This window comes from Glycomyces sp. NPDC049804 (assembly GCF_040674615.1).
GTDB classification, from domain to species: Bacteria; Actinomycetota; Actinomycetes; order Mycobacteriales; family Micromonosporaceae; genus Glycomyces; species Glycomyces niveus.
Genome location: NZ_JBFAMQ010000002.1, coordinates 113,619 through 159,618 on the forward strand (window position 1 = coordinate 113,619; position 46,000 = coordinate 159,618).

General features: G+C 70.7%; 39 protein-coding genes, 1 tRNA gene and 1 pseudogene (1 of these 41 running past the window's edge). 16 read left to right on the forward strand and 25 right to left on the reverse strand.

Annotation, left to right across the window (positions count from 1 at the left end):
- The 6 genes from dapB to AB0K52_RS02995 all read right to left on the reverse strand — a co-directional run.
- On the reverse strand, positions 1-618 hold the 5' portion of the coding sequence (gene dapB / locus AB0K52_RS02970; protein ID WP_363525331.1) for a 4-hydroxy-tetrahydrodipicolinate reductase. The gene continues 117 nt to the left of window position 1, outside the view; only the first 618 of its 735 coding nucleotides appear in the window; it begins with the start codon at positions 616-618; its stop codon lies off the left edge, out of view.
- The gene (locus AB0K52_RS02975) at positions 615-1,913 is read right to left on the reverse strand and encodes a pitrilysin family protein (protein WP_363525334.1); all 1,299 of its coding nucleotides are present in this window, start codon (positions 1,911-1,913) and stop codon (positions 615-617) included. The genes dapB and AB0K52_RS02975 overlap by 4 nt, the downstream gene beginning before the upstream one ends.
- Positions 1,914-4,313, reverse strand: a complete 2,400-nt coding sequence (locus AB0K52_RS02980) for a polyribonucleotide nucleotidyltransferase (RefSeq protein WP_363525337.1) — start codon at positions 4,311-4,313, stop codon at positions 1,914-1,916.
- A 349-nt stretch (positions 4,314-4,662) separates the two neighbouring features.
- Positions 4,663-4,938, reverse strand: coding sequence for a 30S ribosomal protein S15 (gene rpsO, locus AB0K52_RS02985; RefSeq protein ID WP_208496515.1), 276 nt, complete (start codon positions 4,936-4,938; stop codon positions 4,663-4,665).
- Between the two features lie 86 nt (positions 4,939-5,024).
- Positions 5,025-5,954 (reverse strand): bifunctional riboflavin kinase/FAD synthetase, encoded by a 930-nt coding sequence (locus tag AB0K52_RS02990; protein WP_363525341.1) that lies wholly within the window; start codon positions 5,952-5,954, stop codon positions 5,025-5,027.
- Between the two features lie 74 nt (positions 5,955-6,028).
- Positions 6,029-6,256: a hypothetical protein gene (locus AB0K52_RS02995; RefSeq protein ID WP_363525344.1), complete on the reverse strand. Its 228-nt coding sequence runs from the start codon at positions 6,254-6,256 to the stop codon at positions 6,029-6,031.
- Positions 6,257-6,511: 255 nt separating this feature from the next.
- On the opposite strand from AB0K52_RS02995, the gene AB0K52_RS03000 reads away from it, so the two are divergent.
- On the forward strand, positions 6,512-7,624 hold the full coding sequence (locus AB0K52_RS03000) for a phospholipase D-like domain-containing protein (RefSeq protein WP_363525347.1): 1,113 nt from the start codon (positions 6,512-6,514) through the stop codon (positions 7,622-7,624).
- Positions 7,625-7,678: 54 nt separating this feature from the next.
- Here AB0K52_RS03000 and AB0K52_RS03005 read toward each other — a convergent pair whose 3' ends face one another.
- The 3 genes from AB0K52_RS03005 to AB0K52_RS03015 all read right to left on the reverse strand — a co-directional run bounded on the left by AB0K52_RS03005 (position 7,679) and on the right by AB0K52_RS03015 (position 11,049).
- Positions 7,679-8,629: a carbohydrate ABC transporter permease gene (locus tag AB0K52_RS03005; protein ID WP_363525349.1), complete on the reverse strand. Its 951-nt coding sequence runs from the start codon at positions 8,627-8,629 to the stop codon at positions 7,679-7,681.
- On the reverse strand, positions 8,626-9,600 hold the full coding sequence (locus tag AB0K52_RS03010; protein ID WP_363525352.1) for a sugar ABC transporter permease: 975 nt from the start codon (positions 9,598-9,600) through the stop codon (positions 8,626-8,628). Before AB0K52_RS03010 ends, AB0K52_RS03005 begins: the two co-directional genes overlap by 4 nt.
- 117 nt (positions 9,601-9,717) lie before the next feature.
- Entirely contained in the window at positions 9,718-11,049 is a 1,332-nt protein-coding gene (locus tag AB0K52_RS03015) for an ABC transporter substrate-binding protein (protein ID WP_363525355.1), read from the reverse strand.
- Between the two features lie 319 nt (positions 11,050-11,368).
- On the opposite strand from AB0K52_RS03015, the gene AB0K52_RS03020 reads away from it, so the two are divergent.
- A complete protein-coding gene (locus tag AB0K52_RS03020; RefSeq protein WP_363525358.1) occupies positions 11,369-12,715 on the forward strand; it encodes a GH1 family beta-glucosidase in 1,347 nt (448 codons plus the stop codon).
- On the opposite strand, the gene AB0K52_RS03025 is transcribed toward AB0K52_RS03020, so the two are convergent.
- Entirely contained in the window at positions 12,712-13,281 is a 570-nt protein-coding gene (locus tag AB0K52_RS03025) for a thiamine phosphate synthase (protein WP_363525361.1), read from the reverse strand. The two genes, AB0K52_RS03020 and AB0K52_RS03025, sit on opposite strands and share 4 nt — an antisense overlap.
- 144 nt (positions 13,282-13,425) lie before the next feature.
- Here AB0K52_RS03025 and AB0K52_RS03030 point away from each other — a divergent pair, with 144 nt between their 5' ends.
- The gene (locus AB0K52_RS03030; RefSeq protein ID WP_208496507.1) at positions 13,426-14,208 is read left to right on the forward strand and encodes a maleylpyruvate isomerase family mycothiol-dependent enzyme; all 783 of its coding nucleotides are present in this window, start codon (positions 13,426-13,428) and stop codon (positions 14,206-14,208) included.
- A gap of 141 nt (positions 14,209-14,349) precedes the next feature.
- The gene (locus AB0K52_RS03035) at positions 14,350-15,633 is read left to right on the forward strand and encodes a YibE/F family protein (RefSeq protein ID WP_363525364.1); all 1,284 of its coding nucleotides are present in this window, start codon (positions 14,350-14,352) and stop codon (positions 15,631-15,633) included.
- A gap of 9 nt (positions 15,634-15,642) precedes the next feature.
- Here AB0K52_RS03035 and AB0K52_RS03040 read toward each other — a convergent pair whose 3' ends face one another.
- Entirely contained in the window at positions 15,643-16,563 is a 921-nt protein-coding gene (locus AB0K52_RS03040; protein ID WP_363525367.1) for a LysR substrate-binding domain-containing protein, read from the reverse strand.
- A 100-nt stretch (positions 16,564-16,663) separates the two neighbouring features.
- On the opposite strand from AB0K52_RS03040, the gene AB0K52_RS03045 reads away from it, so the two are divergent.
- Positions 16,664-17,911 (forward strand): pyridoxal phosphate-dependent aminotransferase, encoded by a 1,248-nt coding sequence (locus AB0K52_RS03045; RefSeq protein ID WP_363525370.1) that lies wholly within the window; start codon positions 16,664-16,666, stop codon positions 17,909-17,911.
- On the opposite strand, the gene AB0K52_RS03050 is transcribed toward AB0K52_RS03045, so the two are convergent.
- The 3 genes from AB0K52_RS03050 to AB0K52_RS03060 form a co-directional block, all read right to left on the reverse strand.
- On the reverse strand, positions 17,908-18,255 hold the full coding sequence (locus AB0K52_RS03050) for a hypothetical protein (protein WP_363525373.1): 348 nt from the start codon (positions 18,253-18,255) through the stop codon (positions 17,908-17,910). The two genes, AB0K52_RS03045 and AB0K52_RS03050, sit on opposite strands and share 4 nt — an antisense overlap.
- 126 nt (positions 18,256-18,381) lie before the next feature.
- On the reverse strand, positions 18,382-18,696 hold the full coding sequence (locus tag AB0K52_RS03055; RefSeq protein WP_363525376.1) for a 4a-hydroxytetrahydrobiopterin dehydratase: 315 nt from the start codon (positions 18,694-18,696) through the stop codon (positions 18,382-18,384).
- Between the two features lie 26 nt (positions 18,697-18,722).
- The gene (locus AB0K52_RS03060) at positions 18,723-19,334 is read right to left on the reverse strand and encodes a carbonic anhydrase (protein WP_363525379.1); all 612 of its coding nucleotides are present in this window, start codon (positions 19,332-19,334) and stop codon (positions 18,723-18,725) included.
- Positions 19,335-19,545: 211 nt separating this feature from the next.
- Between AB0K52_RS03060 and AB0K52_RS03065 the strand changes: the two genes are divergently transcribed.
- Complete coding sequence (locus AB0K52_RS03065; RefSeq protein ID WP_307792936.1) at positions 19,546-20,226, forward strand: winged helix-turn-helix transcriptional regulator; 681 nt, start codon at positions 19,546-19,548, stop codon at positions 20,224-20,226.
- Here the strand turns inward: AB0K52_RS03065 and AB0K52_RS03070 are convergent.
- Complete coding sequence (locus tag AB0K52_RS03070) at positions 20,223-21,038, reverse strand: putative hydro-lyase (RefSeq protein ID WP_363525383.1); 816 nt, start codon at positions 21,036-21,038, stop codon at positions 20,223-20,225. The two genes, AB0K52_RS03065 and AB0K52_RS03070, sit on opposite strands and share 4 nt — an antisense overlap.
- A 202-nt stretch (positions 21,039-21,240) precedes the next feature.
- On the opposite strand from AB0K52_RS03070, the gene AB0K52_RS03075 reads away from it, so the two are divergent.
- Together AB0K52_RS03075 and AB0K52_RS03080 are read left to right on the forward strand one after the other, a co-directional pair.
- The gene (locus AB0K52_RS03075) at positions 21,241-24,288 is read left to right on the forward strand and encodes a BTAD domain-containing putative transcriptional regulator (RefSeq protein ID WP_363525386.1); all 3,048 of its coding nucleotides are present in this window, start codon (positions 21,241-21,243) and stop codon (positions 24,286-24,288) included.
- Between the two features lie 130 nt (positions 24,289-24,418).
- A complete protein-coding gene (locus AB0K52_RS03080) occupies positions 24,419-25,399 on the forward strand; it encodes a zinc-binding dehydrogenase (RefSeq protein ID WP_363525389.1) in 981 nt (326 codons plus the stop codon).
- 76 nt (positions 25,400-25,475) lie between these two features.
- On the opposite strand, the gene AB0K52_RS03085 is transcribed toward AB0K52_RS03080, so the two are convergent.
- From AB0K52_RS03085 to AB0K52_RS03100, 4 genes and pseudogenes are all read right to left on the reverse strand, one after another.
- A complete protein-coding gene (locus AB0K52_RS03085) occupies positions 25,476-26,675 on the reverse strand; it encodes an MFS transporter (protein ID WP_208496496.1) in 1,200 nt (399 codons plus the stop codon).
- Positions 26,676-26,792: 117 nt separating this feature from the next.
- Positions 26,793-27,212, reverse strand: a pseudogene (locus tag AB0K52_RS03090) (hypothetical protein); the annotation flags it as partial.
- A gap of 51 nt (positions 27,213-27,263) precedes the next feature.
- Positions 27,264-28,565: an RNA-guided endonuclease TnpB family protein gene (locus AB0K52_RS03095; RefSeq protein ID WP_363525393.1), complete on the reverse strand. Its 1,302-nt coding sequence runs from the start codon at positions 28,563-28,565 to the stop codon at positions 27,264-27,266.
- A 125-nt stretch (positions 28,566-28,690) separates the two neighbouring features.
- Positions 28,691-28,764: transfer RNA gene (locus tag AB0K52_RS03100), tRNA-Ile, on the reverse strand.
- A 312-nt stretch (positions 28,765-29,076) separates the two neighbouring features.
- Between AB0K52_RS03100 and AB0K52_RS03105 the strand changes: the two genes are divergently transcribed.
- The 4 genes from AB0K52_RS03105 to AB0K52_RS03120 are packed head-to-tail and all read left to right on the forward strand — an operon-like array spanning position 29,077 to position 33,249.
- The gene (locus tag AB0K52_RS03105; protein ID WP_363525396.1) at positions 29,077-30,462 is read left to right on the forward strand and encodes a branched-chain amino acid ABC transporter permease; all 1,386 of its coding nucleotides are present in this window, start codon (positions 29,077-29,079) and stop codon (positions 30,460-30,462) included.
- Between the two features lie 9 nt (positions 30,463-30,471).
- On the forward strand, positions 30,472-31,515 hold the full coding sequence (locus AB0K52_RS03110; RefSeq protein WP_363525399.1) for a branched-chain amino acid ABC transporter permease: 1,044 nt from the start codon (positions 30,472-30,474) through the stop codon (positions 31,513-31,515).
- Entirely contained in the window at positions 31,505-32,404 is a 900-nt protein-coding gene (locus tag AB0K52_RS03115; protein ID WP_363525402.1) for an ABC transporter ATP-binding protein, read from the forward strand. The genes AB0K52_RS03110 and AB0K52_RS03115 overlap by 11 nt, the downstream gene beginning before the upstream one ends.
- 8 nt (positions 32,405-32,412) lie before the next feature.
- Positions 32,413-33,249 carry an ABC transporter ATP-binding protein gene (locus AB0K52_RS03120; RefSeq protein ID WP_363525405.1) on the forward strand — a complete coding sequence of 279 codons (837 nt, stop codon included), beginning with the start codon at positions 32,413-32,415 and terminating at the stop codon, positions 33,247-33,249.
- Positions 33,250-33,321: 72 nt separating this feature from the next.
- On the opposite strand, the gene AB0K52_RS03125 is transcribed toward AB0K52_RS03120, so the two are convergent.
- Positions 33,322-34,563 (reverse strand): ABC transporter substrate-binding protein, encoded by a 1,242-nt coding sequence (locus AB0K52_RS03125; protein WP_363525408.1) that lies wholly within the window; start codon positions 34,561-34,563, stop codon positions 33,322-33,324.
- Between the two features lie 294 nt (positions 34,564-34,857).
- Here AB0K52_RS03125 and AB0K52_RS03130 point away from each other — a divergent pair, with 294 nt between their 5' ends.
- Both AB0K52_RS03130 and AB0K52_RS03135 read left to right on the forward strand, forming a co-directional pair.
- Positions 34,858-35,970, forward strand: coding sequence for a hypothetical protein (locus AB0K52_RS03130; RefSeq protein ID WP_363525411.1), 1,113 nt, complete (start codon positions 34,858-34,860; stop codon positions 35,968-35,970).
- An 85-nt stretch (positions 35,971-36,055) separates the two neighbouring features.
- Entirely contained in the window at positions 36,056-36,988 is a 933-nt protein-coding gene (locus AB0K52_RS03135) for a carbohydrate kinase family protein (protein WP_363525414.1), read from the forward strand.
- Positions 36,989-37,022: 34 nt separating this feature from the next.
- Here the strand turns inward: AB0K52_RS03135 and AB0K52_RS03140 are convergent, their stop codons facing one another.
- From AB0K52_RS03140 to AB0K52_RS03160, 5 genes are all read right to left on the reverse strand, one after another.
- Positions 37,023-38,186, reverse strand: a complete 1,164-nt coding sequence (locus AB0K52_RS03140) for a hypothetical protein (protein WP_363525415.1) — start codon at positions 38,184-38,186, stop codon at positions 37,023-37,025.
- Between the two features lie 149 nt (positions 38,187-38,335).
- Positions 38,336-39,502: a serine hydrolase domain-containing protein gene (locus AB0K52_RS03145; RefSeq protein WP_363525418.1), complete on the reverse strand. Its 1,167-nt coding sequence runs from the start codon at positions 39,500-39,502 to the stop codon at positions 38,336-38,338.
- An 86-nt stretch (positions 39,503-39,588) separates the two neighbouring features.
- Entirely contained in the window at positions 39,589-40,425 is an 837-nt protein-coding gene (locus AB0K52_RS03150) for a glutaminyl-peptide cyclotransferase (RefSeq protein ID WP_363525421.1), read from the reverse strand.
- Positions 40,426-40,512: 87 nt separating this feature from the next.
- On the reverse strand, positions 40,513-41,382 hold the full coding sequence (locus AB0K52_RS03155; RefSeq protein WP_363525424.1) for a putative RNA methyltransferase: 870 nt from the start codon (positions 41,380-41,382) through the stop codon (positions 40,513-40,515).
- On the reverse strand, positions 41,379-41,975 hold the full coding sequence (locus AB0K52_RS03160; RefSeq protein WP_208496482.1) for a TetR/AcrR family transcriptional regulator: 597 nt from the start codon (positions 41,973-41,975) through the stop codon (positions 41,379-41,381). The genes AB0K52_RS03155 and AB0K52_RS03160 overlap by 4 nt, the downstream gene beginning before the upstream one ends.
- Positions 41,976-42,077: 102 nt before the next feature.
- Between AB0K52_RS03160 and AB0K52_RS03165 the strand changes: the two genes are divergently transcribed.
- Positions 42,078-43,361 (forward strand): MFS transporter, encoded by a 1,284-nt coding sequence (locus AB0K52_RS03165; RefSeq protein ID WP_363525428.1) that lies wholly within the window; start codon positions 42,078-42,080, stop codon positions 43,359-43,361.
- 50 nt (positions 43,362-43,411) lie between these two features.
- Positions 43,412-45,883: a glycoside hydrolase family 3 C-terminal domain-containing protein gene (locus AB0K52_RS03170; RefSeq protein ID WP_363525431.1), complete on the forward strand. Its 2,472-nt coding sequence runs from the start codon at positions 43,412-43,414 to the stop codon at positions 45,881-45,883.
- Positions 45,884-46,000: the final 117 nt, after the last annotated feature.

Sequence of the window (46,000 nt, forward strand, 5' to 3'; positions counted from 1 at the left end):
GAACCGCTCGCCGGGGCCGCCGAAGCGCACCTCCTGGCTCGCCACGTACCCGGCCGAGCGGACCGCGTGCACCCGCACGCCGTCGATCTCGGCGCCGCGGGCGCCCAGCGGGTCCGACTCGGTCGCGTCGGGCATGTCCGGCAGCCCGGCCTCGGCGCGGGCCGCCGCGATCACGCGCGCGGTGTGCACGGCCGTGCCCGAAGGCGCGTCGACCTTGCGCGGGTGGTGCGACTCGATGATCTCCGCGTGGTCGAAGTGCCTGGCCGCCTTCGCCGCGAACTGCATCATCAGCACCGCGCCGATCCCGAAGTTCGGGGCGATCACCGAACCGACCTCGGGGTCGGCCGCCAGGATCTCCCGGGCCGCCTCGAGGCGCTTCGCGTCGAAGCCCGACACGCCGACCACGGTGTGGATGCCGTGCTCGACGCACCACTCCAGGTTGCCCATCACGACGTCGGGCAGCGTGAAGTCCACGACCACGTCGACGCCCGCGAGCTTGTCCAGGGCCTCGTCGCGGCCGACGGTGGCGGCCAGCTCCATGTCCGCGGCGGCGTCCACCGCCTCGCACACGGCCTGGCCCATGCGCCCGTGCGCGCCGAGCACGCCCACCTTGATCATGCGAATTCCTTCTGGTCGAACGGCCCAACGGCCACGGTCGTCATCGGCTGCGACAGGATCGCGGCGGCCACGGCCCGGATCTGCTCCACAGTGACCGCCTCGATGTCCGCGATCTCCTGCTCCAGGCTCCAGTGGTCGCCGTACAGCAGCTCCTCGCGGCCCAGCCCGTTCATGCGCGAACCGGAGTCCTCCATCGCCAGCACCATGCCGCCCTTGGCCATGCCCTGGCCGCGCCGCAGCTCGGCCTCGGTGACGCCCTCGGCGGCCACCTTCGCGATCTCGGCGAGCACCAGCTCGCGCACCTGGTGGACCCTGTCAGGGTTCGATCCGGCGTAGACGCCGAACATGCCCGTGTCCGCGAAGTACGTCGAGAACGAGTACACCGTGTACGCCAGGCCGCGCTGCTCGCGCACCGATTGGAACAGCCGGGACGACATGCCGCCGCCCAGGATGTTGTTCAGCACCTCGAACGCGTCCTTGCGCGGGTCGTGCCGCGAGAACAGCCGGCAGCCCACGACCAGGTGCGCCTGCTCGGTGTCGTGCCGCTCGACCAAGAGCCGCTCGGGCGCGGGGAAGCGCTCCTCGTCGTGGCGGCGGGGGCGCGGCACGCCCGCGCCGCCCAGCAGCGGCGCGAACGCCTCCGACACGAGCTTCACGGTCTCGGCGTGGTCGACCCCGCCCGCGGCGCACACCGTCAGGTTCGGGGCCGTGTAGTGCTGCCGGTAGAAGTCGAAGATCTGGTCGCGGGTGAGCGCCCGGACCGTGTCCGGGTCGCCGGCGATGTCCCGGCCCAGAGCCCCGTCGCCGAACAGCGCCAGGGAGAACAGCTCGTGCACGACGTCCGAGGGCTCGTCGGCGGACGCCGCGATCTCCTCGAGGATCACGTCGCGCTCGACCTCGACATCGGCGGCGGTCACGAGCGAGTTGCACATGGCGTCGCCGAGCACGTCCACGGCCATCGGCAGGTCGTCGTCGAGCACCCGGGCGTAGAAGCAGGTCAGCTCCCGCGCCGTGTAGGCGTTCGACTCGCCGCCGACGGCCTCCACGGCCTCGGCGATCTCGGTCGCCGTGCGCTTCTCGGTGCCCTTGAACAGCAGGTGCTCCAGGAAGTGCGAGACGCCGGCGAGTTCGGGGGACTCGTCGCGGGAGCCCACGCCGACCCACACGCCCACCGAGGCGGAGCGCATGTTCGGCACGGATTCGGTGAGCACACGCAAACCGCCGGGCAGCACGGTCACTCGGACCGTGCCGCCCAGCGGATCGTCAATCAGCGTGTGAGTCTGGGGACGACTCATCTACTCTTCCGAGCCTCCGCCTTCGTCGCTGCGGCGGGTGCGGCGGCGGCGGCGCTCGCCGTCGCCCGAACCGCGCTCGCCGCGGTCGCCGCCGGAGCGCTCGCGGTCGCGGCGCGGGCCGCGGTCACCGCGGTCGCCCCGGTCCCCGCGGGACTCCTTGCGCTCGGCCGGACGGCCCTTCTTGTACCCCTCGGGCTCCTGGCCCTCCGGGTACACCTTGTCCAGGTAGATCTTGCCGCGGTTGTCGATGTCGCCGATCTCGACCTCGATCTTGTCGCCGACGCCCAGCACGTCCTCGACCCGCTCGACGCGCTTGCCGTCGCCGACCTTCGAGATGTGCAGGAGGCCGTCGCGGCCCGGCGTCAGCGAGATGAACGCGCCGAAGTCGGTGGTCTTGACGACCGTGCCCAGGAACCGGTCGCCCACGTTCGGCAGGGTCGGGTTCGCGATGGCGTTGATCGTCTCGACCGCGGCCTGGGCGGCCTCGCCGTTCTCCGCCGACACGTAGATCGTGCCGTCGTCCTCGACGGTGATGTCCGCGCCCGTGTCGTCCTGGATCTGGTTGATCGTCTGGCCCTTCGGGCCGATGATCGCGCCGATCTTGTCGACCGGGATCTTCAGGGTCGTGATGCGCGGCGCGGTCGCGGCCAGCTCGCCCGGCTCGCTGATCGCGTCGAGCATGACGTCGAGGATCGCGTGGCGGGCGTCGTTCGCCTGCTGCAGCGCCTGCGCCAGCACGTCCGACGGCAGGCCGTCGAGCTTCGTGTCCAGCTGCAGGGCCGTCACGAACTCGGCCGTGCCGGCGACCTTGAAGTCCATGTCGCCGTAGGCGTCCTCGGCGCCGAGGATGTCGGTCAGCGTGACGTACTTGGTCTCGCCGTCGACCTCCTCGGAGATGAGGCCCATCGCGATGCCCGCGACGGGGGCCTTGATCGGCACGCCGGCGTTCATGAGCGACATCGTGGACGCGCAGACCGAGCCCATCGAGGTCGAGCCGTTCGACGCCAGCGCCTCGGAGACCTGGCGGATCGCGTACGGGAACTCCTCGCGGCTCGGCAGCACCGGCACCAGGGCGCGCTCGGCGAGCGCGCCGTGGCCGATCTCGCGGCGCTTGGGCGAGCCCACGCGGCCGGTCTCACCGGTCGAGTACGGCGGGAAGTTGTAGTTGTGCATGTAGCGCTTCTTGCTGACCGGCGACAGGGTGTCGATGGCCTGCTCCATGCGCAGCATGTTCAGCGTGGTGACGCCCATGATCTGGGTCTCGCCGCGCTCGAACAGGGCCGAGCCGTGGACGCGCGGGAGGATGCCCGCCTCGGCCGCGAGCGGCCGGATGTACGCCGCGAGGCGGCCGTCGATGCGGACGCCCTCGGTGATGACGCGCCGGCGGACCAGCTTCTTGGTGAGCGAGCGCAGCGCGGCGCCCAGTTCGCCTTCGCGGCCTTCGAAGTCGGCGCCGAGCTTCTCGAGCATGAGCGACTTGACGCGGTCGAGCTCGTCCTGGCGGTCGGTCTTGTCCGCGATCTGCAGGGCCTGGTCGAGCTCGGCCGAGACGGCCGCCTCGACGGCGGCGTAGGCGTCGTCCTGGTAGTCGAGGAAGCGCGGGTAGTCGGCCTGCGGCTTCGCGGCGACGGCGGCCAGTTCGGCCTGGGCGCGCACGAGCTCGGCGATGACCGGCTTGGCGGCCTCGAGGCCGCCGGCGACGATCTCCTCGGTCGGCTTGGTGCCGCCGGCCGCGATGAGTTCGATGGTGTTCTCGGTGGCCTCGGCCTCGACCATCATGATGGCGACGTCGCCCGAGTCGAGGACCCGGCCGGTGATGACCATGTCGAAGGTGGCCTTCTCGATCTGCTCGAGGGTCGGGAAGGCGACCCAGGTGCCGTCGATGAGGACGATGCGGGTCGAGCCGAGCGGGCCCGAGAAGGGCAGGCCGGCGAGCTGGGTCGACATGGAGGCGCCGTTCATGGCGACCACGTCGTACTCGTCGCGGGCGTCGACGGCGAGGATGGTGCCGATGACCTGGACCTCGTTGCGCAGGCCGGTCTCGAAGGACGGGCGCAGGCCGCGGTCGATGAGGCGGCAGGTGAGGATGGCGTTCTCGCTCGGGCGGCCCTCGCGGCGGAAGAACGAGCCGGGGATGCGCCCGGCGGCGTACATCCGCTCCTCGATGTCGACGGTGAGCGGGAAGAAGTCGAAGTGGTCCTTCGGGTTCTTCGACGCCGCGGTGGTGGAGAGGACCACGGTGTCGTCCATCTGGACGATCGCGGAGCCCTGGGCCAGCTTGGCCAGGCGGCCGGTGCTGAAGACGATCTTGCGGGTGCCGAAGGCGCCGTTGTCGATCACGGCGGTGGCGTGGTGCTCCCCGAGGTTGAACGCCTCAGGTGTCCGTTCGTTATCGGACATAGAGTGTCGATCTCCTTATGCAGTTGCTGCACTGCGTAGTACGGAATGCGGTTCGCCTGCGCGCTATTCCGGTCTTCGATCGAAGCACTCGGAAGCTCGGCCCCGCTGCGTGCGGGACGTTCCGGATGCCACTACCGAGGACCGGGGCGGTCTCTGGCGAGCCGCGTCGCCGCCTCGCTGCGAGGCGCCGACGAGCAAGGTGCTGTCGAGCACGGTGCTCGACGACCAGCTTACGTTACCGGGCCGACGCTGCGGCATTGGCGAAGCAAAAGTGAGCCGCGACCGCCACCCGGCCGGGGGACGCGAAAGGGAGCGCCCCTCGCGGGGCACTCCCTTGTCAAGACCGCTGTCAGGCGTTGTCGCGGATGCCGAGGCGCTCGATGAGGCCGCGGTAGCGCGCGATGTCTTCCTTCTTCAGGTACTTGAGGAGGCGGCGGCGCTTGCCGACCAGGAGGAGCAGGCCACGACGCGAGTGGTGGTCGTGCTTGTGCACCTGGACGTGGGCGGTGAGCTCGCGGATGCGGGCGGTGAGGATCGCGACCTGGACGTCGGTGGAGCCCGAGTCGCCCTCGCCGGTCGCGTATTCCTTGATGATCTCGGCCTTCTTCTCAGCGTCGAGCGCCATGTTCGAACACCCTTTCATGAATTGCGGCCAACCCGCGGTGTCGAGCAGGCTGGTCGGTTGGACAACCTGTCCAGGCTAGCAGGGCGTCAGCCCAGGTCCAAGGCCCGGCGGGTGTCTGCGACGTCGGTCTCGATCTGCTTGATGAGCGGCTTGATCCCCTCGAAGGCGACCTGGCCGCGCAGGCGGGCGGTGAAGTCGAGGCGGACGCGCTCGCCGTAGAGGTCGCCGTCGAAGTCGAGGAGGTGGGCCTCGACGGTGCGGGCGGTGCCGTCGAAGGTGGGGTTGGTGCCGACGCTGATCGCGGCCGCGTGGCGGTGCGAGTCGTGGTGGAACCAGCCGGCGTAGACCCCGTCGGCGGGGACGGCCGCGCCGGGGGTCCATTCGATGTTCGCGGTCGGGAAGCCCAGGGCGGTGCCGCCGCGGCCGGCGCCGTGGACGACGGTGCCCTCGAGCCCGAAGTCGCGGCCGAGGACTTCGGCGGCGGCCGCGACCTCGCCGGCGGCGAGGAGGCCGCGCACGCGCGTGGACGAGAAGGGCTCCTCGTCCGAGGTCAGGCTCTGCGACAGGACCTCGAAGTCGAACTCCTCGCCGAGTTCGGCGAGCTTCTTGACGTCGCCGGCGGCCTTGTGGCCGAAGCGCCAGTTCTCGCCGACGACGACCGCTTTGGCGTGCAGGCCGCCGACGAGGACGTGCCGCACGAAGTAGTCGGGGCTCAGCTGGGAGAGCTCCTCGGTGAACGGCAGCACGCACACCGCGTCGACGCCGAGCGCGCCGAGCAGTTCGACGCGTCGCTCGATACCGGTGAGCTGCGGCGGCATCGCGTGCGGGGCGACCACGGCGGTCGGATGGGGATCGAAGGTGACGACGACGCAGCGGGCCTCGCGCTCGGCCGCGGCCTTGACGGCGGTGCGGACGAGGGCCGCGTGGCCGCGGTGCACCCCGTCGAACACGCCGATCGCGATGACGGAGGCGGGCCAGCCCTCGGGGGTCGCGTCTATTCCACGCCAGGTTTCCACGGTGCAGATCTTGCCACTCCCGCAAGGCGGGCGCCGCCCCGATCGGGCGGCAGTGATGCAAACGTGTTCCAGGCTCAGAGCATCAGTGACTGGTCGGCGTTGCCGCCGGAGGCGAAGATGAGGAGCAGCAGGACCAGACCGGCCACCACCAGCAGCATGCCGATGAAGAGCCATCCGGTGCTCGCGGGCTCGGCCAGGCGGGGCTGCTCTTCGGCGAGCGGTTCGGCGTGGTCGGGGTCCTGTCGGACCGGTTCGGCGAGGGTCCTGCGGAATTCCTCGGGCAGTTCTGCACTCATGCTCATGACGGGCTCCTACTGCGCTGTTCCTGTGGGTACTGCCGGGTGGGGGACCTCTCCATTGATTGTTGAGAAAACGTCGGCTATCCGACCGTCGTTTCCCAGAATCCGCCTGACAACAACCGCATTTCGCCCTCGTGGAAATTACACGGCCGTGAGCGCCCTACCACGCGAAACGTCCGGTAGCCGCCCGAAAGCCCGCCGCGGCCCCGACCCCGTGCCATGTTCATGTCTCAGGCAAAGAGAGATCGGAGGCCCGGCATGAACCGGAGAATCCCCGCCCTGCTCGCGGCGGGCGCACTGCTCGCGTCCGCCCTGACCGCGACCGTCGCGACGGAGGCCGACGCGGCCGCGACCGGCTGCGGACGCACCGGGAACTTCACCGTGTGCACCACGAACCCGAACGGCGCCAAGGACACCGCCATCGTCAACGAACTGACCCGGCAGGTCGACGCGACCGGGAAGGGCGACACCATCCGGCTCGCGGTGTACTACTTCTCGCTCGACAAGCCCATCGCGCCGCTCGCGGACGCGCTCGCGGCGGCCGAGAAGCGCGGCGTGGACGTCAGGGCCGTGTTCGGCACCCGCAACGACCGGCCCTCGCTCAACGACGCGGTGATCGCGAAGCTGAAGAACGCCGGGGCCTCGGTGCGCCAGTGCAGCGCCGGGTGCCTGCCGAACTCGGGCGGCACCAGGCAGGGGCCGATGCACAACCGGTTCTTCCTCATCGAGAAGGACGGCGCCCCCAACGTGCTCGTGACGAGCCTCAGCTTCGTCGGCTCGCAGCTGACCCAGGCGCACAACCTGCTCGGCGTCCACGGCGACCGCGCGGTCTTCGACTTCTACAGCGCGTACTGGAACCGCCTCTACGCCAAGAGCTGGGACGGCTGGACCGACGCGAACAAGGGCAAGACCGGCTCGATCGCGAAGGCGTGGGTGTTCCCGCGCTCGGCCGACCCGGTGGCGGCGGAGCTCTCGCAGATCACCGCCTGCGGCGAGGGCGACCGCGTCTGGGTCGGCCACGCGAACTTCCAGTCCAAGCGCCCCGAGGCGCGGGCGCAGCTCGACCGCATCCAGGGACTCGGCTGCCAGGTGCGGGTCGTCGTGCGCTCCGGGCCGACCGCCAGCCCCGGCTGGATCGAGGACAAGCTCGGGTCGGCCAACGTGCGGGTGCACGACGCGCACCGCAACAAGTACATCGTGGCCGAGGCCCAGTTCGGGGACAAGCACCGCGCGGTCGTGTGGACCGGCACCCACAACCTCAACGGCAACGGGCTCAAGCACTCCGACGACAACATGATCCGCGTGATGAACCAGACGGTGGCCGACCGGTACATCGCGCACTTCCAGGCCCTGTGGAGCGGCGCCCACTGAGCGGGAAGGGGCGGGGCCGCGCGGCCCGGCCCCGCCCCTCCTCTGGTTGTCTCGCTAACCCTTGACGGAACCCGCCAGGAGCCCGCGCACGAAGTAGCGCTGCAGCAGCAGGAACACCACGAGCGGGACGATGATCGCGATGAAGGCCGCGGCCGGAAGCCGCGTCCAGCCGAAGCCCCAAGTTCCGGCCATGTCGCCGAGCACGGCGGTGAGCGGCCTGGTGGCCTCGCCGCCGCCGAAGGTGCGGCCGACCAGGAAATCGTTCCACACCCAGAGGAACTGGAAGATCGCGATCGAGGCGATCGCAGGTGTCACGAGCGGCAGGACCACTTTTCGGAAGATCTGCGAGTGGCTGGCGCCGTCGATCCGGGCCGCCTCCATCACATCGCCCGGAAGCTCCCGCATGAAGTTGTGCAGCAGGAAGATCGCCAGCGGCAGACCGAAGATCGAGTGCGCGATCCAGACTTGCACGATCGTGTTCACGCCGGAGAGGTTCCAGGCGGGCATGATCGTCAGGTCGCCGAGATGCAGGCCCTGGCTGAAGAAGGACAGGAGCGGGATGAGCGCCATCTGGAGCGGCACCACCTGCAGCGCGAAGATCGCGATGTACAGGAGGCTGCGACCCTTGAAGTCGATCCAGGAGAGCGCGTAGGCGGCCATCGCGGCGAACGCGACCGGCACGAGCACGCCGGGGATCGTGATGACGATGGTGTTGACGAGGTTGCGGATCAGACCGCCGCCCTGCGAATCCGAGTAGAGGACGTAGTTGTAGGTGTCCAAAGTGAAGCTCGGGTCGGTGAACACGGTCCACCAGCCCGAAGCGCGGATGTCGTCCTCGGGCCGCAGCGACGAGATGAACAGGCCCGCGGTCGGGATGGTCCACAACACCGCGATGACCAGCGCGAAGGCGCTGGCGACACGGCTCGAGAGCACTCGGCGGACGCGTTCGCCGCGGCTCTCCGCGATCGGGCGGCCCTTCGCCGGCGCCTGGGTGTCAGTGCTCATCGGCCCTCCAGTTCCTGGCGGCGCATGTTGCGCACCTGATAGATGACGACGGGTACGACCAAGGCGAACAGCAGCACGGCCATGGTGGCGCCGCGTCCGTCGTTGCCGAGGCGGAACGCCTGGTCCCACATGTTGTGGGCCAGGACGTCGGTGCCGTGGTGGCCGCCGGTCATGGCCCGCACGATGTCGAACAGCTTGAGCGTGGCGATGAAGACGGTCACGGCGACCACGATGATCGCCGAGCGGATCGAGGGGACGGTGACGCTCCAGAAGATCTGGGTCGGGCTCGCGCCGTCGATGCGGGCGGCCTCGATGATCTCGGTCGGCACGCCCTTGAGCGCCGCCGAGAGGACCACGGTGGCGAAGCCGACCTCGATCCAGATGAGCACCACCATGAGCAGGAGGTTGTTGAGCACTGAGACGTTGAGCCAGTTGACCGGGTCGAGACCGAACCAGGTGCGGACTTGGTTGGCCAGACCGATCTGCTCACCGGAGGCCTTGTACTGGTAGACGAACTTCCAGATGATGGAGGCGCCCACGAAGGAGATGCCCATCGGCAGGAACACGAGGGCCTTGTAGGTGCGTTCGCCGCGGCGACCGTCGATGAGGACGGCGTACACCAGGCCGATGCCGGTGGACAGCAGCGGGACGATGACGATCCATGCCGCGGTGTTGGCGATGGTCTGCAGGGCGTCGGGGTTGGTGAAGGCCCACTTGTAGTTGTCGATGCCCACGAACGCGGTGCCGTCGGCGCTGAAGGTCGACATGACGAGAGTGCGAACGGCAGGGTAGACGAGCCCGACGGCCAGGAAGAGGACCGCGGGGGCCAAGAACACGGTCGCGACCGCGCGGCTGCGGTCGCGGCGGGAGGCGAGCTCGGCGAGGCCGTAGAGGGCGAGCAGGATCGCCACGAAGGCGACCAGTCCGACGGCCAAGAGTCCGAACCGGTCGGTGAGAGCGGAGATGTTCACGTTGTGCGACTCCAGTTGTCCGTGCCGGTCGACGGCTTGCGGGCGGCGCCGAAACGGCAATGGGCCGAGCGGGGCCGGGACCCCGCTCGGCTTACTGTCGGGTACACGGGCAGCGCTCTACGGCCAGGAGGCCTCGATGTCGTCGGCCATCTGCTGGCTGGTCTTGTCGCCGTCGACCCACTGAACCATGCCGGTCCAGAAGGAGGAGGCGCCGACCTCGCCCGGCATGAGGTCCGAACCGTCGAAGCGGACGGTCACGGCGGGGTCGGTCAGGATCTCGGTGGCGAACTGGTTGATCGGCGTGGTGGCGTTGGCCGGGTCCACGCCCTGGCGGGCGGTGCTCCACGGGCCGGTCTGGAGACGGGCGTTGTGGTAGAGCTCCGAGGCCAGGAACTGGCGGACCATCTCAGTGGGCTCGGAGTCGGAGAAGGCGGCCACGAACTCGCCGCCGACGAGCATGGTGTTGTCGCCCTCGTTGGACTCGGGGAAGCGGAACGCGAACACGTCGCCGTCTTCGGCCACGTTCGTGTCGGCGGGCCACATCGCACCGTAGAACGACGCCTGGCGGTGCATCGCGCAACCGCCGTCGAGGATCGGGTACGCGGCCTCCTGGAACGCCGTCGAGCTGATGGTGTCGGTGCCGTTGTAGATGTACTCCTCGTTCGTGAGGATCGTCCCGGCCTTGTCGATCGCGGCGACGATCTGCGGGTCGTTGAACGGGATCTCGTGGTTGACCCACTGGTCGTAGAGGTCCGTGCCCTGACGGAGGACGATGTCCTCGATCCAGTCGGTGCCCGGCCAGCCGGTGGCGCCGCCGGATTCGAAGCCGACGCACCACGGCATGACGCCGTCGGCGGCGATCGTGTCGGAGAGCGCGATGAGCTCGTCCCATGTGGTCGGGACCTCGTAGCCGTTGTCGCTGAAGAACGACGGCGAGTACCAGATGAAGGACTTGGCGTTCGACGAGTTCGGCGCGGCGTAGAGCGTGCCGTCGATGGTGCCGTAATTGAGCCAGTCCTCGGTCCAGCCCTCGGTGGCGAGCTTGCTGACCTCGTCGGAGGCCGGCTTGAGGTCGGCGGCGAAGTTGGCCATGAGCCCGGGCTGCGGGAACAGCGCGATGTCGGGGGCGTTGCCGCCGTCGACGCGGACTTTCATGTCCGATTCGAACTCGCCGGAGCCCTCGTAGTCGATGGTGGCGCCGGTGCAGGACTCGAAGTAGCTCCAGGCCTCCATCATCTCGTCCGCCTCGGTGTCGCGGATCGAGCCGAGAATGGAGACCGTCTCTCCTTCGAGATCGCCGTACTGCTCGTAGTTGGCGCAGTCGGTGGCGTCGTCGGGGACCGCTCCGCGGTCCTCGCTCTCATCGTCCGGAGCGCCGCAGGCGGTTGCGGCGAGCGCGATGGCACTGGCGGCAGCCGCAAGGCAGGAGATCTTTCGTGTCTTGCTCATCGGGGTTTCCCTCTCTTCGCAGTTTGGTGCCCCCGGCGCGTCCGACTGCCTCCCTGTCCCCACCTGCTGGGAATCGCTCTCACGAGTTCCGCCCCTGGCGGGGACTGCCTCACCCGCCGTTGGGGCGACGCTGGCAATGGTGCTCTGGGTAACACTGAATGTCAAGTGTGCATTGCTGAATCGTTACCGGGCGCAATTGGATCGATATCTGTCGACACCGCATTCATGGGAGCGATACCAATGACGTATCATTCCGAGGCCCGGCAACCGACCGCTGTTCAATAAAATACAGCCGATAGTTCGCGAAAGGTGCGAATCGATGACGCAGCTGACTTTCCCGCAGGGCTTCCTGTGGGGGACCGCCACGGCCTCCTACCAGATCGAGGGCGCGGCGGGCGAGGACGGCCGGGGCCCGTCCATCTGGGACACGTTCTCGGCCACCCCCGGCAAGACGTGGCGCGGCCAGTCCGGCGCCGTGGCCTGCGACCACTACCACCGCGTCGACGAGGACGTCGCCCTCATGGCGTCGCTCGGCGTCGACACCTACCGCTTCTCGATCGCGTGGCCGCGCATCCAGCCCGACGGCACCGGGCCGGCCAACCCCAAGGGCCTGGACTTCTACGACCGGCTCGTCGACAAGCTCGTCGCGGCCGGGATCAAGCCGATGCCGACGCTCTACCACTGGGACCTCCCGCAGTCCTTCGAGGACCGCGGCGGCTGGCCCGAGCGGGAGACCGCCGAGCGCTTCGCCGACTACGCCGCGATCGTCGGCGCCCGCCTCTCCGACCGCGTCCACACCTGGTGGACCCTGAACGAGCCGTGGTGCTCGGCGTTCCTCGGCTACGGCAACGGCCACCACGCGCCGGGCCGCACCGAGCCCGCCGCCGCGCTCGCGGCCGTGCACCACCTCAACCTCGCGCACGGCCTCGCCGTGCAGGCGCTGCGCGGCGCCGGGGCCGAGCAGGTGTCCATCGTGCTCAACCCGACCCAGTGCCGCGGCGAGGAAGAGGCCGTGCGGGTCGTGGACGGCATCGCGAACCGGGTGTTCTTCGACCCGATCCTGCTGGGGCAGTACCCGGCCGACGTCATCGAGCGCACGCAGCACCACACCGACTGGTCCTTCGTCAAGGAGGGCGACCTCGAGGCGATCAACCAGCCGATCGACGTGCTGGGGATCAACTACTACAGCCCGACCTGGCTGCGCGCCAAGCCGGGCGAGCCGGAGAGCGACGTCGGCCCGGGCACGATCGGGGTCGAGACCTACACGCCGGACGGCCTGGAGTTCACCGACATGGGCTGGGCGGTCGACGCCACGGGCCTGACGGACCTCCTGGTGCGCATCCACAAGGACTACGGCATCGCCACGATGATCACCGAGAACGGCGCGGCCTACCCGACCGGTCCGGGCGAGGACGGCGAGGTCCACGACGAGGAGCGCGTGGCGTACCTCCGCTCGCACATCGCGGCCGTCCACGACGCGATCGAGGCCGGCGCCGACGTGCGCGGCTACACCGCCTGGTCGCTCATGGACAACTTCGAGTGGGCCTTCGGCTACGACAAGCGCTTCGGCATCGTCCACGTCGACTACGCCACCCAGCAGCGCACCCCGAAGGACAGCGCGAAGTTCTACTCGAAGGTCATCGCCGACAACGGCCTCGACCGCTAGGCGAGCGCGTCCCGGATCCGACGCACCGCCCGCTCCGGGTCATGGGCGCGCATGACCGCGCCCATGACCGCGACCCCCGCCGCGCCCGCTGCCCTCGCGGCGCGGGCCCGGTCGGGGCCGTCGACGCCGCCGAGCGCGTACACCGGGATCGGGCTCGCCGCGCACGCTTCCCGCAGCGCGGCGGGCCCGATCGCCGGTCCGTAGCCGGGTTTGGAGTCAGAGGGCCAGACCGGCGAGTAGGTGCAGTAGTCGAGGCCCGGGTCGATCGGCTCGCCCGCGTGGACGGAGCGGCCGACGATCCCGGGGCGCGGGTCGGGCATCGGGAACCGCGACGAGAGGTGCGCGGCCGCCACCGGTCCTTCGGGGTTGCTGACGATGAGCAGTCCCCCGGCGGCGTCGAGGTGCGGCTGCAGCGCCGCGGCGAGCGCGACCCGCTCGTCCCACCGCAAGTGCTTGTCGCGCAGCACGAGCGCGAAGGGTCCTCCTTGGAGGGCGAGCGCGACCTGGGCGGCGAGCGGCCGGGGGCAGGCGGGCAGGTCGGAGACGACGAGGAGCCGGTGTTCCACGCTCCGACCATAGCCGCGCGTGCGGCCGCTGAGGCGGGAGTCCCTTCGCGCCCGAGTCGCCTTTACTTCCTGGTTTTAACGCTTATGTATCGGTCCACGTCTCGAACTTGCGTAATTCACGACACAGGTGCGAAACTTCATGGGATGAACATCGGCGATCAAATCAACGGGCTGCGCACCGAAGGGGAGCGGATCGCTGTCGCTGGTGGAGAACTCGCATTGAACGCGAGTGTGCCCACCTGCCCGGGCTGGAACGTCAAGGACCTCTTGACCCACATCGGGACCGTCCATCGTTGGGCGGCGGCGATCGTGGGCGAAGCGTTGCCTTACGATCCACGGAAACAGGAGTTCCAGCGCATCGTGGGGCCTTTGCCGCACGACGACCTGCTGGTCGACTGGGTCCGCGAAGGGCTCCTGCGGCTTGCGGCCACACTGGAGGCCGCGCCCAGCGGACTCCAGTGCTGGCAGATGTTCCCCTCCGAGTCGTCGCGCCGCTTCTGGGTCCGCAGGCAGGCCCACGAGACCACCATCCATCGAGTCGACGCCGAACAGGCCCGGGGCGACGAGATCTCACCGATCTGCCCCGAGTTCGCGGCGGACGGCATCGACGAGCTGCTCCTGGGCTTCCACGGCAGACCGTCGAGCCGGGTGCGGGCGCTGCGGCCGTCCGTGCTCCACATCCACGCCACCGATCTGCCGCCGGGGCGCGGCGACTGGTACATCCACCCCACCGACACGGGCCCGCTCGTGACGTTCAGCGAGGTCGAGACCCCGCACTGCGTCATCGAAGGCCCGGTGGAGCTCCTGTACCTGGCGCTGTGGAACCGGCTGCCGTTCGACGACCTCCTGGTCCGCGGAGACCCGGCACTGCTCCACTTGTGGCGCAATTACTCCGCGGTCCGGTGGGTCGATCCGGTGGACGTCTGAACCGTTCTCACTGTGGGCTACTGGAGCGCTACAGCACGGAGCCGCAGGTAGCCGACCGGGCATAGTCCGACATGTCCGGACGAAGGGGTCAGGGCGCGCTGCTGCGCGGCATCGGGGTCGCGGGATCGTAAGCTCACGTTCGTGAACCAGGACTCGCTGAAGCACAGCCACTCGATTCCGAACGACGCCGTCCCGCGCGCCGCGCTGTGGATCCTGGTCCCGGCCGCGGTCGCGACCGTCCTGGGCCTGATCCTGCTGTGGCCCACGGGGGTCGAGGACGCCTCGAGCATCGACGCGTACGGGACCGAGGTCGACGGCCACGTCATCGCGATCAACGAGACCGAATGCGACGAGGCCGACGCGGAGCTCAACGAGCAGCTGCAGGTGACGGTGTGCGGCGACGTGGTCGTGCGGCTCCTCACCGGGGAGCACGCCGACCAGGAGACGATCGTCGACATCCCCAGCGGCCCAGGGGCTCCCGTCGTCGAGGTCGGCGACGACGTCATCCTCATCTACACGCCCGACTCGGTCTCGGGCCAGCAGTACCACATCATCGACCACGACCGGGCCAGCGCGCTGTGGGCGCTCGCGATCGCGTTCGCGCTCGCGGTGGTCGCGTTCGGGCGCTGGAAGGGCGTGCGGTCGCTGGTGAGCCTCGCGCTCACGTTCGCGGTGGTGCTGCTGTTCATGGTCCCGGCGATTCTCGACGGGTCCTCGCCGATCCTCGTCGCGGTCGTCGGCTCGGCCGCGATCATGCTCCTCTCGCTCTACTTGGGACACGGCTGGAACCGGACGACCACCGTGGCGGTGGTGGGGACGCTCGCGTCGCTCATCGTGACGGTGCTGCTCGCCGAGGCGGCCGTGAACCTCACGAAGCTCAACGGGGTCCTGGACGAGAACACCACGAACCTCGCGATGCAGTACCCGATCGACATGTCGGGCCTGCTCCTGGCGGGCATCCTCATCGGCGCGCTCGGCGTGATCGACGACGTGACGGTCTCCCAGGCCGCCACAGTGGACGAGGTCGCGAAGGCGAACCCGAAGTGGGGCCCGGCGCGGCTGTTCAAGTCGGGGATGCGGGTCGGGCGCGACCACCTGACCTCGGTGGTGAACACGCTCGTGCTCGCGTACGCGGGCGCGTCGCTGCCGCTGCTGGTGCTCATCGCCGCGGCCAACCGGCCGCTGGAGCAGGTGCTCACGAGCCAGATCATCGCCACCGAGATCGTGCGGTCGGTGGCGGGCACGCTCGGCCTCATCGCGGCCGTGCCGATCACGACCTGGCTCGCCGCGTACCTGGCGCGCTGGCAGCCGAAGCCGAGGGAGCCGAAGGCCCCCAAGGAGGCGCCGCGGCCCAAGCCGAAGCCGGAGGCCGCCGGGACGTGGGACGAGGGCGAGTCGCCGTACCCGCCTTCACATCTGCGTTAGCCGCGCCTCTCAGAAGCGCTCGGCGGCGGCCATGAGCTTCCTGGCCGACTGGTGCAGGGCCTGGAGGACGGTCATCACCGCCGGGCGGCCCGTGGAGGCCGTCCGGTGGACCACGTAGACCTCCCGGCCCGGCAGGTCTTCGGCGACCTTCCGCACGGCCACGTCCTTGCGTTCGGCGGCGGCCATCCACGGCGCGACCGTCACGCCGAGGCCTTTGGCGACGAGGGTGAGGATCGTGTCGAGCCCCTCGAACTCGGAGACGGGCGCGCTGATGCCCTCCGCCCGCCACAGCCGCGCCAGCGCCATCCGCGACGGCTCGCCCTCCGGGGAGGCGATCCAGGACTCCCCCGCGAGCTCGTGCGCGGACAGGACCTCCTTGTCCGCCAAGGGGTGCCGGACGGGCAGGACGGCCACGAGCGGGTCGTTCACGAGGTGGTGGAAGGTGAGCGGGCCGGCGGTGGCCGGGCGGCGCTGGCCCGACCAGTCGTCGATGAGCGCCAGGTCGATCTCGCCGGAGCGGACGCGCGCCAGGGACTCGGAGACGGTGTGCTGCTGGAGCAGGACCATCTGGAGCTCGGGGTAGCGGCGGAGGCGGCGCACGATGGGGCCGGCGAGGGCGACGGCGACGGTGGGGAACGCGGCGACGGTGACGCGCCCGCGGGGTTCGGCGGACTCGGCGGCGAGGTCGGTCTCGGCGGCGTCGATGGCCTCGAGGATGTGGGCGGTGTGGGCCACGAGGCGGCGTCCGGCGTCGGTCAGCTGCGCGGAGCGGGCGGTGCGTTCGAGGAGCGAGACGCCGGTCTCCTTCTCCAGGGCGGCCAGCTGCTGGGAGACCGCGGAGGCGGTCTGGCCGGTCGCCGCGGCAGTGGCGGTTATCGATCCCTGGGCCGCGAATTCGTAGAGCAGCCGCAGGCGGCGCACGTCGAGCATAAGGAAATCTTACCCTCGGCGAAAGGTAGAAATACTTGCGATGATGCTCCGGGCAGAGGAGATTGGTCCACGCTGCCGACCATCCAACAAGGAGCCACCCGTGACCGTCTCCGCCACCCTCGCCGCCAACGAAGCCATCGCCGCTCGCCGCGCCGCCGGGCAGGAGGTGCTCGCGCTCGGCTTCGGTGAAGCCGGGATCCCGGTGCACCCGTTGCTGAGTCAGCGCCTCGCGCAAGCCGCCGGGAGGATCGCCTACGGGCCGGTCGCCGGCACCGAGGAGGCCCGCGAGGCCGCCGCGGGGCACTGGACCCGCCGCGGCAACCCGACGGAGGCCGGACAGGTGCTCCTCGGGCCCGGCTCGAAGCCGCTGCTGTTCGCGCTGCAGCACGCGGTCGGCGGCGACGTCGTCCTCCCCCGGCCCGCGTGGGTGTCCTACGCGGCCCAGTCGCAGTTGCTCGGCCGCGAGCCGGTCCGGGTGCCGGTGCCGCACGGCGAGGGCGGCGTGCCCGACGCGGCGCTCATGACGACCGCGGTGCTCGAGGCGCGCGCGGCGGGCCGGGACCCGCGGCTCGTCGTGGTCACGCTGCCGGACAACCCGACCGGCCGCCTCGCCTCCGAGGCGTCGGTGCGGGCGCTGTGCGCGGCGGCGCGCGAGCTCGACCTCGTCATCGTGGCCGACGAGATCTACCGCGACCTCGTGTTCCAGCCGGGCGACTTCCCCTCCCCCAGCCGGTGGGCGCCCGAGCGGACGGTCACGACCACCGCGCTGTCGAAGAACTACGCGCTCGGCGGCTGGCGCATCGGCGCGGCCCGGTTCCCGGACTCCGACCGCGGCCGCGAGCTGCAGGAGACGGTGCGGGGCATCGCCTCCGAGCTGTGGTCCTCCGCGCCGCTGCCGATGCAGCACGCCGCCGCCTATGCCTGGTCCGACCCGGCCGAGCTGGTCGACCGGGTCGCCATGGCCCGGCGCCTGCACGGCGCGGTGGCGACCGCTGTGGCCGAGGTCTTCGCGGGCGCCGGCTGCGAGGTGCGGGTCCCGCAGGGCGGCTTCTACGTGTGGCCCGAGTTCGGGCCGCTGCGCGCGGCGCTGGCCGAGCGGTGGGGCGCGCGCACGAGCGCCGACCTCGCCCGGGTCCTGCTGGACGAGTTCGGGGTCGTGGTCATCGCCGGTGACGCGTTCGGGGACGACCCGGCGGCGCTGACGATCCGCGTCGCGGTCACCGGGATCTACGGCGACTCCGACTCCGAGCGCCTGGCGGCGCTCCTCTCGGACGACCCGCTGGAGATGCCGTGGGTCGCCGAGCACCTCGAGAGCCTGCGCGAGAAGCTGAAGGCCCTCGTCGCCTAGAAGAAGTGCTCGTAGGCCGTGATCGCGGCCGACACGCAGACGATCACCAGGAGGACCGCGGCCACGAGCAGCAGCGCTCCGACGAAGCGCTGGACCTCGAGTTCGCGGCCGTCCCTGACCGGTCCGCGCCAGCGGCCGTACCGCCAGTGGTCCCGGCCGAGCTCGTCGTCGCCGACGTCCAGCAGCAGCGTCTGGAGGTCGGCGACGCTGTCGGCCCTCTCGGCCAGCCGCCGCCGCAGCCGGTACTCCGCGGAGTCGATCACGCCCTTGCGCCGGGCCACGGCGAGGCGGTCGAGGGCGATGCGCTTGTCGGTCCCCGAGGGCCGGGCGGCAAATGCGTCCATGGCGATGCTCCCACCTGTGCTCACTTCATCATCGCAGAGACGAAGGCCGGGTGTGTGCCCCGTTTTCGCAGGCCGCAAGCATCGCGGACGCATGCGCATCAGGGATGCGCAGCCGTCACTCCCGCGCTAGTCCCCGAAGTCGGCGACCGAGGCCGCCAAGAGGTCGCTCACCGCCCGCGCGAGGTCGGTGTCCTTGGCGGAGACCTTGTTCCCGGCGGAGTGGGTGGTCGCGGAGACCCGGAGCTTGTCGTAGTTGATCGTCAGGTCGGCGTGGTGGCCGCGCTGCTCGCTGAGGAAGCCGACGGCGGTGGCCGCGGCGAGGGCCCGGAGGTGGCCGTCGAAGGTCCAGGTCTGCTCCAGGCGGTCGCCGACGTGGCTCCAGCCGGGCAGTTCCGACAGCGCGAGCTCGATCTCGGCCTCGGTCAAGGGTTGGTCGCTCATACCCCGATTCTGACAGCTCGTCGCGATCAGTTCTCGTCGATGAGGCTTACTTTGCCCGTGTCCAGGTCGTAGACCGCGCCGACGACCATGACGCCGTCGAGGTTCTCGCGGCGGCTCAGGTCGGCGACGGTGCGGCGCACCTGGAGGCGCAGCGCGCGGGACGCGGCCTCCTCGGGGTCCTTCGTCTCGGCCCAGGCCTGCGAGGCGGGCTGCCACAGCTGCTCGACGAGGTAGTCGGTGCGGGGGTCGTGGGAGTCGTCCTCGACCGCGTGCAGGGCCGCGTTGATCGCGCCGCACCGCTCGTGGCCGAGGACCACGACGAGGGAGACGCCGAGCTCGGCGGCGCCGAACTCGAGGGAGCCCACCGCGGCCCGGTCGGGGACGTGCCCGGCCGTGCGGACCACGAGCAGCTGCCCGAAGTCGCAGTCGAAGACGCTCTCGGCGGTGACGCGGGAGTCGATGCAGGTGAACACCGCGGCGCTGGGCGTCTGCCCGGGCGCGGCCTCGCGCGCCGCGACGATGTCGCGCTTGTATCGCGGCTTTCCGGCGACGAATCGGCCGTTGCCTTCGATGAGGGCGGCGAGCGTACTGGCGGCCTGGTGGTGCTCCATCAGCGAGGAGGCGGTCAGTTCTGGCACGCCCTGAATGGTGCCGCAGGATCCGTCCCGGCGCAAGCGGGACCGCCGGAGGACACGCACCTTTTACAGAGCGCACGTTACCGTTTCGAGATCTGTTGGTCACTAACCAGGACTAGAACTTCACCTTACGGGACCTTAGGATTGACACTCACTACCGCAATGGGACTCACCTGCGGCATCTCCTCTCCCCGTTCGGATTGAAGGTGGAACCGTGCGCACCTACGGCGACGGCTGCCCGGCCGCCCATGCGCTCGACCTCGTCGGCGAGCGCTGGTCGCTCCTCATCGTCCGCGAACTGCTCCTCGGTCCCAAGCGCTTCACCGACCTGCGCGCGGGCCTCCACGGCGCCAGCGCGAACGTCCTGTCGCAGCGGCTGCGGGAACTCGAATCGCACGGCGTGGTCTCCAAGCGCCGCCTGCCGCCGCCCGCCGCGTCCAAGGTGTACGAGCTCACCGAGTGGGGCCGGGACCTCGAACCGGTGATCGTGTTCCTGCTGCGCTGGGGCGCGCGCTCGGCCGCGATCCCGCTCGACGCGCCGATGGGCGCGGACGCCCTCATCCTCTCGATGCGCTCGCTGTTCATGCCCGTGGCCGCGCGCGGCTTCGACGCGGCGTTCGAACTGTGGGTCGACGACCGGCCGTTCATCGCCGAGGTCATCGACGCGCAGCTGCTCCTCGCGCCGGGGCGACCCGAGCACCCGCACGCGGTGATCCGCACGGACGCGGAGACGCTGAAGCGGCTCACACTCGGCGGCCGCAGCCTCGACGTCTCACTGCACGCCGGCCGCGTCACCGTCCAGGGCGACCAGGCGATGGCCGAGCGCTTCCTGGGGCTGTTCCGGCTCCCGGAGCCCGCTCCGGCGTCGGCGGGGGCGACGCCCGGAGCGGTCTAGCGGATGACGCGTATCTCGCCGGTGCCGCTGATCTTCGCGCGCCGGTCGGTGATGAGCATGTGCCCGGGCGCGTGCGTGATCGCGAACGGCAGCTTGGCCTTGACCACCGCTTCCTGAAGCGTCACACCGCAGGCCCAGAACACCGGCACGTCGCCTTCGCGCAGCCGCACCGGGTCGCCGAAGTCGGGCTTGCCGAGGTCGCGGATGCCGATCGCGGAAGGCCGCCCGATGTGGACGGGCGCGCCGTGAGCGTAGGGCATGTCGGCGGTGATCGCCGCCGCGTGATCGGCCATCCGGGCCGGCATGGGCCGCATCGAGACCACCACCGGGCCGCGGAACCGCCTGGCCCCCAGGGCCTTCACGTTGGTCCGGTACATCGGGACGTTGACGCCCTGCTCGAGGTGGCGCAGCGGGATGCCCGCGCGCTCCAAGAACGGCTCGAACGTGAAGGTGCAGCCGGTCAGCAGCGTCACCAGGTCGCGGCCCCACAGGTCGGCGACGTCGGTGCGCTCGGCGACCAGCTCGCCCTTGCTCCACACCCGGTAGGCCGGCAGGTCGCGGCGCAGGTCCGCGCCGAAGGCCAGGTCGGTCCAGAACCGGCCGGGCCCCACCACGTCCAGCAGCGGGCAGGCCCGCGGGTTGCGCACCGCGAAGCGGCGCAAGGCGATCGCATGCTGGGCCGGCACGGCCACCAGATTGGCCTGCACGTACCCGTGCGACCATCCGCTCGTCGTGGCGACCAGCCCGGCGCGGAACCGGGCGCGGGCCTCCTGGGGCCCGGTCTGTGACTCGGGACGCTGTCTCGTGAACATCGCTCCTCCTTCGCTCGATACGTCGAGCTTCGCGGCGGCGGCGTCAAGACCTTCACGAGTCGTTCATGAGACACATACCGGTAGCTGCACAGTCACGGTGCGCAAACCCCTTGCAACCGTTCCCAAACGATCATCGAATGCCCATAGACTGGACCCGTTCCCCGCGCTTACGGCCGCACCTCGACTCCCCGGGAGGTGGACCGTGGACTTCGGCATCCTCGGGCCTCTGCAGCTGACCTGGGAGGGCCTGCCCGTGGCGCTGCCCGGGCGGGTCCTGCCGCGGCTGCTCGCCGTGCTGCTCCTGGAAGCCGGGCACGTGGTGCCCCTGCCGAAGCTCGTCGACGCCATATGGGAGGAACTGCCGCCCGCGACCGCGAAGCGGCAGATCCAGAACACGGTCGCCAGCGCCCGCGGCATCCTGCTGCCCACCGGCACGAGCGAGATCGAGACCGTCGGCGAGGGCTACCGGCTGCGGGTGCGGCCCGAGAAGCTCGACTCGCTGCGGTTCCAGCGGGCCGTGCGCATCGCCCGCGAACAGGAGGCCGCCTCCGAACCCGAAGCGGCCCTCGGCAGTCTGCGCGAAGCGCTCGACCTGTGGCGGGGGCCGACCCTGGCCGGGTTCGGCGGCCGCGTCATCGAGGCGGGCGCACGGCGCTGGGACGAGGAGCGCGCCGCCGCCGAGGAGAGCCGCGCCGAACTCGAACTCGGGCTCGCCACCGGCGTGCCGGTCGTGGGCGACCTGCGGCGCGTCCTCGAAGCCCACCCGTACCGCCAGCACACGGCCGAACTGCTCATGACCGCGCTCTACCGCGAGGACCGGCCCGCCGAAGCGCTCGACGTGTACGAGTCGATCCGCCGCCAACTCGCCGAAGAGCTCGGCATCGACCCCGGACAGCGCCTCAAGGAGCTGCACACCGCGATCCTGCGCGACGACCCGTCGCTCAGGGCCGCGGCGCGGACGGAGGCGCCGAAGGCGCGCGTGGCGCTGCCCGCGCCCGCGCAACTGCCCTCCGACAGCATCCACTTCACCGGCAGGACAAAGGAACTCGACCTCCTCGACCGGCTCCTCGGGTCGGGGCCGCAGGTCGCGGTGCTCTCGGGGATCGGCGGGTCGGGGAAGACCACGCTCGCGCTGCACTGGGCGCATCGGGTGCGGGAGCGGTTCCCGGACGGACAGCTGTACGTGAACCTGCGCGGGTTCGACCGCACGCCGTCACTGGCGCCGCTGGACGCCCTGGCCGGGTTCCTGCGGGCGCTGCGGGTGCCGACCGAGGCCATCCCCTCGGACCTCGACGAGGCGGCCGCGCTGCTGCGCTCGCGCCTGGCGGACACGCGGACGCTGCTGATCCTCGACAACGCCCGGAACTCGGCGCAGGTGCTGCCGCTGCTGCCCGCCACGGCCGGGTGCGTCGCCGTCGTCACCAGCCGCGGGCGGCTCCCCGACCTCGCCGCGGCCCACGACATCCGCCAGATCACGGTGGGCGCGCTCGACGGCGGCGAGTCCGTGCGACTCCTCGAGAGCCTCATCGGCGGCGACCGGGTCGAACGGGAAACCGATGCGGCGCAACGGGTCGCGGAGCTGTGCGCGGGCCTGCCGCTGGCGCTGCGGATCATCGGCACCAACCTCGACGCGCAGCCCGGCACCACCTTGGCGGAGACCGCCGCGGCGCTGGCCGGGCGCGACCGGCTCTCGCGGCTCGCGGTCGAGGGCGACCCCACGACCACGGTAGCGGCGGCGTTCGACCTCTCCTACCAGGCACTCGAGCCCGAGGAGGAGCTGCTGTACCTCAACCTCGCGTACCTGCCGGGCACCGACTTCTCGAAGGGCCTGGCGTGCGCCCTGGTGACGTGGGAACCGGAAGCGGCCGAACGGCTCCTGGCGAACCTGGTGGCCGCCCACCGCGTCGACGAGTACCGGCCGGGCCGCTACCGCTTCCACGACCTGGTGCGCGAGTACGCGCGGCGCAAGGCCGAGTCCGCGTTCGACCCGGCCGCGCTGCAGCGGCTCCGGGAGCAGGCCGTGGCCTGGTACGCGAAGGGCTCGACGCGGCTGCCGGTACTGGAGTACCGCAACATCGTGGCGACCTTCCTCGAATGGAACGGCCACCCGCACGTCTCGCGGCTGCTCTCCCGGCTCATCGCGTTCGCCGACGCGGGCTACCGGGACGACGCCGCGAACCGGCGGGCGCTCTCCGATTCGCTCTACGAGCTGCCCGAGCTCGCGCATGTGGCCGAGCTGGGGATCGAGACGGGGACGCGCTCGGACGAGCCGATGGACGCGGTGCGGGCGTACGCGCTGGCGGACGCGGTGGCGTTCGCTTCGGGGGACCTCCACAAGTCGAAGGCGTACGCGGAGAAGACCCTCGAGTACCTGCGGTTGACGCCGCACGGGGACGCGACGGGCAAGGCCCGCAACGATCTCGCGACGACGCTGACGCAGCTGGGCCGGTACCGGGAGGCGGTGTCGCTGCTGCGGGAGGCGGTGATCGCGGCCGAGCGGTCGGGGAACCGGGCCGTGCGGGTGGAGGTGCTGACCTCGCTCGGCACCGTCCTGCGGCGCATGGGGATCTTCGCCGAGGCCGAGGCGCTGCTATTGCGGGCCCGCGACCTCGACGCGGCCGCCGACGACGGGCCGACCACGGTGTACCCGCTGCTGTCGCTCTCGGAGCTGTACGTCGACCAGGGCCGCATCTCGGCCGCCGAGGCGCTGAGCCGGGAGATCGCGGAGATGCTGCGCGACCATCCGTCGAAGTACTACCGGTCGCGGCTCTACTTCCGGCAGTTCGCGGTCCACCGCGCGGACGAGGACCATCCGCGCGCCGAGGCGGCGCTGCTGCGCGCCCTGGAACTGGTCGAGCAGTTCAACAACTGGCGCCACCAGTTGATCTACACCTACTGGCTGGCGGACCTGTACGTGGACACCGAGCAGTTCGAGCAGGTGCGGGACACGCTGGCGCGGGTGGCGCACCTGGACCGGTACGAGACTTCGGAGTCGCTCGCGGTGCGGGCGCGCGTGATGTGCAAGCTGCACACCGCCGAGGGCGACCTGGGGCGGGCGATCCGCATGGGGCGCCAGGCGTGCGACGTGTTCGCGGCCATGCCCGACCCGCTGCGCCAGGCCCGCAGCCTGCTCGCCCTCGCCAACGCCTACCAGGCGGCCGGCCGCACCGACCGGGCCGACCGGTGCCGCGACGAGGCCCGGACCCTGTTGAACGCGCTCGGTCTCGACCCGGGCTCGCCGAACCCGTGACTTTGGGCAGGGGCAGGTTCAGTCGGTCGACGGATGCGGGGCCAGTCGGCCCGTTTCTACAGTTGCATCAACACCCACCGATGCGGCGGCGAGAACGGCGGCGGCATCTGAAACGACAGCGAGGGATGACATGCACGCGATCCGGCAGCACGAATTCGGCGGCCCTGAAGTCCTGGTGTACGAGGACGTCGCCGACCCCGAGCCCGGCCCCGGCCAGGTGCGCATCGACACCCGCGCCGCAGGCGTCCACCTGCTCGACACGACCTTCCGCAGCGGTGACAAGAACGGCCCGTACCCGCTGCCGCCGCTGCCGATGGTCCCGGGCCGCGAAGCGGCCGGGATCGTCGACGCGGTCGGCGAGGGCGTTGACACGGCCTGGATCGGCAAGCGCGTGGTCGCCCACCTGGGCTTCGCTTCCGGCGGGTACGCCGAGAAGGCGGTGCGCGAGGTCGCGAACGTGCACGAGATCCCCGAGGGCGCCGGGTTCCCCGAGGCGATCGCGATGATCGGCACCGGCCGGACCGCGCTCATGGTCCTGGCGGTCGGGCCGGTGACGGCTGACGATGTGGTGATCGTGCCGGCCGCGGCGGGCGGGATCGGCACGCTGCTGGTGCAGGCCGCGAAGAACGCGGGCGCGTACGTGGTCGGCCTCGCGGGCGGGCCCGACAAGGTGCGGCAGGTCGCGGCGAACGGGGCCGACGCGGCGATCGACTACAAGGCGGCGGACTGGACCTCGGTGCTGGACAAGGCCTTGGAGGGCCGCGAGGCGACGCTGCTGTTCGACTCGGTCGGCGGCGACACCGGCCGCGCGGCCTTCGACCGCCTGGGCTTCGGCGGCCGCATGGTGGTCTTCGGCTGGTCGGCGGGCAAGGCCACGGAAGCGACGGTCGATGACATCGTGGGCCGCGGCCTCACGGTCTCGGGTGCCCTGGGGCCGAAGCTCCTCGAGAAGCTGGGCGGCCTGCGCGCGCTGGAAGAGCGGTCGCTCGCCGAACTCGCGGCCGGTCGCCTGCGCCCGGCGGTCCACACCTTCAAGCTCAGCGAAGCGGCCGAAGCCCATCGCGCCCTTGAGAACCGGGGCACGACGGGCAAGGTGGTCCTGGTCCCGTAGGCGGAAACGGCACCGCCGCCCCGGCGGTCGGCCGGGGCGGCGGTGGTTCGGGCCTCTGGTGCGGAGGCTTGGGTCGCTAGGAGGCGCGGGCGAGTTCGGCCGTGGTCAGGTGGGCCGGGATCATCGCTTCGGCCTCGGTGTGGGCTCGGGCGAGCGGGACCGAGAGGGCGAGGCCGGCGAGGGCCAGGCCGACGCCGACGAGGATCGGCGCGGTGAGGCTGAGGCCGGCCGAGAGGGCCAGGCCGCCGAGCCAGGCGCCGTTCGCGTTGGCGAGGTTGAAGGCCGCGTGGTGCAGGGAGGAGGCGAGCGACGGGGCGGCGTGGGCGCCGTCCAGCAGCAGCCGCTGCATGATCGGGCCGACCAGCGACGACGAGAGCGCCATCAGGAATACCCCGGCGATCGCCAGGACCGGGTTCGCCATCGTGAAGTACATCATCAGCAGCACTGCGGCGATGGTGGTGAACGAGGCGAACAGGCCCTGGATCGGGGCGCGGTCGGCGACCTGGCCGCCGACGATGTTGCCGGCCGTCAGGCCGAGGCCGAACACCGCGAGGGTGATCGCGACGGCGACCGTGCCGAGGCCGGTGACCTCTTCGAGGATCGGCGTCAGGTAGGTGTAGGCCGCGAACATGCCGCCGAAGCCCACCGCGCCCGTGACGAGCGGGAGCAGGACGCGCTTGGAGCGGATCGCGCGGATCTCGTCGGCGGCCTTGGTAGGCACGATGACACCGCGGGTGTCGGGCACGGTCGCCCAGATCGCGGCGGCGGCCACCAGGCCGAGCGCGGCGACGGCGGCGAAGATCCAGCGCCAGGAGAACTGGCCGATGAGGAGGGCGCTCACGGGAACGCCGATGATCGTGGCCACGGTCAGGCCGGACATGATCCCCGAGATCGCGCGGGCGCGCCGCTCGTAGGAGACCAGGCTCGCGCCGACCACCGCGGCCGCGCCGAAGAACGCGCCGTGCGGGAGCCCGGCGAAGAACCGGGAGGCGAGCAGGGTCCCGAAGTCGGGGGCCAGGGCGGTGACGAGGTTGGCGACCGCGAACCAGGCCATCAGGGCGATGAGCAGCGGCTTGCGGGGGACGCGGGTGGTGGCGACGGTGAGGAGCGGGGCGCCGAGGACGACGCCGATCGCGTAGGCCGAGACGGCGAGGCCGGCTTCGGCGAGCGAGACGCCCGACGAGGCGGCCACCTGGGGCAGGATGCCCATGATGACGAACTCGGCGGTACCGATGCCGAACGCGCCGATGGACATGGCGAACAGAGGCATGCGCATGGGAAAGCAGCTCCGGGAAAGAAGAGTGGGGAGGGTGAGAACGCTGAGGCTGTCACCGGCTGCTTCCTTGCCGTACCGGTCGCTGTCAAGAGCGGGAGGCTCGCGCCTCCGCACCAATCATAAATACACTCGCCATCGGAGTAAAAGCCTTTGCGGTGAAATCGGAGCGTGATGTCCGTCGCCGGCGGATCGCGGACGGCGCACGGGTGCCTCGAGTGTGACCGGCGCCCGCTCCAGCAGCCGGGCGAACGCCGCCGCGGTCGGCGAACCCGGTTGCGGCACATACATGACCAGCCGCAGCGCCGTCCCCGGCACCTCCAGGACCTGGCAGTCCCATTCCAGCGGCCCGAACTCGTGGTGGACCACGCTCTTGCGCTGCACCCGCCGCACCGCCACCCGGTGGTCGGCCCACATCACCCCGAACTCCGGGCTGTTCCGCAGCAGCTCGTCCACCAGCGCCCGCAGCTTCACGTCCTTCGGGCTGCGCGCCAGCGAGGCCCGAAGGTCCGCGACGCAGTTTTGGAAGAACACCGCTTCCGCTGGTAGGAACCGGGGCCCGAGCCTGCAGTGTCGCCGCCGCGGCCATGGTCAGAGAAGGGGACTCTTGGCTTCAACGCCCCGATTGCGGGGGCGGTCCCACCTCATCGCTGAGGTCGCTTCCTGCTTCACTGCCGGTCGCCCCGGGGGAGAGAGCCCTCGAGGTCTGACACCGACTCCACAGGCCTTGTCGGCCGCAGACTCGGGCTCCTCGAAGGAGACCCGAGTATGTTCCCCGGCCAACACCGCCAGCCCGGCGGCAAGAATGTTCTTCGCGGCATTCAGGTCCCGGTCGTGCCGGGCGCCGCAGCTCGGACAGGTCCATATGCGGACCTCAAGACGAAGCTCCTCGAGCATGAATCCGCAATCGGCGTTCGAACAGCGTTTGCTGGAAGGCTCCCATCGATCGATCACCACAAGCCGCTTGCCGGCCCGCGCGCACTTCGCCTCAAGCAGGGCTCGGAAGCGCTGCCAGCCGAGTCTTGCGATCAGTCCGGCCATCCTGCGGTTCTTGCGGAGCCCGCGGACATTGAGATCCTCGAGGCAGATCGTGTCGTACTGGCGCACCAACCGGGTAGTGGCCTTTTGGAGCATGTCCTCACGGGCTTGCCGCTCCTTGCGATAAGCCCTGGCGACCTTCATCCGAGCTTTGTCTCGGTTCTTCGATCCCCGCTGTTTCCGGGCCATCCTTCGCTGGTAGCGCTTCCTGTTGCGCTCCTTGCTTTTCAGGTCCGGAGCTTCCAATGGCGCGGCCCCGTCCGAGAGCGTGCCGAAAGTGTGCACGCCGAGGTCGACTCCCACGGATCTGCCAGTGGGCGCCGGCTCTTCGGGGGCCTGGTCTTCGGCGAGTTCGGCACACAGCGAGACCCACCAGGATCCGTCGGGCTCACGGGTGATGGTGACGCTGGAGACCGAAAGCTCCTCGACCGGGATATCGAACGACCATACCCATTGCAGTGGTTCCTTCATCTTCGCCAGGTGCAATCGACCGGATCGGAGCCGAAACGCGGTCTTCGCGAATGTCGCGCCGACGCAGTTCGACCGTGCTTTGAACCGGGGGTGGTTCGCGCGCTTGGCGAAGAAGTTGTCGAAGGCACGCTGCTGATGCCGCAGCGCCTGCTGCAATGGAACGCTGGAGACCTCCCGAAGGTAGGCGAACTCAGGGCTCCGTTTGAGTTCGGTCAAGTGAGCCGAGGCCTGCTCGTAGCTCGTATTGAGCCGCGCCTGTGCCCATCTTTCCCGCCTCCAAGCCAGCACGTGGTTCCACACCACTCGAACACAACCCAAGGTTCGGCAGAGCAGGGCAGCTTGCTCCTGATCGGGATACATCCGGACTCGAAACCCACGCTGCATGAAACGAGGCTAACGACGCGCACCTGCGATCCAGAGCGACCGACACGCTCAGGCAACCATCCGAAAACCGACAGAACCGCTGCGACACAAAGAAAAGAGGCCCTGCGCAAGCAGGGCCTCACTCGTAGGGCAGGCAGGACTTGAACCCGCGACCGACCCGTTATGAGCAGGCTGCTCTAACCAGCTGAGCTACTGCCCCGAGCGGGCAATATCCTCTCACACCGCGTGGCCGGTCGGTGTCCGGAGGGGAACGCGGCGGGCGCGGGCGGGGCGCAGGAACGTCGCAAGGACTTCATCGGCCCCGAATGCGGCGGCAACGGACGTAAGGAACGGTCGGGCGTCACGGAGGTGCCCGCCGGTAACATCTGAGCCACAATTGCAACGGTTCGATAACGACCCCTGCGTTTGTGGGCCAGCTCTCCATAAGATCCGACTCACTCCCGTCGTTTCGTGTTTCTCGAACAATCCACGATGCGCGGGTTCCGACGCCCAAACCTCCCGAGGGGGCCCATTGAGACGTGCAGTGTTGTTGCTGTCGGCTGCGTTCGCCGGCCTGTTGCTGGGGCTGGGGGTGAACAGCAGCGCCACCGCCCAGGACGCCTTCGGCGTCCACGGCACCCTGGAGAACCAGCAGGACGAACCGGTCGCGGGTGTCTCGATCACCGTCACCGACGCCGCCGGCACCGAGGTCGCCACGGTCCAGAGCGGCGAGGACGGCACGTGGTCCGTCCCGCTCGAAGCGGGCGGGGACTACGTCGTCACCCTCGACGAGTCAACGCTCCCCGACGGCCTGGTCGTGCGCAACGGCAAGCCCTCGCTCGAAGTCAGCATCAGCTCCGACCGGACCGTGCTGTTCCCGCTGGACACACAGGTCGCCGGCGGCGCCGGCCCCGGCGGGGACGAACCCTCCTCCGGCGGCGACGCGACCGGCGAGGCCCCCGGCGACGGCGAATCGAGCTCCGAGGCCGACACGGCCGAGAACGGCGAGAACCTCGCCGAGATCGAGGACGAGGGCGGCGCCACCCGCGCCGTCAGCCTCCTCGTCTCCGGGCTCCACTTCGGCCTCATGATCGCCCTGGCGGCCGTCGGCCTCTCGATGGTGTTCGGCACGACCGGCCTCACCAACTTCGCCCACGGCGACCTCGTCACCTTCGGCGCGGTCATGGCCCTGCTGTTCAACCTCACCTTCGGCGTGCCCGTGTGGATCGCGGCGATCGCCGCCGTCCTCCTCGGCGCCGCCTTCGGCTGGCTCCAGGACTGGGGCCTGTGGTCGCGGCTGCGCAAGCGCGGCACCGGCCTCGTCTCGATGATGATCATCTCGATCGGCGTCGCCCTGCTCATCCGCAACGTGACCCTGTTCTTCGTCGGCGGCGAACGCCAGCGCTACGACGAGTTCGTCGGTCAGAAGCCCTGGGACTTCGGCTGGCTCGTCGTCACCCCGAAGGAAGTCGTGACCGGTTCGATCGCGCTCGTCGTCTGCATCGCGGTCGGCATCGCCCTCGTCTACACGCGGCTCGGCAAGGCCACCCGCGCGGTCGCCGACAACCCCTCGCTCGCGGCCTCCACCGGCATCGACGTGAACCAGGTCGTGCGCCTGGTGTGGACGATCGGCGGCGGCCTCGCGGCCATGTCCGGCGTGTTCCTGGGCATCAGCGACGGCATCAAGTTCGACATGGGCCAGCACCTGCTCCTCATGGTGTTCGCCGCGGTCGTCCTCGGCGGGCTCGGCACCGCGTTCGGCGCGTTCGTCGGCGCGATGCTCATCGGCGTGTTCGTGCAGCTGTCGACGCTGGTGATCGCCCCCGAGCTGAAGTACGTCGGCGCGCTGGCGGTCCTCATCATCATCATGCTCACCCGGCCGCAGGGCATCCTGGGCCGTCGCGAGCGAATCGGCTAGGAGAGCGAAATGGATTGGCACTTCGTCTTCAGCCAGGCGCTCACGCAGGCCATCGGGCCGACCATGCTCGTGTACGCGCTCGGCGCCATCGGCCTCAACCTCCAGTTCGGCTACACGGGCCTGCTCAACTTCGGCCAGGCCGCGTTCGCCGCGGTCGGGGCTTACGGCCTCGCGCTCGCGGTGGTGGCCTTCGGCCTGCCGTTCTGGTGGGGCATCCTCGTCGGGCTCGCCTGCGCGGTGGTGCTGGCGCTGCTCATGGGCATCCCGACGCTGCGGCTGCGCGCCGACTACCTCGCGATCGTCACGATCGCGGCGGCCGAGATCGTGCGGCGGCTCTTCCGCGCGACGGTCTGGTCGGAGCACACCGGCGGCTCGGACGGCATGCGCGGGTTCTCCGACCCGTTCTTCGCGCTGAACCCGGTCCCGGAGGACGCGACCTGGACGTTCGGGTTCGTCTCCATGGAGAGCGGCCGCCTCACGGTCGACTTCGGACTGTTCGACCTCCAGTACTCCCACCGCGACCTGTGGGTCATGCTGATCGGCTGGGTGCTGGTGGCGTTCTTCTGCGTCGTCCTGGCCCTGCTCGTCCACAGCCCGTGGGGCCGGGTCCTCAAGGGCATCCGCGAGGACGAGGAGGCCGTGCGCAGCCTCGGCAAGAACGTGTTCGCGTACAAGATGCAGGCGCTGGTCATCGGCGGCATCATCGGCGCGGTGGCCGGGTTCGTGTTCGCGCTGAGCCGCGCGAACGTCCAGCCCGACACGTTCTCGACGGACTTCACGTTCTACTTCTATGTGGTCCTCATCCTCGGCGGCGCGGCCCGCATCTTCGGGCCCGTGCTCGGCGCGGCGCTGTTCTGGTTCCTGTACAACATCTTCTCGCAGGGGCTGAGCCAGGCCATCACCTCGGGTCTGATCCCGTCCGGGGCCATCAACCAGACGCAGGTGGGGCCGCTCGTGTTCTTCTTGCTGGGCCTCGGCATGGTGCTGCTGCTGATCTTCCGGCCGCAGGGCATCCTCGGCAATCGAAGGGAGCTGATGCTCGATGTCCGATGACACCCAGCCGGAGACCGAGGCGGCGGCCGCGGAGGCGGCGCCCCTCAGGGCCGGGATCTCGGCGGCGCGCGCGTCCCTCGCGGACGTGCCGCCCGAACCCGGTGCGCCCAAGCAGGACCCGATCCTCAACGCCACCGGGGTGCGCCGCGCGTTCGGCGGCCTCGTCGCCGTCGACGTGGCGCACCTGGAGGTCCAGCGGGGCACCATCACCGCCCTCATCGGGCCGAACGGCGCGGGCAAGACCACTTTCTTCAACCTGCTCACCGGTTTCGACCGGCCGAGCCGGGGCGAGTGGGTGTTCGACGGCCGCCGCGCCGACCGGATGCGCTCCTACCAGGTGGCGCGGGCGGGCATGGTCCGCACGTTCCAGCTGACGAAGGCGCTCACCCGCATGACGGTCATGGACAACATGCTCATCGGCGCGGGGAACCAGATCGGCGAGCGCTTCTGGGCCGGGCTCGTCCCGCCCCTGTGGCGGGCGCAGGAGGCCGCGAACCGGGCCAAGGCGATGGAGCTGCTGGAGCGGTTCAAGCTCGACCGCAAGCGCGACGACTACGCCGGGGAGCTCTCCGGCGGTCAGCGCAAGCTGCTCGAGATGGCGCGGGCGCTCATGCTCGATCCGAAGATGGTCATGCTCGACGAGCCGATGGCCGGGGTGAACCCGGCGCTGAAGCAGTCGCTGCTGGAGCACATCAAGGACCTGCGCGAGGACGGGATGACGGTCCTGTTCGTCGAGCACGACATGGACATGGTGCACGAGATCGCGGACTGGGTGGCGGTGATGGCGGCCGGGCAGTTGATCACCGAGGGCACGCCGGACCAGATCTCGGCCGACCGCCGGGTCATCGACGCGTACCTCGGCGCCCACCACGACGCGGCTCAGCATTAGGAGACGACATGAGCGACAACGAGACCGCGGCGGGGATCGGCCCCACGGGGGCGCCCCTGGACGAGGCGCAGGAGTCGGACACCGAGGTGTGCTCCCGGGAGGGGCACCTGGCGGCCTCGCAGGACGCGCTGCTGCGCGCCGACGAGGTGGAGGCCGGGTACCTGCCGGGCGTGTCGATCCTCAACGGCACCGACCTGTACGCCGATGAGGGCGAGCTGGTGGGGATCATCGGCCCGAACGGGGCCGGGAAGTCGACGCTGCTGAAGGCGATGTTCGGCCTGGTGGGGATCACCTCGGGCACGGTGACGCTGCGCGGACAGGACATCACGAACAAGAAGGCGCACCAGCTGGTGCCGCTCGGCGTGGGCTTCGTGCCGCAGACGAACAACGTGTTCTCGGCGCTCACTGTCGAGGAGAACCTGGAGATGGGCGTATTCTTGCGTCCGAAGGCCTTTCGGGAGCGGTTCGAGTTCGTGACGGACCTGTTCCCGATCCTCGGGGAGCGGCGCGCGCAGCGGGCCGGGTCCCTGTCGGGCGGCGAGCGGCAGATGGTGGCGATGGGCCGGGCGCTCATGATGGAGCCGTCGGTGCTGCTGCTGGACGAGCCGTCGGCGGGCCTGTCCCCGGCGATGCAGGACGAGGTCTTCTTCAACACCAAGCAGATCAACCAGACGGGTGTCACGGTGGTCATGGTCGAGCAGAACGCCCGGCGGTGCCTCCAGATCTGCGACCGAGGCTATGTGCTGGACCAGGGCCGGAGCGCCTACACCGGTCCCGGCGCGAGCCTCATCGACGATCCGAAGGTGGTCGAGCTGTACCTGGGCACGCTCGGGAAGGCTCGCTAGAACACGGATAAGGCGATGCCCCTCCGGTCCTGTGGTCCGGAGGGGCATCGCCGTTTCCAGCGGAGCTCTCGGCTAGCCCTCGAGGCTGCCGAACTTGTACTCGAGGTTGATGAAGGTGTTGTCGGCCTGGTACTGGTAGATGCCGATGGTCGCGGCGGAGACGTCGCCCTCGGCCGAGAACTCGATGGGGCCGGAGTAGCCCTCGTAGTCGATGTCCTCGTCGTTCTCAAGGAGCTCGGCGCACTCGGTGAAGCCGTTGCACTTCGTGCCGCCGCGGCTGACGTCGATCAGGTTGTCCTTGATCGTGTCGGAGTCGACCTTGCCGCCCTGGATCGCGGCGAGCGCGGCCAGCACGGTGGCGTCGTAGGACTCGGGGCCGTAGGTGAAGTCGGTCAGCTCCGGGTCCACTTCGAGCAGGCGGTCCTGGATGCCGGCGGTGTCGGCGCCCGGGTAGGTGCCCTTGGCGCCCTCGAGGAAGCCGGCCGGGAACTGGTCGCCGTAGTTGGAGAGGTTGCCGTCGACGAAGTACCAGCCGAGGTCCTGGGCGCTCATGCCTTCCTCGGCGAGGGCCGGGGCGAGGTTCACGATCTCGTTGAAGGTGATGAGGACGACGGCGTCGGCGCCGGCGTCGGCCACGCGGCCGGCTTCGGCGGAGAACTCGGTCGCGGCCGGGTCGTACACGATGGTGTCGAGGACTTCACCGCCGAAGTCGGTGAAGTTCGTCGACACGGACTCGGCCAGGCCGGTGCCGTAGGAGTCCTGCAGCGCCAGGATCACGATCTTCTCGTGGCCGTCGGCGATGATCTGGTCGGCGAGGACGCGGCCCTGGAGCACGTCCGAGGGCGCGGTGCGGAAGTAGTAGTCGCCGTTGGGGTAGGTGGTGAACTCCGGCGAGGTGTTCGCCGGGGAGATCTGGACGATCCCCTCCTGGTAGAGCTTGTCGATGAAGCTGAGCGACACGCTGGAGGAGGCGGCGCCGATGACGGTGTGGACGCCCTGGCGGATGAGCGCGTCGGCCGACTCGCTGGCGATGGGCGAGGTGGTGTCGCCCGAGTCCTGGTGGTAGACCTCGGCGTCGCAGCCGAGGACGCCTCCGGCCTCGTTGATCTCCTTGATGGCCAGGTCGACGCCGGCGAACTCGGGCGGGCCGAGGAAGGCCAGCGAGCCGGTCTGGGGCAGGATCGTGCCGATCTTCAGGGCGTCGCTTTCGCAGTCAGTGCCACCGGAACCAGAGTCCTCACCGCACGCGGTGAGCGAGAGCGCTGTGATACCCGCTGTGGCGACTGCCAGCAGCGCTCGGGGAAAGCGAGACATGGATGCTCCTAGGTTGTTCGAGAGAGAGGTCACGCGCAAAGACTTGGAGGTTTGCGTGATCCGAGTTACACACTATGCCGGTAGTGGAGGCGATGGCAGAGGTCGTGACCACACCCGGCCCTGTTTGTGATGAGTCCGTGACCTTCTCGAACAGGTATTGCAATCGCAGGTCGGCAGTGTTGCGGCCCAGGGTCGTCCGCGCCCCGGGATCCCCCGCGCGGTTCCCCCTCCCGGGGGAGGCGGTTCGCCCGCGCGCGGGAGGGCATCGACCCCGGAAATCGCGAATCTGTAGGCATGACAACGCAACTGCCGCTCCGGCGGCCCACCCGACTCGCCCGCGCGACCGTGCTCGCCGCGTTCCTCTGGTCGCTCCTGGCCTTCCCGATCGGCCTGTGGCAGCTCCTCGACCCCGAGAGCGGCCCGTACTCGCACGAGCTGTTCGACCCCACGATCCCCCTCCCCGCGGCGGTCCCCGACTGGCTCGCCCCCGGCGCGCTCCTCGCGGCCGGGCTCGGCGGGCTCCTCATCGCCCGGGCGAGGCCGCGGCTGTGGCCGCTCACCGCGCTTTACGCCGCGGTCTTCGGGTTGCTGCTGACCACGATCTCGCCGATCTCGCTCGCCGGCTACCTGTGCGCGTTCCTCATTCCGATCGGGGCCGTGACGGTCCCGGTGGTCCTGGCGCGCGGTGCGGCGGCCCGCCTCGCCACCGCCGCCGCGATCGCCGCGGTCCTCGTCGGACTCGGCGTCACCGGCGTGGTCGACTACGCCGCGGTCGGTTCGTTCGCGGCGGAGCTCGGCCGGACCATGGCCGGCCTCAGCGGCTACTTCTTCGCCCAGCTCTGGACGGTCGCGGGTGCCGCGATCTGGGCCGCCCTGACGCTGCAGCTGGTGCTGACGCGCGGCGACGGCGAACCAGCGCCGGCCTGGGCCGCCCCCGAGCGCGCCGCGAAGTGGGGCAGGGTCGCGGCCTGGACCGCGTTCGCATGCGCCCTCCCGTACGGCCTGGTGCGGATGACCTGGCTGACGCCCTGGCCGTACGTGGGCGTCGGGCCGATCGACGACGCGTCGTTCCCGCTCGAGATGCGGGTCTGGGGCCTGCTCCTCGGCACCGCCGCGCTGGGCGGCGGCGTGCTCTGCCTCGGCCTCACCCAGAAGTGGGGCGAGCGGTGGCCGTTCTGGATGTTCGCCTTCAAGGGCCGCCCGGTGCCGCCGATGGTCGCGATCGTGCCCGGCGCGATCATGGCCGCGATGTTCACCTTCATGGCGGTGCCCATGGCGGTCTTGGGCATCCGCAACGGCGAGCCGGCGATGGGCCTGCTGAGCTTCCCGTTCTGGCTGTGGGGCCCGGCGCTCGGCGCGGCGGTGCTCGCCTACGCGATCCGGCGGGGGCGGGTCAGGGTTGGATAGGGCTTGACCGATGGCGGGCATCGACCTAAGGTCGATGCCTGCAATCATTTCCACTGTATCCTGCAATTTCTTGCAAAGGAATCACATGCTCGACATCCTGGTCGTCGGCGGCGTCGGCGTCGACACCATCGTGCGCGTCCCCGAGATCGCGATCGGCGACGGCGACTCGCTCGGCGTGGAGCCGATCTACGACTACGTGGCGCACACCGGCAACGGGGTCGCGCTCGGCTGCCTCCACCTCGGGCTCACCACCCGCTTCATCGACTACATCGGCGACGACGAGCAGGGGAAGCTGGTGCTGCGCCACTACGAGCGGCACGGCCTCGACTTCCGCCACCTCATCTCCCCCAACGGCACCTCGCGCTCGGTCAACCTCGTCGACGCGGGCGGGCGCCGGTACTCCTTCTACGACTACCGCCACGACGCCGACCTGCGCATGCCCGCCGAGTTCTTCGGCCCGCACGTCGCCGAGGCCAGGCACGTCCACGTCTCGATCCCGAACCACACCCGCGACGTGCTCACCGCGATCCCCGAGGGCGTCACGGTCTCGACCGACCTGCACGGCTGGGACGGCGAGGCCGAGCACCAGAAGGCCTTCGCCCTCCGCGCCGACCTCGTGACCCTCTCGGCCGCCAAGCTCGGCGGGGACCCCGAGAAGGCCATGCGCTGGATCATCGACAACGGCCGCGCCTCGGTCGTGATCGCGACCGACGGCGAGCACGGCGGCTACGTCCTCGAGCGCGGCGGCGACCTCGCCCACTACGACGCGATCGACCCCGTCGCCGAGCTCGGCGCGGCGGTCCCGGCCTGGGCCGACTGGGCGCCGGTGGACTCGAACGGCGCGGGCGACGCGTTCGTCTCGGGCCTGCTGTGGGCGCGGGCCCAGGGCGGCGACCTCGCGGCGGCGCTCGACGCGGGCCGCGTCGCGGGCGCGTACGCGTGCCGCTCGAAGGGCACGAGCACGGCGCTCATCACCGCGGCGCTGATGACCGAAAGCCTCGCGGCACTGCGGCAGTAGAGGATCGGCCCCGGCTCCGCGCCGGGGCCGTCCGCTATTCGGCGGGCTTGTTCGCCGTCATGGCCTTGGCGCGGGCGATCACGTCGTCGAACGGCGAGGGCTCGACCTCCACGGGGCGCACCGCGTCGCGCCGCTCGGGCTGGACCACCAGCATGAACAGGCCGCCCACGGCCGCCGCGACGACCGGCGCGCCCAGCCCGATCTCGACGGCGGGCCACACGCCGGTGGCCGCGCCGGTGGCAATGAGGAACGCGGCCCAGATCGGCACCGCCCAGCCCCCGGCGAGCACCAGCAGGTCGCGGCGGCGGCGCAGCTCGGGCCGGATGAGCCAGATCAGGAAGTCGAGCCAGGCGCCCGAGAGCAGGAAGATCCACACGTACCCGCCGTACTCGAAGCCCGTGTACGCGCCGGCCATGACCGCCGGGTACGCGAACGCGACCGTGAAGAACCCCAAGGGGAGCCGGAAGCGGCCCGTCATGAGCACCGCCAGCGCGAGCACGAGCACCGTGGTGAACACGATGCCCGCCACCGGGAAGCCCTCGAAGACGTTCGGGCCGCGCAGCGCCTGGGCGACCGCGTGCGGGGAGTTCGTGTGCGGCACGAGGTAGGCGAGGAAGAGCACGAGCGCGGTCGTGATGTAGCCGAGGGAGAGGGCCGGGGCGGCCATGCGGGCCTCGAGCGGGATCGGCTCGGGTTCGGCGCTGAGGGCGGCGCGGCGCCAGGCCGAGAGCAGGGGCGCGGCGACGATGAGGACGCCGCCCGCGGCGAGCGTGAGGTGCGAGGGGCTGAAGAGGATCGCGAGGCTCGTCTCGACGCCGAGCACCTCGTGCCAGATCATGTCGGCGATGCCGGAGACGAGGAAGAGGGGCACGCCGACGACGGCGGGGCCGTAGCCGTGCGGGACGGCGGCCATGCCGGTGCGCCCGTCGGCGCGGTGGGCGCGCGCGAACATCCACGCGATCCAGGCGGCGGTGGCGAAGAAGCCGGTGTAGAAGGCCAGGTGCCACCAGGTGAAGAACGACTCGGCCCAGCCGCGGGCGTGGGCGTTGACGTCGAGGACGAGGCCGCCGAAGAACCATGCGGAGAAGGCCGCGGTGGTGAGGTCCTGCCACCAGGTGGCGTAGGCGCGGGGCTGCCGGGAGTCGGTCAAGAGGTGCATCTTGTACTCCAGCAATCGGTCCAGGGGTGTGATGGCCATGACCTCATCATGGCGTACCCGAACCTTCCGCGCAATTCCCGCTTTCGCGTGGGACCGTTCACTCAGGACGGTGTGTGCGCGGTTCCCCACGGGCGCTTGGGGCGTGCGACCGGCCCGGCGCGTGGACGCCGGGCCGGTCGGGAGTGGCGCTAGGCCTCGCAGAGGGCGGTCGCGGTCAGGTCGGAGAGGGCCTTGTCGAAGGCGTCCTCGTCGCCGTACCCGGCTTTGTCGTCGATGCTCCAGGAGACGGTGAAGCGGCGTTCGCCGTCGGCGGAGTGGAAGGACTGGGTCTGGTGGCCGAGGCCGTCGCCGTGGTGGCCGTAGACCTGCTCTTCGCCTTCGCCGCAGTCGATCTCGACCGCGCCGAGGCCGAGCCCGTAGTCGTAGCTCCCGCCGGTGTCCATGAACGCGGAGGCCGCGGCGAACTGCTCGGCGGTGAGGAGGGTGCCCTCGGAGAGCGCCTCGTAGAAGTCGTTGAGGTCGCCCACCGTGGAGATGACGCCGCCGCCGGCCCAGGTCTGGGTGTTGGACAGCGCCGTGGCGTCGAAGTAGGGGCGGCCCGGGTCGCCGGTGGTGACGTACGGGACGGCGTGCGGGCCGCGGATGCCGGCGGTGCCGTCGCGCGGGAGGTAGGTGCGGTCGAGGTCGGCGGGTTCGAAGACGCGCTCCTCGAGCTCGTCGCGGAGGCGGTTGCCGGTGAGCTCCTCGATGAGCATGCCGAGGACGGTGTACCCGGTGTTGGAGTAGGACCAGTCGGTGCCGGGCTTGAAGTCGAGGTCTTCGGCGGCGGCGATCGCGACGATCGCCTCGGGCTCGTAATGGGTGCGGTAGCCGGCGTACAGCTCGGTGAAGTCGCCGCTCCCGATGCCCGGGTAGGCGAGCTTGAGCCAGTCGGGGACGCCGCTGGTGTGCTGGAGGAGCTGCCGGACGGTCGGGTCGGCTTCGTAGGGCAGGAGTCCGGGGAGGTGATCGCCGATCGGGTCGTCGAGGTCGAGGAGGCCTTCGCCTTCGAGCTGGAGCACGACGGCGGCGGTCATCGACTTGGTGACGCTGCCGATGCGGACCCGGTCGCCCGGGCGCGCCGGGGCCGAGTCGGCGCCGAGGTCGCGGGTGCCGGCGGCCGCGGTCCAGGTGTCGTCGCCGTGCTCGACCTGGACGAGGACGGAGCCGCCGGCCTGCGCGGCGAACGCCTCGAGGCGCGATTCGAGGTGTTCGGTGTCGAGTTCGCGGGTATGGGCCGCGGCGCCCTGCCCGGCGGCGAGGACGCCGACGAGGCCGAGGGCCGCCGCGGCGGCGGGGATCATCTTGGTTCGCATGCCCAGAATCTATGGGCCGCAAGGGCTTCAGACGATCCTGCGCACCCCCGCTTCGGGGGTGCAGCCTGGGGTACCGGGGCGGTGCCTCAGGCCGGAGTGAACCTGACGAGGAACAGTTTGGGCCAGTGCTTGCCGGTGAGGTAGAAGGTGCCCTCCTCCTCGCCGGCGGCGATGCCGTTGAGCACGTCGGCCCCGGCCGCGTCCTCCTCGGGCAGCAGCCCGGCGGCGTCCACCACCGCTCCGACCTCGCCGGTCTGGGGGTCGATGCGCACGATCTGGTCGGTCAGCCAGAGGTTGGCCCAGACCTGGCCGCCCACGCACTCGAGCTCGTTGATCTGCGTGACCGGCTCGCCGTCGAGCGTCACGTCGACGGTGCCGGTCTCGGCGAAGGTGACCGGGTCGCGGAAGGTGAGGGTCGGGGTGCCGTCGCTCATGACGAGGCGTTCGCCGTCATAGCAGATGCCCCAGCCTTCGCCTTCGTATTCGACGCTCTCGACGATGTCGAGGGTGACGGGGTCGCGGCGGTGGGCGGTGTGCTCCTGCCAGGTGATCTGCCACAGGTCGGCGTCGGTGAGGGTGAGTCCCTCGGCGAACTGCTCGGGCGGGAGGTCCTGGGACGCGAGCACTTCGCCGGTGCCGGGGACGACGATGCGCACGTCCGAGGCGCCGTAGAGGCCGGCGCTCTCGTAGAGCACGGTGCCGTGCTCGGGGTGCTCGGCGAGCTGGAGGCCCTGGGTGAACGAGTCGGGGTCGTGGTCGAAGGTCTCGAGGACCTCGAAGCCCAACTCCTCCACGCCGGCCTCGGCGGCCACCGTCACCTGGTCTTCGGCGGCGGCGTCGCCGGTGCCGCAGCCGGCGAGGGCGAGCAGGCCGGTCGCGCCGAGGGCCAGGCCGCGCCGCGTCGCGCGTTTCTCATCGAACACTGATCTCATCTCCAGCCGGTACAGGGGTGATGGTTCGTACCGTACTGGTCGAGACAAACGAGGACAAGTGCTCGGACGGGGGCGGCGCTACCGCTTGCGCCACCGGGTCACCGACGCCGACACCGTGACGTCGATCCGCTCGGGGAGCGCGGCCACCGCCGCGGCGAGGGCGTCGGCGTCGAGGTGGCGGGCGCTCGGGCCCATGCCGACCAGCTGCAGCACCTCCTTGTGTCCCAAACCGATCGAATACGAGATGTCGTCGGTCCGCTCGGCCTCGAAGAGGGTCCCGAGCTGGTCGGCGGTCCGCTGCGGTTTCGCGGGGTCGACGCTCAGCAAGTCCAAGGCGCCGACGAGTTCGCGCAGGTGGTCCTGCCGGGGGGTGAGGACCACGAGTGCTCCTCGTGGGTGGAGCACGCGCGCGATCTCGTCGGCGTTGCGGGGGGCGAAGACGTTGAGGACCGCGGCGGCGGCGCCGTCGCGCACCGGCAGTCGCTGCCACGCGTCGGCGAGCACCGCGGCGAGGCGTCCATGGGTTCCGGCGTCTCGCCGCGGTTCGTCGCTTGCGATGACGCGCTTGGCGCAGCGGCGCAGCGCGTACTTCGAGGTGTCGAGCCCGACGCCCTCCCGGGACGGGTCGGCCGCCAGCGCGGCGGCGAGGTAGTGCCCGGTGCCGCAACCGGGTTCGATGACCACGCCGGGCGCGTCGGTGACGGACGCGGCCGCGACGGCGGCCATGAGTCGGTCGTAGACGCCCGAGCCGAGGAAGTCCTCGCGGGCGGCGACCTGGTCGGCGGTGTCGCCGGTGGTCGCGTTCGAGCCGGGCGCGAGCAGCGGCGCGTAGCCCTGCTTGGCGAGGTCGAAGGAGTGCCCGTCGGGGCAGGACAGGCGCCGGTCGGCCTGGGTGAGCGGCTGCGCGCAGTTGGGGCAGGCCAGGGCGGCGAGGGCGGGCAGAGTCATTGAGCCGCTTTCGGATCGAGGAGGCGCACGAAGGCCCGGAACGCGGCGGGCATGTCGAACGACTCGGGCTCGTGGAGCCACTGGAACTGGAGACCGTCCATGATCGCGATGAGGAGCGGCGCGGCCTCCTCCGGGGTGAGCCCGGACGGGAGCCGGTCACCCCATTCCTGGCGCAGGCTCGCGGTGTAGGCCTCGCGGACGCGGCGGTAGCGGAGCTTGAAGAACTCGGCGGCGGGGTGCTCTTCGGTGACGGACTCGCCGAGGAGCGCCGAGAAGGTGCGCACGATGGCCTCGCGGTGGGCGTTGGCCTCGACGACGCCTTGGTGGGCGGCCATGGTCATGGGGTCGGCGATGACGTCGCGGCCGCCGGAGTCCCAGCGTTCGCGCATGAGGAGGACGCCGATGAGGAGGTCCTCCTTGCTCGGGAAGTAGTGGAGGAGGCCCTGCTGGGTGAGGCCGACCTTCTCGGCGACGGCGGCGAGGGTCGCGCCGCGGTAGCCGCGCTCGGCGATGACCTCGATCGCGGCCTTGACGATCTCGTCGCGGCGTGCCTGGCCGCGGGCGCTGTGCCGGGTGCCTTGCTGACTGGGCATGGGTGCTTCTCGAATCTGAGCGGTCGGGTGCTCCAGCATAGAGTGTCACAATTCGATAAACAAATCTACCGATCACTCGGTAGACATGGCAGACTCCGGGTCGTGACTTCCCCTCGCCGCAGCGGAGCGGCCCTATCGATGACGGTCGACCCGACCCCGGCCCCGGCGCGGCCCGCGGCCGCCCCCAAGGGCTTCATCGTGCGTGCGGCCCTGTCGAACTGGGGCCTGTGGACCGCCCTGATGACCCCGTCGATCATCACGCTCGCCGTCCGCGTCGAAGCCGTCGCAGGCGCCGACTACGAGGCCGTCTACGCGATGGTCCTCAGCGTGGGCGCGGCCGTCGGCATGTTCGGCGGCCCGGTCTGGGGCCGCCTCTCGGACGCCACCCGCTCGCGCTTCGGCCGCCGGCGGCCCTGGATCGCGGGCGGCATCGCGGTCGGCACGGCGGGCATCGCGGTGATCGCGTTCGTCCCGCAGGTGTGGGCGCTGGTGTTCGGCTGGGCGCTGGCGCAGGCGGGGTTCAACGCGGCGCTGGCCGGGACGATGGCCTCGGTGCCCGACCAGGTCCCGGCGAAGGACCAGGGCCGGGTCTCGGGCGCGTTCGGCGCGGCCGTCACCGGCGGCATCCTCGCCGGCTCCGGGCTCGCGGCGCTCACCCAGGACACGCGGCTGATGTTCATGATCCCGTGCGCGCTCGCGGTCGCCCTGGCCGCGCAGTTCGTGCTCGCGTTCCAGGACCCGCGGGTGGAGGCCCCGCGGGAGCCGTTCTCGCTCAAGGCGATCGGCGCCACGTTCGTGTTCGATCCGCGGCGCCACCCCGACTTCGGGTGGGTGTGGCTGGCGAAGTTCCTGCTCGTCTTCGGCGGGGCCGCGCCCATGGTCTACATGGTGTACTTCACCGCCGCGCGGCTCGACCTGACCGCGGCCGAGGCCGGCGGGGTCGTGGGCGTGCTCTTCCTGGCCAGCTACGCGCTGCAGACCGCCGTGGCCCTGGGCGGCGGCTGGCTCTCGGACCGGATCGGGCGGCGCCGCCCGCTGTTCGTCGCGTCCGGGCTCATCTCGGCGGCGGGCCTCGTCCTGCTGGCGACCGCGCCGAACCTGCCGATGATCGTGGCCGCGCAGCTGGTGCTCTCGGTCTCCGGCGGGCTGTTCGCCGCCGTGGACGCGGTGCTGGTGTTCCAGACGCTGCCGAACCCCGACGCCCCCGCGAAGGACCTCGGCGTCGCGAACCTCGCCAACGGGTTCCCGCAGGTGCTGCTCCCCTTGGCCGCCACCGCGGTGCTGTCCGTGGGCGGCGGCGGGAACTACGCCCTGCTGTTCGCCGCTGCCGCCGCCGTCGCGGTCGGCGGCGCTGTGAGCGTGCTCCGCGTCAAGCGGGTGCGGTGACCCGCCCGAACTGATACGACCGAAATGACACACCAGAGAAAGGAACGGGAATGAGCGACTGGACGATCCCCGCCGACCGGCCCGAGTACGCGGCGGCCGTGGAAGCGGCCCTGGCGACGATGGACCTCGAGACGAAGGCCGACCTGCTGGCCGGGCTCGACATGTGGCGCACGATCGGCGTGCCCGAGGCGGGCCTGCGGTCCATGACCGTATCGGACGGCCCGATCGGGGTGCGCGGGCGCCGCTGGACCGTCGCGGACCCGTCCCTGGCGCTGCCCAGCCCGACCGCGCAGGCCGCGTCCTGGGACCCGGAGCTGGTGCGCCGCATCGGGAACCTGCTCGCGGCCGAGTCGATCCGCAAAGACGTGGACGTGCTGCTCGCGCCCACCATCAACCTCCACCGCTCCCCGCTGGGCGGGCGCCACTTCGAGGCGTTCAGTGAGGACCCGTACCTGACCGGGCGCATCGCCCAGGCGTACGTCGCCGGGGTCCAGGAGTGCGGCGTGGGCACCACCATGAAGCACTACGTGGGCAACGACGCCGAGACCGACCGGTTCACCGTGGACAACATCATCGGCGAGCGGGCCCTGCGCGAGCTCTACCTGCGGCCCTTCGAGATGATCACCGCCGCCGTGCGGCCGTGGGGCGTCATGACCGCGTACAACTCCGTCAACGGGCACACCATGACCGCGCACAAGGAGCTCATGGCGGTCCTGCGCGACGAGTTCGGCTTCAACGGCTTCAACGTCTCCGACTGGGGCGCCGCCCGCCACACCGTCGAGGGCATCGAAGCCGGGCTCGACCTCGCCATGCCCGGGCCGTTCACGGTCTACGGCGCGGATCTCGTCGCGGCCGTTCGCGAAGGCCGCACCAGCGAGGCGTACGTGGACGACGCGGTGCGCCGCATGCTCACCCTCGCCGCCCGCGTCGGCGCCCTCGAAGGCGTCGAGGCCGCGGTGAGCGAGCGCAATGCCGCCGTCGCCGACCCCGAGGCGCTGCTGCGCGAGATCGCCCAGCGGTCCTTCGTGCTCGCCCAGAACGACGCGCCCGAAGGCGGCGGGGCCGCGATCCTCCCGCTCCGGGCCGACGCGGTCCAGCGGCTCGCGCTCATCGGCCCGGCCGCGGCCAAGGCCCGCGTCCTCGGCGGCGGCTCCGCGACCGTGTTCCCGACCGCAGTGGTCTCCCCGCTCGACGGCCTCACCGCCGCCCTCGGCGACCGCGTCCGGTACGCGCAGGGCGTGGACCTCTTCGAGCAGATCGAGGCCGCGGGCAAGGGCTTCGACCTCAAGGCGCGGCCCGTGCGGGCCGACGGGACCGAACTCGACCCCGAACCGCTCGCGAACGGCGACGTCAAATGGATGGGCTACCTGCCGGGCGACCTCGCCCGTGACGACTTCCGGCTGGCCCTCCTCGACGGCGTCTTCACCGTCGCCGAGACCGGCGACCACGTCTTCGGCACCAGGGGCCTGGGCCACCACCGGCTCGTGATCGGCGACGAGGTCGTCTTCGAGGGCGACCAGGACTACGCCACCGACGACCCGTTCGAGGCCTTCTTCGGCCCCGGCATCGAGCGCGCGACACTGCACCTCGAAGCGGGCCAGGAGATCCCGGTCCGCCACGAGTTCACGCCGTTCTCCTTCCCGCCCGGCTTCCCGCCCTCGGTGCTGTTCGGGCTCATGCACACCCCGCCGCGCCCCGACGAGGACCGGCTCATCGCCGAGGCCGTCGAAGCGGCCCGCGAGGCCGACGTGGCCGTCGTCGTGGTCTCCACGACCGCGCTCACCGAGTCCGAAGGCTTCGACCGGCCCGACCTGCGCCTGCCGGGCCGCCAGGACGAGCTCGTCGCGGCCGTCGCCGAGGCCAACCCGAACACGGTCGTCGTCGTCAACACCGGCTCACCGGTCGAGATGCCCTGGTCCGACGACGTGGCCGCGATCCTCCTCACCTGGTTCCCCGGCCAGGAGGGCGGCAACGCGCTCGCCGACGTCCTGCTCGGCGCCGAACCGGGCGGGCGGCTCACCACCACGTGGCCGCGCCGCCTCGAGGACGCGCCGGTCGTCCAGGTCGTCCCCGAGAACGGCGAACTCCACTACGACGAGGGGATCTTCATCGGCTACCGCGCCTGGGAGCAGCGCGACGGCTACGAGCCCGCGTACTGGTTCGGGCACGGCCTGTCCTACACCGAGTGGGCGTACGAGGACCTCATCGTCACGGGCGGGGAGGCCCGGGTGCGGGTCCGCAACAGCGGCGCGGTGACCGGCCGCGAGGTCGTCCAGGTCTACCTCTCGCCCGAGTCGGGCGTCGACATCGAAGGCGGCATCGAGACCCACCGCCTCGCGGGCTTCGCCGCGATCGAGGCCGCCCCCGGCGAGACCGTCGAGGTCGCCATCCCGCTTGAGGAGCGCTCGTTCCAGTTCTGGAGCGAGGCCCACCGCGCCTGGCGCACCGTCCCGGGCGCCTGGACCGTCGCCGCGGGCCGCAACGTGGCCGACCTGCGCCTCCGGTCCCAGGTCAAGCAGTAAGAAGCGCGGCGGGGGGGGGCCGCAACACCCCCCCCCCCCACGCACCCCAAAAGGATAAAAAACACGCGGGGGGCCCCCGCAGGCCCCCGTGGGTACGCGGCGGGGAGGTGAACCCCC

Coding starts and splice junctions, on each gene's coding strand:
- AB0K52_RS02980 (WP_363525337.1), bottom strand. CDS start 4,313: ATGTCCGATAACGAACGGACACCTGAGGCGTTCAACCTCGGGGAGCAC.
- AB0K52_RS02995 (WP_363525344.1), bottom strand. CDS start 6,256: ATGAGCATGAGTGCAGAACTGCCCGAGGAATTCCGCAGGACCCTCGCC.
- AB0K52_RS03155 (WP_363525424.1), bottom strand. CDS start 41,382: ATGACTCTGCCCGCCCTCGCCGCCCTGGCCTGCCCCAACTGCGCGCAG.
- AB0K52_RS03170 (WP_363525431.1), top strand. CDS start 43,412: ATGAGCGACTGGACGATCCCCGCCGACCGGCCCGAGTACGCGGCGGCC.
- AB0K52_RS03160 (WP_208496482.1), bottom strand. CDS start 41,975: ATGCCCAGTCAGCAAGGCACCCGGCACAGCGCCCGCGGCCAGGCACGC.
- AB0K52_RS03120 (WP_363525405.1), top strand. CDS start 32,413: ATGAGCGACAACGAGACCGCGGCGGGGATCGGCCCCACGGGGGCGCCC.
- AB0K52_RS03020 (WP_363525358.1), top strand. CDS start 11,369: ATGACGCAGCTGACTTTCCCGCAGGGCTTCCTGTGGGGGACCGCCACG.
- AB0K52_RS03125 (WP_363525408.1), bottom strand. CDS start 34,563: ATGTCTCGCTTTCCCCGAGCGCTGCTGGCAGTCGCCACAGCGGGTATC.
- AB0K52_RS03110 (WP_363525399.1), top strand. CDS start 30,472: ATGGATTGGCACTTCGTCTTCAGCCAGGCGCTCACGCAGGCCATCGGG.
- AB0K52_RS03115 (WP_363525402.1), top strand. CDS start 31,505: ATGTCCGATGACACCCAGCCGGAGACCGAGGCGGCGGCCGCGGAGGCG.
- AB0K52_RS03145 (WP_363525418.1), bottom strand. CDS start 39,502: ATGCGAACCAAGATGATCCCCGCCGCCGCGGCGGCCCTCGGCCTCGTC.
- AB0K52_RS03140 (WP_363525415.1), bottom strand. CDS start 38,186: ATGGCCATCACACCCCTGGACCGATTGCTGGAGTACAAGATGCACCTC.
- AB0K52_RS03000 (WP_363525347.1), top strand. CDS start 6,512: ATGAACCGGAGAATCCCCGCCCTGCTCGCGGCGGGCGCACTGCTCGCG.
- AB0K52_RS03030 (WP_208496507.1), top strand. CDS start 13,426: ATGAACATCGGCGATCAAATCAACGGGCTGCGCACCGAAGGGGAGCGG.
- AB0K52_RS03080 (WP_363525389.1), top strand. CDS start 24,419: ATGCACGCGATCCGGCAGCACGAATTCGGCGGCCCTGAAGTCCTGGTG.
- AB0K52_RS03015 (WP_363525355.1), bottom strand. CDS start 11,049: ATGAGCAAGACACGAAAGATCTCCTGCCTTGCGGCTGCCGCCAGTGCC.
- AB0K52_RS03055 (WP_363525376.1), bottom strand. CDS start 18,696: ATGAGCGACCAACCCTTGACCGAGGCCGAGATCGAGCTCGCGCTGTCG.
- AB0K52_RS03050 (WP_363525373.1), bottom strand. CDS start 18,255: ATGGACGCATTTGCCGCCCGGCCCTCGGGGACCGACAAGCGCATCGCC.
- AB0K52_RS02975 (WP_363525334.1), bottom strand. CDS start 1,913: ATGAGTCGTCCCCAGACTCACACGCTGATTGACGATCCGCTGGGCGGC.
- AB0K52_RS03130 (WP_363525411.1), top strand. CDS start 34,858: ATGACAACGCAACTGCCGCTCCGGCGGCCCACCCGACTCGCCCGCGCG.
- AB0K52_RS03085 (WP_208496496.1), bottom strand. CDS start 26,675: ATGCGCATGCCTCTGTTCGCCATGTCCATCGGCGCGTTCGGCATCGGT.
- AB0K52_RS03005 (WP_363525349.1), bottom strand. CDS start 8,629: ATGAGCACTGACACCCAGGCGCCGGCGAAGGGCCGCCCGATCGCGGAG.
- AB0K52_RS03135 (WP_363525414.1), top strand. CDS start 36,056: ATGCTCGACATCCTGGTCGTCGGCGGCGTCGGCGTCGACACCATCGTG.
- AB0K52_RS03095 (WP_363525393.1), bottom strand. CDS start 28,565: ATGCAGCGTGGGTTTCGAGTCCGGATGTATCCCGATCAGGAGCAAGCT.
- rpsO (WP_208496515.1), bottom strand. CDS start 4,938: ATGGCGCTCGACGCTGAGAAGAAGGCCGAGATCATCAAGGAATACGCG.
- AB0K52_RS03070 (WP_363525383.1), bottom strand. CDS start 21,038: ATGTTCACGAGACAGCGTCCCGAGTCACAGACCGGGCCCCAGGAGGCC.
- AB0K52_RS03040 (WP_363525367.1), bottom strand. CDS start 16,563: ATGCTCGACGTGCGCCGCCTGCGGCTGCTCTACGAATTCGCGGCCCAG.